General features: G+C 72.1%; 46 protein-coding genes (1 of these 46 cut by a window edge). 22 read left to right on the top strand and 24 right to left on the bottom strand.

What is annotated here, in order from left to right; translation table 11 throughout:
- Together WMF24_RS35225 and WMF24_RS35220 are read left to right on the top strand one after the other, a co-directional pair.
- On the top strand, positions 1 to 520 hold the 3' portion of the coding sequence (locus WMF24_RS35225; protein WP_437731830.1) for a sugar O-acetyltransferase. The gene continues 95 nt to the left of window position 1, outside the view; only the last 520 of its 615 coding nucleotides appear in the window; its start codon lies beyond the left edge, outside the window; the stop codon is at positions 518 to 520.
- A gap of 10 nt (positions 521 to 530) precedes the next feature.
- Complete coding sequence (locus tag WMF24_RS35220) at positions 531 to 1106, top strand: TetR/AcrR family transcriptional regulator (protein ID WP_437731829.1); 576 nt, start codon at positions 531 to 533, stop codon at positions 1104 to 1106.
- Positions 1107 to 1251: 145 nt separating this feature from the next.
- Here the strand turns inward: WMF24_RS35220 and WMF24_RS35215 are convergent, their stop codons facing one another.
- Entirely contained in the window at positions 1252 to 2499 is a 1248-nt protein-coding gene (locus WMF24_RS35215) for a hypothetical protein (protein ID WP_437731828.1), read from the bottom strand.
- 187 nt (positions 2500 to 2686) lie between these two features.
- Between WMF24_RS35215 and WMF24_RS35210 the strand changes: the two genes are divergently transcribed.
- Complete coding sequence (locus WMF24_RS35210; RefSeq protein ID WP_437731827.1) at positions 2687 to 3877, top strand: hypothetical protein; 1191 nt, start codon at positions 2687 to 2689, stop codon at positions 3875 to 3877.
- A 78-nt stretch (positions 3878 to 3955) separates the two neighbouring features.
- Positions 3956 to 4516, top strand: a complete 561-nt coding sequence (locus WMF24_RS35205) for a hypothetical protein (protein ID WP_437731826.1) — start codon at positions 3956 to 3958, stop codon at positions 4514 to 4516.
- A gap of 67 nt (positions 4517 to 4583) precedes the next feature.
- Here WMF24_RS35205 and WMF24_RS35200 read toward each other — a convergent pair whose 3' ends face one another.
- Positions 4584 to 5264: a hypothetical protein gene (locus tag WMF24_RS35200; protein WP_437731825.1), complete on the bottom strand. Its 681-nt coding sequence runs from the start codon at positions 5262 to 5264 to the stop codon at positions 4584 to 4586.
- Positions 5265 to 6050: 786 nt separating this feature from the next.
- Between WMF24_RS35200 and WMF24_RS35195 the strand changes: the two genes are divergently transcribed.
- Positions 6051 to 6740: a hypothetical protein gene (locus WMF24_RS35195; RefSeq protein ID WP_437731824.1), complete on the top strand. Its 690-nt coding sequence runs from the start codon at positions 6051 to 6053 to the stop codon at positions 6738 to 6740.
- A 305-nt stretch (positions 6741 to 7045) separates the two neighbouring features.
- Here WMF24_RS35195 and WMF24_RS35190 read toward each other — a convergent pair whose 3' ends face one another.
- From WMF24_RS35190 to WMF24_RS35145, 10 genes are all read right to left on the bottom strand, one after another.
- Entirely contained in the window at positions 7046 to 8359 is a 1314-nt protein-coding gene (locus WMF24_RS35190) for an inositol-3-phosphate synthase (protein WP_437731823.1), read from the bottom strand.
- Between the two features lie 61 nt (positions 8360 to 8420).
- Positions 8421 to 9428 (bottom strand): UDP-glucuronic acid decarboxylase family protein, encoded by a 1008-nt coding sequence (locus WMF24_RS35185; protein ID WP_437731822.1) that lies wholly within the window; start codon positions 9426 to 9428, stop codon positions 8421 to 8423.
- Between the two features lie 144 nt (positions 9429 to 9572).
- Positions 9573 to 10673 carry a CgeB family protein gene (locus tag WMF24_RS35180; protein ID WP_437731821.1) on the bottom strand — a complete coding sequence of 367 codons (1101 nt, stop codon included), beginning with the start codon at positions 10671 to 10673 and terminating at the stop codon, positions 9573 to 9575.
- Positions 10670 to 11797, bottom strand: a complete 1128-nt coding sequence (locus tag WMF24_RS35175) for a CgeB family protein (protein ID WP_437731820.1) — start codon at positions 11795 to 11797, stop codon at positions 10670 to 10672. The genes WMF24_RS35180 and WMF24_RS35175 overlap by 4 nt, the downstream gene beginning before the upstream one ends.
- Complete coding sequence (locus tag WMF24_RS35170; RefSeq protein ID WP_437731819.1) at positions 11794 to 12930, bottom strand: CgeB family protein; 1137 nt, start codon at positions 12928 to 12930, stop codon at positions 11794 to 11796. Before WMF24_RS35170 ends, WMF24_RS35175 begins: the two co-directional genes overlap by 4 nt.
- A gap of 3 nt (positions 12931 to 12933) precedes the next feature.
- Complete coding sequence (locus WMF24_RS35165) at positions 12934 to 14106, bottom strand: glycosyltransferase family 4 protein (protein WP_437731818.1); 1173 nt, start codon at positions 14104 to 14106, stop codon at positions 12934 to 12936.
- Positions 14099 to 15403: a TIGR04295 family B12-binding domain-containing radical SAM protein gene (locus WMF24_RS35160; protein ID WP_437731817.1), complete on the bottom strand. Its 1305-nt coding sequence runs from the start codon at positions 15401 to 15403 to the stop codon at positions 14099 to 14101. Before WMF24_RS35160 ends, WMF24_RS35165 begins: the two co-directional genes overlap by 8 nt.
- A complete protein-coding gene (locus WMF24_RS35155) occupies positions 15400 to 16530 on the bottom strand; it encodes an SDR family NAD(P)-dependent oxidoreductase (protein ID WP_437731816.1) in 1131 nt (376 codons plus the stop codon). The genes WMF24_RS35160 and WMF24_RS35155 overlap by 4 nt, the downstream gene beginning before the upstream one ends.
- Positions 16527 to 17645 (bottom strand): SDR family NAD(P)-dependent oxidoreductase, encoded by a 1119-nt coding sequence (locus tag WMF24_RS35150; protein ID WP_437731815.1) that lies wholly within the window; start codon positions 17643 to 17645, stop codon positions 16527 to 16529. The genes WMF24_RS35155 and WMF24_RS35150 overlap by 4 nt, the downstream gene beginning before the upstream one ends.
- Positions 17646 to 18082: 437 nt before the next feature.
- Positions 18083 to 18655, bottom strand: a complete 573-nt coding sequence (locus WMF24_RS35145; protein ID WP_437731814.1) for a DUF1003 domain-containing protein — start codon at positions 18653 to 18655, stop codon at positions 18083 to 18085.
- Positions 18656 to 18921: 266 nt separating this feature from the next.
- Here WMF24_RS35145 and WMF24_RS35140 point away from each other — a divergent pair, with 266 nt between their 5' ends.
- Positions 18922 to 19278 (top strand): antibiotic biosynthesis monooxygenase family protein, encoded by a 357-nt coding sequence (locus WMF24_RS35140; protein ID WP_437731813.1) that lies wholly within the window; start codon positions 18922 to 18924, stop codon positions 19276 to 19278.
- Between the two features lie 253 nt (positions 19279 to 19531).
- Here WMF24_RS35140 and WMF24_RS35135 read toward each other — a convergent pair whose 3' ends face one another.
- On the bottom strand, positions 19532 to 21136 hold the full coding sequence (locus WMF24_RS35135; RefSeq protein ID WP_437731812.1) for a hypothetical protein: 1605 nt from the start codon (positions 21134 to 21136) through the stop codon (positions 19532 to 19534).
- Between the two features lie 520 nt (positions 21137 to 21656).
- Here WMF24_RS35135 and pssA point away from each other — a divergent pair.
- The gene (gene pssA / locus WMF24_RS35130) at positions 21657 to 22475 is read left to right on the top strand and encodes a CDP-diacylglycerol--serine O-phosphatidyltransferase (protein WP_437731811.1); all 819 of its coding nucleotides are present in this window, start codon (positions 21657 to 21659) and stop codon (positions 22473 to 22475) included.
- Between the two features lie 421 nt (positions 22476 to 22896).
- A complete protein-coding gene (locus WMF24_RS35125; RefSeq protein ID WP_437731810.1) occupies positions 22897 to 23934 on the top strand; it encodes an IS630 family transposase in 1038 nt (345 codons plus the stop codon).
- On the opposite strand, the gene WMF24_RS35120 is transcribed toward WMF24_RS35125, so the two are convergent.
- Together WMF24_RS35120 and WMF24_RS35115 are read right to left on the bottom strand one after the other, a co-directional pair.
- Entirely contained in the window at positions 23931 to 25415 is a 1485-nt protein-coding gene (locus WMF24_RS35120) for a lamin tail domain-containing protein (protein ID WP_437731809.1), read from the bottom strand. The genes WMF24_RS35125 and WMF24_RS35120 overlap by 4 nt on opposite strands.
- A gap of 240 nt (positions 25416 to 25655) precedes the next feature.
- On the bottom strand, positions 25656 to 26975 hold the full coding sequence (locus tag WMF24_RS35115) for an STAS domain-containing protein (RefSeq protein ID WP_437731808.1): 1320 nt from the start codon (positions 26973 to 26975) through the stop codon (positions 25656 to 25658).
- 515 nt (positions 26976 to 27490) lie between these two features.
- Here WMF24_RS35115 and WMF24_RS35110 point away from each other — a divergent pair.
- A complete protein-coding gene (locus WMF24_RS35110; protein ID WP_437731807.1) occupies positions 27491 to 28300 on the top strand; it encodes a tetratricopeptide repeat protein in 810 nt (269 codons plus the stop codon).
- A gap of 142 nt (positions 28301 to 28442) precedes the next feature.
- On the opposite strand, the gene WMF24_RS35105 is transcribed toward WMF24_RS35110, so the two are convergent.
- Positions 28443 to 29702: a hypothetical protein gene (locus WMF24_RS35105; RefSeq protein WP_437731806.1), complete on the bottom strand. Its 1260-nt coding sequence runs from the start codon at positions 29700 to 29702 to the stop codon at positions 28443 to 28445.
- A gap of 401 nt (positions 29703 to 30103) precedes the next feature.
- On the opposite strand from WMF24_RS35105, the gene WMF24_RS35100 reads away from it, so the two are divergent.
- The 3 genes from WMF24_RS35100 (at position 30104) to WMF24_RS35090 (ending at position 35576) form a co-directional block, all read left to right on the top strand.
- Complete coding sequence (locus WMF24_RS35100) at positions 30104 to 30370, top strand: hypothetical protein (protein ID WP_437731805.1); 267 nt, start codon at positions 30104 to 30106, stop codon at positions 30368 to 30370.
- Positions 30371 to 31164: 794 nt separating this feature from the next.
- A complete protein-coding gene (locus tag WMF24_RS35095) occupies positions 31165 to 32586 on the top strand; it encodes a formylglycine-generating enzyme family protein (protein ID WP_437731804.1) in 1422 nt (473 codons plus the stop codon).
- Between the two features lie 20 nt (positions 32587 to 32606).
- A complete protein-coding gene (locus WMF24_RS35090) occupies positions 32607 to 35576 on the top strand; it encodes a glycosyltransferase (protein WP_437731803.1) in 2970 nt (989 codons plus the stop codon).
- 228 nt (positions 35577 to 35804) lie between these two features.
- On the opposite strand, the gene WMF24_RS35085 is transcribed toward WMF24_RS35090, so the two are convergent.
- From WMF24_RS35085 to WMF24_RS35065, 5 genes are all read right to left on the bottom strand, one after another.
- Positions 35805 to 36947 carry a formylglycine-generating enzyme family protein gene (locus tag WMF24_RS35085; RefSeq protein WP_437731802.1) on the bottom strand — a complete coding sequence of 381 codons (1143 nt, stop codon included), beginning with the start codon at positions 36945 to 36947 and terminating at the stop codon, positions 35805 to 35807.
- 283 nt (positions 36948 to 37230) lie between these two features.
- Entirely contained in the window at positions 37231 to 39780 is a 2550-nt protein-coding gene (locus WMF24_RS35080; protein WP_437731801.1) for a hypothetical protein, read from the bottom strand.
- Positions 39781 to 40298: 518 nt separating this feature from the next.
- On the bottom strand, positions 40299 to 41189 hold the full coding sequence (locus WMF24_RS35075; protein WP_437731800.1) for a Uma2 family endonuclease: 891 nt from the start codon (positions 41187 to 41189) through the stop codon (positions 40299 to 40301).
- Positions 41190 to 41344: 155 nt separating this feature from the next.
- Positions 41345 to 42154: a Uma2 family endonuclease gene (locus WMF24_RS35070; RefSeq protein WP_437731799.1), complete on the bottom strand. Its 810-nt coding sequence runs from the start codon at positions 42152 to 42154 to the stop codon at positions 41345 to 41347.
- A 245-nt stretch (positions 42155 to 42399) separates the two neighbouring features.
- On the bottom strand, positions 42400 to 43392 hold the full coding sequence (locus WMF24_RS35065; protein ID WP_437731798.1) for a phosphotransferase family protein: 993 nt from the start codon (positions 43390 to 43392) through the stop codon (positions 42400 to 42402).
- A gap of 158 nt (positions 43393 to 43550) precedes the next feature.
- Here WMF24_RS35065 and WMF24_RS35060 point away from each other — a divergent pair, with 158 nt between their 5' ends.
- From WMF24_RS35060 to WMF24_RS35040, 5 genes are all read left to right on the top strand, one after another.
- Positions 43551 to 43874, top strand: a complete 324-nt coding sequence (locus WMF24_RS35060; RefSeq protein ID WP_437731797.1) for a carboxymuconolactone decarboxylase family protein — start codon at positions 43551 to 43553, stop codon at positions 43872 to 43874.
- Positions 43875 to 43884: 10 nt separating this feature from the next.
- Positions 43885 to 44328: a hypothetical protein gene (locus WMF24_RS35055; RefSeq protein WP_437731796.1), complete on the top strand. Its 444-nt coding sequence runs from the start codon at positions 43885 to 43887 to the stop codon at positions 44326 to 44328.
- A gap of 2 nt (positions 44329 to 44330) precedes the next feature.
- Positions 44331 to 45338 carry an ABC transporter ATP-binding protein gene (locus tag WMF24_RS35050; RefSeq protein ID WP_437731795.1) on the top strand — a complete coding sequence of 336 codons (1008 nt, stop codon included), beginning with the start codon at positions 44331 to 44333 and terminating at the stop codon, positions 45336 to 45338.
- Positions 45335 to 46183, top strand: coding sequence for an ABC transporter permease (locus WMF24_RS35045; protein WP_437731794.1), 849 nt, complete (start codon positions 45335 to 45337; stop codon positions 46181 to 46183). Before WMF24_RS35050 ends, WMF24_RS35045 begins: the two co-directional genes overlap by 4 nt.
- Positions 46184 to 46327: 144 nt before the next feature.
- On the top strand, positions 46328 to 47134 hold the full coding sequence (locus tag WMF24_RS35040; protein ID WP_437731793.1) for an ABC transporter permease: 807 nt from the start codon (positions 46328 to 46330) through the stop codon (positions 47132 to 47134).
- A gap of 50 nt (positions 47135 to 47184) precedes the next feature.
- On the opposite strand, the gene WMF24_RS35035 is transcribed toward WMF24_RS35040, so the two are convergent.
- A complete protein-coding gene (locus WMF24_RS35035; RefSeq protein ID WP_437731792.1) occupies positions 47185 to 48702 on the bottom strand; it encodes a protein kinase domain-containing protein in 1518 nt (505 codons plus the stop codon).
- A gap of 564 nt (positions 48703 to 49266) precedes the next feature.
- Here WMF24_RS35035 and WMF24_RS35030 point away from each other — a divergent pair.
- The 3 genes from WMF24_RS35030 (at position 49267) to WMF24_RS35020 (ending at position 53337) form a co-directional block, all read left to right on the top strand.
- Positions 49267 to 50184 carry a hypothetical protein gene (locus tag WMF24_RS35030; RefSeq protein WP_437731791.1) on the top strand — a complete coding sequence of 306 codons (918 nt, stop codon included), beginning with the start codon at positions 49267 to 49269 and terminating at the stop codon, positions 50182 to 50184.
- 310 nt (positions 50185 to 50494) lie between these two features.
- Positions 50495 to 51430: a hypothetical protein gene (locus tag WMF24_RS35025; protein WP_437738889.1), complete on the top strand. Its 936-nt coding sequence runs from the start codon at positions 50495 to 50497 to the stop codon at positions 51428 to 51430.
- A gap of 314 nt (positions 51431 to 51744) precedes the next feature.
- A complete protein-coding gene (locus WMF24_RS35020; protein ID WP_437731790.1) occupies positions 51745 to 53337 on the top strand; it encodes a hypothetical protein in 1593 nt (530 codons plus the stop codon).
- Between the two features lie 42 nt (positions 53338 to 53379).
- On the opposite strand, the gene WMF24_RS35015 is transcribed toward WMF24_RS35020, so the two are convergent.
- Both WMF24_RS35015 and WMF24_RS35010 read right to left on the bottom strand, forming a co-directional pair.
- Positions 53380 to 53730, bottom strand: a complete 351-nt coding sequence (locus WMF24_RS35015; protein WP_437731789.1) for a 4Fe-4S binding protein — start codon at positions 53728 to 53730, stop codon at positions 53380 to 53382.
- A gap of 29 nt (positions 53731 to 53759) precedes the next feature.
- Entirely contained in the window at positions 53760 to 54350 is a 591-nt protein-coding gene (locus tag WMF24_RS35010) for a hypothetical protein (protein WP_437731788.1), read from the bottom strand.
- Between the two features lie 785 nt (positions 54351 to 55135).
- On the opposite strand from WMF24_RS35010, the gene WMF24_RS35005 reads away from it, so the two are divergent.
- Complete coding sequence (locus WMF24_RS35005; protein WP_437731787.1) at positions 55136 to 56752, top strand: MopE-related protein; 1617 nt, start codon at positions 55136 to 55138, stop codon at positions 56750 to 56752.
- Positions 56753 to 56837: 85 nt separating this feature from the next.
- Positions 56838 to 57608, top strand: a complete 771-nt coding sequence (locus WMF24_RS35000; RefSeq protein ID WP_437731786.1) for a hypothetical protein — start codon at positions 56838 to 56840, stop codon at positions 57606 to 57608.
- The last annotated feature ends 63 nt before the right edge of the window (positions 57609 to 57671 follow it).

Here is a 57671-nt window from a genome sequence, read left to right as displayed (position 1 = left end):
CGCTGCGCTCGACCTGATGGCGGCCTACAACGCGACCTCGGTACGGCAGCGACCGCTGCGCCGTCGCCTGCTGGAGCAGCTGCTCGGATCGATCGGCGAGGGGACGGAGATCCGCCCGCCGTTCTACGTGGATTACGGCTCGCAGATCACCATCGGGGCGCGCTGCTTCGCGAACTTCGGGCTTGTCGCGCTCGACGTCGCGCCGATCACCCTCGGCGACGACGTGCAGATCGGGCCGAACGTGCAGCTCCTCACGCCGACCCACCCGGTGGAGCCCGAGCCCCGGCGGCAGAAGTGGGAGGCCGCGAAGCCCATCAAGATCGGCAACAACGTGTGGCTCGGCGGCGGCGCCATCGTGCTGCCGGGCGTGACGATCGGGGACAACACCGTCGTGGGGGCCGGCTCGGTGGTCACGCGCGATCTGCCGGCCAACGTGGTCGCCGTGGGCAACCCGGCCCGCGTGATCCGGACGATCGGCGACGCCGGGGCCGCGCGGGCGCCGGGGAACGCGCGAGGGTGACGGAGACGCGATGAGCGCCAGGAGGGCGAAGGCCGCCGCGCCGGCGCGGCGGGCTCGCCGTCACGACCCGGGGCGCAGGGACCGGCTCGTCGAGACGGCGCTGGAGGTGATCGCCGAGCTGGGGGTGGCCGGCGCCTCGCACCGCTCCATCGCGCGGGCGGCCGACGTGCCGCTCGGCTCGACAACCTACCACTTCGCCTCCATCGACGAGCTCCTCGCCGCGGCGTTCACGAGGCATGCGGAGACCGTGGCCGCCCGCTTCGAGGAGCGGATGCGCGCCGCGTGCGATCGCGAGGCCGCTGTCGACTGTCTCGTCGAGCACCTCACCTCGGACCTGCTCGGCTCGTCGCGCGACCTCGTGCTCAGCGTCGAGCTCTACGTCGCCGCCGCCCGGAGGCCCGCGCTGCGGGCCGTCACGCAGGCGTGGATGCTGCGGAGCCGGCGGGCGCTGGAGCTCCACTTCGACCCGGTGTCAGCGCGGGAGCTCGACGCGCTGATCGAGGGCCTCGTGCTGCACAGCGCGCTCTCCACGGAGCCGATGAACGCCGAGCAGATCCGGCACGCCATTCGCCGCTTCACCCGCTGAGCTGTCTGGCCGTGCGTGGTCAGACGTCTGGCCGTGCGTGGTCAGACGTCTGGCCGTGCGTGGTCAGACGTCTGGCCGTGCTGCGCCGCCCAGCGATAGCGCGGCCTCCGCGCTGCACCGGCCTGTCGCCCTGCGCTCGAAACGCTCAGTCCTCGCCTGATTCATCGCAGCGCCCGACGCTGAACCAGCGCACGCCGAGCGCCCCAGACCGGTGCGCGACGCAGACCGCGCCGCCCACCTCCGCCGCTTCGTACAGAGCGCCGTCGACGGTGACCTCACCGCCTTGCTCCGGTCCCCAGGGCGCGAGCCGTAGATTGTATCTCGGGCCCTTGCCCGAGCTGAGGCGCTTGTCGAGCACCGCGACCCGAAACACCTCGGGCTCGCTGCGGTCGAGCAGCGCGTTGGCCATCTGGAGCGCACCCCAGGGGTGCGCGGCGAGGAACAGCAGGACGCCGAGCGGGGCATACCAGCGCCGGCGCAGCGCCGGCTCTCCGATCATGACGAGCACCGCGAGGGCGAGGGCGATGAGCGCGGTCCAGACGAGCGGCGGCTCCCAGTCGATCACGTCGAGATCCAAGTACGCGCGGACCGCAAGGATCATCCCGGGACCGAACAGCGGCACCAGGAGCGAGGGCCGGATCTCGTTCCGATCGTCCGAGATCGCGTACAGCCCGCGCCCCGCGAGCAGCAGCGCCACCATGGCGGGCGGAATCGCGGCGAGCGTCACGATCGCGGCCTCGTAGGGCCGGGGGTAGAGCCAGGCCCAGAACAAGGCCCCCGCGGTGACGACGGTGGCGGCGCGCGCGACCCGGCGCGCCCTCGCGAGCGCCCGGCGGCGCTCCTCCTCGGTCTGCCCGAGCTCCGGCCGCCGGAGCAGCTCGGCCTCGGCGCGCTCCCGGTCGAGCTCGTCGAGGTTGGGGATGGCCGCGAGCCAGTCGTCGAGGACAGCGTCGCGCTCGCAGCGGAGATCGGTCTTCACCGGCTTCCGCCCGGGCTCACGGAGCTCGAAGACGAACAGCTCGACTCCTTGCCTGGGGATGATCCGGAGCCCCAGGATCTCGTCCCGGCGCAGCCGGCGGCGGCCATACCCCACGTCGACGAGCTCTATCGCGTCCTCGAACAGGACGACGCGCTTGCCCCGGATCCAGGCGATGCAATAAGCGCCGCCGAGCGCGAAGCCGAGACCCACGAGCGCGAGGGTGACGCTCAGGACAGGGGCCGCCCGCTCCGGTCTCCAGAACAGCGCCACGCCGACGAGCCCGAGCCCCATCGCGACGAGCACCGCCCCGGTCACCTGGTTGAGGAGCCGTTGCCCGCGGCTCGGCCGATAGACGCGCGGCCAGACGCCGTCGCGCCGCCGCTCGGGGAGAGCCTCTGTTCGTCCGGCGCTCATTTCGCTGGCAGCGACGTTACCACGACGGCCGCGCCGATCGCCGGTCGCGCACATTCGCACCGCGGGCGCGCCCCGATGCCCCCACCGCGGACACGGGCGATGCTTCCCTGTAGACCGTTCCATCGACTCGTGCGTCCGTAAGGGCCGCGGCGGTTTCGCTCCGCCGCGTGAACGGTGAGAGACAGCGATGGCGAAGGCGGATCGAGACAGCGAGACGGGAGCGGCCGGGTGGCCTGGCGCCGGCGGGGGCGACCTCGACGCGCGACGGCGGCAGGACCCACGGCGTCCGGCACGGCGCTGGCGCCTGGCTTCAGGCGCGCTGGCGTGGGCGCTCGCGGCCGGTCCGCTCGGGGTGGGGGCGGCCGCCTGCGCGCGCGCCGCGCCGGACAGCTCAGGCGTCGCCGCTGCCGGGACCAGGGGGGACGCCAGCGCCGCGCCGGACGCCAGCGCCGCGCCGGGCGCCAGCGCCGCGCCGGGCGCCAGCGCCGCGCCGGACGCCAGCGCCGCGCCGGACGCGACGCCGCGGCCGGCTGCCGCGGCGGAGTGGCGGACAGAGAGCTCCCTCGGCGTGGAGATCGAAGTCCCTGACGATTGGGCCGTCAACGACCACGGCTGCAACATGAGCGCCAGGCCAACCGTCGTCCGGGCGCAAGGGCCGCAGCGACAATGCCTGACGCCGGAGCCGCCGACGAAGCAGGTCGCGATCATCGGCCGCGATGCGCCGGAGGACGTCGGCAAGGGACCGGAGTTCACGCGTCGCGACGTGTCGCTCGGCGGCGTGAGCGCCGAGCGCACCGAGGGGCGGGGGGCCGACGGCCGCCATCACGGCTGGCTCAGGATCCCGTCGCGCCGGCTCATGGTGTCGGTCCGGACCCATGACCCCGAGGTCGCACGCCGGATCCTCGACAGCGCGCGGCTGGTCAGCGTCGACCACAACGGGTGTCCCGCCACGCGCCCCCCGGAGAAGCGCCCAGCGGCGGCGCACCCGACCGCGCAGTCGGCCATGGCGCCGGGCAACCCGAGCTCGATCTCCATCTGCTATTACGGCGCAAGCGCCGACACGCTGCTGACCTCCGCGCGCCTGTCCGGGCGAGAGGCCGCCGCGCTGGCCGCCGCCTTGAACTCGGCGGCTCCCGGCCCGAACCCCGACGCCGATCCGAAGGAGTGCGCGCTCCCGCCAGCGCCGCCCCCGGCAGACGTGGTGTTGCTCGCAGAGGACGCCGCCGGCCGAGGCGCGATCCATGTCGCGTTCTCCGGCTGCACGGGGCGGGGCCTCGACAACGGCGCGCTGCGCGCGCGCGTCAACCTGGCGATCATCGAGCGCATCATGGTCCCGCTGGGCACGGGCTTCGCCTTCCACGGCGACCTGAACCGCTGAGCGGCTCACCACGCGGCGATCCACCCGTGTTCGCTCCTGGAGCCTCGTCCTGCTAGCTCTCTGGAGGAGGCTTCGGCGATGCGACACCCGTTCGAGCTCATTCCGGAAGGGCGACGTGCTCCGCTGCTATGGTCGCTGCTGGGCCTCGCCGTCCCGAGCGGCGCGGCGATCGCCGTCGCGGACGAGCGCTTGCGGACGGAGGCGGCTCCGTGGGGGATCGTCTCGTTCGAGCTGGCGGGGACCACGGCGCGTGCACGCCGCATCGTCGAGTCCTGGGATGATGCCGCGCGCCTCAATGCTGCCTTCAGCCTGGGAATCGACTACCTCTTCCTGGCGGTCTACGCCAGCGGCCTCGCGCTGGCCTGTGTGATGGCAGCAGACGCGCTGAGGAAGCGCGGCCTGCCCGGTGCGGCCCTGGGCGCGGCGCTCGGCTGGGGGCAGTGGCTGGCCGGCCTGCTGGATGCGACGGAGAACGCCGCCTTGTTCGGCATCCTGCGCGGCTGCGACGAAGCGCTCTGGCCTCCGCTCGCGCGCTGGTGCGCGCTGGCCAAGTTCTGCCTGGTGGGCGCCGGGATCACGGTCGGGCTCGTCGGTTATTGCGCGCACCGCTGGGGCAAGCCGCGTGACCGCCGTTCCTGAGGTGGAGTCGACCTGCGCGCGCGACGCGGGCGCTCGCCTGCGCGCGGTCGTCCACTGCGGTCGGGGATCACGCGCTCGATCGTCGGCCGTCGCCGAGGTAGAGCGGGTCGTCGTCGGGCCGAAGCTCGATCGGCCGCGGCGACGCGCGGTGGCCGTCCCGCTCGTCGTTCGCGTCGAGCCGGCTCGCGACGGCGGCGGTGCCCGCGACGAGCACGGGCTGCCCCACCTCGATGACCGTCTCCCGATAGCGAACCGTGCCGTGAAAGCCGGCGAAGAACGACGCGCGCTCGTGGCCGTAGCGCTCGCGAAAGGCGTCGACGTGGTCGGCGGCGTCCGGGGGCGGTTCGGCGTCCGCGAGGTCGAAGCGCACGTGGCCGCTCGGGCGGACGAGCGCCTGGCCCGTGCCGTCGTCGAGGGCGAAGTCGGGGGCCCACTCGGCGTCGTCGTCGACCACCCAAACGAAGCCCAGGTTGTTGCGGCCGAAGCCGCCCTTGCGCTCCTGCCGCCAGCGCACGACCCGGAAGGCGACGCACGGGCGCCCGCTGAAGGGTGAGACGAGCGGCTCGCCGACGGGCACCGCTCGGCCCCGCGCGGCGGTAAAGCGGGCTGGCCGCAGCTGCGCGATCGATTCGACGCACGCCCGGCGCAGGCGCTGTCGCTCGGCGCGCCGCAGCGCCCATCGAAGCCCGGCCCCGCCGAGGCCGAACGTCAGCGCGACACCCAACGCGGAGAGGAGCAGGGCTTCCACGAGGGCATGATCGCTCAGATGGCCTCGACCGGCCAGGGCGACGCCCGTGCGCGCGAGGCGGCCGACACCGCGCTCGGCAAGCCATAAGGATACAGCGGGACCCGAAGCATCGTCTTCTCCCTGGCGTTGCCGCCCTGGCCGCCGCGCCCGCCCTGGCCTCGACGAGCACCGGAGTGATGCGCACGTGACCCGACGCGCGCGCCCACGGCCGGCGGCGAGGTGCGCCGCGTCTGCCGCCGTGCCCATCACCGTGGTTGCCGCAACGTCGGCGACAGCACGGATGCCTCCCTTGAGACCTGGCAGATCGTCGGGTAAGGCGGCGCGGCGCTCGCCGAAAAGGTGCTGAAATCGGTCGCCGGACGGCCGTGGTGTTGTCCGATCGCAACAACCTCCCTGCCGCTGTGTGGTGAAAGATTCACGTCGGGAGCGCGCGCCGTAGGCGATGCGACAGCCGCGCCGAGGCGCGCTGCGCGGAGGGCCTGGTGTGAGTCGCGGCCGTGGAGCGGCCACGTCCTGCGCCTTCTGGCGGCTCACGATGAACGACGACGGCCAGCAGCAGGACGAGGCTCAACTGGCCCATGTCTTGCACTGAGCAGGAACAGCGAGAGACGCTCGCTTGACGACTACGTGTTGCTGCAGCAACGGCGCTCCTCGCTGGATCTGCGGTTCTCCCTGGAATTGCCAGGCGATCACCCGGTTGCTCGAAAGCTCGAGCAACGCACGGCGGTGAGTTCGCCGCCTGGCGCTGCGAGCGTCCTCTCTCTTGATAACGACGAAGGAGAGCTCATGAAACCGATCTCTTGGAAGCACCCGATCATGCTCCTGGTACCCCTGCTGACGCTCCTCGCGTGCGTGGAGGCCGGCCCCCCTGGCGACCCCGGAGCCGCTGCGTGCGGAGAGGTCCCGGCGTGTGGCGGTGATCCGACCGGATCGTGGACCATCGAGGGGCGCTGCACCGATGAACCTGCGTTCTCCGGGAACAGCTCGAGCTGCGATGGTGTGCTCTCGTTCGCCGACGTCGAGTACATCGGGCACGCCGAGTTCAACGCCGACTTTACCTATGTCATCACCTACACGCCGAGGGGGCCGGTGAGGATCGCGCGCCGGATGTCGTGCCTCGTCGACGACGGCGTCCAGAAGACATGCGCCGAGTTCGACGAGGACATGCAAGACCTCCCGCTCGCGGACGAATCGCCTTTCCAGTCGGGGAGCTGCGCGATGACAGGCGAGGACTGCGTGTGCGAGCTGTTCTTGCGCGAGGACCCCATCACCGAGACGGGCGTCTGGCAGGTCGTGGGCACGACCTTGGAGACCTACCAGGACGGCGAGGAGTGGGGGGTCGAAGACAGGCCATTCTGCGTGGACGGGTCCTCGTTCACGCTGGGTACGGAGGAGTTGACGGAGGAGACGGAGACGTGGACGGAGGAGAACGAGGGAGAGCCGATAAAGAGCTACATGCGGCTGACGAGGAGGTGACACGGCGCCTTCTGCGTAGCGCGCACCGAAGTGCTTGCGGATCGGCGCGTCCGTCCCGGCTCCTCCGCGTTCTCAGCCCACTCCGGCCTGGCGCTCGCGGTGACGACGCGCTCGCGCAGCGCGATCGCGCGCTGCGACCAGTGCGCCGGAGGTGGACGGGCTGCTGGCCGTGCGTGGTCAGACGTCTGGCCGTGCGTGGTCAGACGTCTGGCCGTGCGTGGTCAGACGTCTGGCCGTGCGTGGTCAGACGTCTGGCCGTGCGTGGTCAGACGTCTGGCCGTGCGTGGTCAGACGTGATGCGCTCCTCAATCGTAGTACTCGTTCCCGAGGTGCGTGATGAGCTCTTCCCCCATCATCCAGCGCAACGTGTTCTTCAACTTCATCGACTGGATGAACAGATCGTGCTCCGGGTAGAGCTCCGGCGCCGTCATCGGGCTCTTGAAGTAGAAGCTCAGCCACTCCTGCGTCCCGCTGAACCCCGCGCGCGCCGCCAGGTCGAGGAACAGCGCCAGATCGAGCACGATCGGCGCGGCGAGGATCGAGTCCCGGCAGAGGAAGTTCACCTTCATCTGCATCGGATAGCCGAGCCACCCGAACAGATCGATGTTGTCCCACCCCTCCTTCGCGTCACCCCGCGGCGGGTAATGCTCGATCCGGACCTTGTGGTAGAGCTTCGAGTACAGCTCCTTGTAGAGCCCCGGCTGCAGGATCTGCTCGAGCACGCTCAGCTTCGAGGCCTCCTTCGTCTTGAACGAGTCCGGATCGTCGAGCACCACGCCGTCGCGGTTGCCGAGGATGTTCGTCGAGAACCACCCCGAGATCCCGAGCATCCGCGCCTTGAGCGCCGGCGCGATCACCGTCTTCATCAACGTCTGCCCGGTCTTGAAATCCTTGCCCGCGATCGGCACCCCGTGGGTCCGCGCGAGCTCCCACGCCGCCGGGAAATCCACGGTCAGGTTCGGCGCGCCGTTCGCGAACGGGACCCCCTCCTTGATGCACGCCCAGGCGTAGATCTGAGAGTTCGAGATCCCCGGGTGGTTCGACAGGAGCCCCGCCTCGAACGCGGCCACCGACTGGTGCACCTCCGACGGCGCGATGAAGATCTCCGTCGATCCGCACCACACAGCCACCGCCCGGTCCGCCCCGCGCGACCGCACGAAGCCGCGGATGTCGTCCCGCACCTGCTCGACCATGTCGGCCTTGCTGCGGCCCGTCTTCACGTGCGGGCCGTGGAGCCGGCGCACGTAGTCCGGGTAAAACACCGCCCTCATCGGCGTGACGCCGGAGAGCTCCTCGCGGACCGTGTCGAGGTGCGCGGCCTCGAGCACCTTCGCCTCGACCGCCGCCTCGTGGGCGTTGTCCGGGAAGATGTCCCAGCCGCCGAACTCGAGATCATCGAGCGACGCCAGCGGGACGAAATCCTTGATCTGCGGCGAGCGGTTCTCGGTGCGCTTGCCCAGCCGGATCGTCCCGAGCTGGGATAGCGCCCCCACCGGCGGGGCCACGCCGCGCCGCGCGAGCATCACGCCAGCGATCGTCGTCGTCGACACGGCCCCGAGCCCCGGGAGGAGCACGGCGAGCTTCCCCTGCGGCTTCGTCACCTTCTGCGGCTGCTTCATCAGACCCTCTCCTCCGATCGATTCCGTTCAGCCGCTCCGAGGCTGCTCGTTGATTGTCTGCTCAACCGTTCGCGGCCTGCGGCAGCGGCGCGTCGCTCTCCGCCGAGAGCGCAGGCGCGTGACGGCCGAGGCCGAGCACGCTCCGGAATCCCTCGATCGTCCGGCGTAATCCCACCCGGAGCGGCACCTTCGGCTCGAACCCGAGCGCCCGCTTCGCGTGATCGATCACCGGCTGCCGCTGCCGCGGATCGTCCTGCGGCAGCGGGCGGAACGCGATCCGGCTCCGGCTGCCGGTCAGGCGGATCACCTCCTCGGCGAGCTCCAGCACCGTGAACTCCTCGGGGTTGCCCAGGTTCACCGGGCCCGTCTCGGTGGGGTGCTCCATCAGCCGGACGATCCCCTCGACGAGATCGTCCACGTAACAGAAGCTCCGCGTCTGCGAGCCGGCCCCGTACACCGTCAGATCCTCGCCCCGCAGCGCCTGCACGATGAAATTCGACACGACGCGCCCGTCGTCGAGCGCCATCCGCGGACCGTAGGTGTTGAAGATCCGCGCCATCCGGACCTCGACGCCGCGCCGACGGTGGAAGTCCATCACAAGCGACTCGGCGCAGCGCTTGCCCTCGTCGTAACACGAGCGGATCCCGATCGGGTTCACCGAGCCGCGGTAGCTCTCCGGCTGCGGGTGGACCTCGGGATCGCCGTACACCTCGCTCGTCGACGCCTGGAACACCCGCGCCCCGCAGCCCTCGGCGAGCTTCAGCGCGTTGTACACGCCCACCACGTTGACCATCGTGGTCCGGACCGGATCGCGCTGGTAATGGGGCGGGCTCGCGGGCGAGGCGAGGTTGTAGATGCGGTCGACCTTGACGTCGTACGGCTGGGTGACGTCGTGCTCCAGCAGCCGGAAGCGGCGGTGGTGGAGGAGGTGGACGACGTTGGCCTTGGAGCCGGTCGAGAAATCGTCGAGCGCGACGACCTCGTGGCCCTCGCGGATCAGCCGATCACAAAGGTGGGAGCCGACGAAGCCGGCGCCTCCGGTCACCAGGATGCGCAGCGGAGCGCTCATGTCTCTCTGACCTCCTCTCCACGAGTCGACGACCGGCCGAGAGCCCCCGGAGGGGCGAGCGCCATGGGCGCCCTCCTCGTCACGGCCGCTTCGTCATCCTTCATTTGCAGCACGCTGTTCCAAGCCCGACACCACACGTCGATGTCACTGCCCCCGGTCCCCTGGGAGCTCCTGCTCTTCGAGCAGCTCCCGGGCATATCTCTCCAGCGCCTCCGCGCGGTGCGCCGCGGTGTGCCGGGCGAGCACGCGCTCGCGCGCCCGCTGCCCGATCGCGATCCGCTCCCGCTCCGGGAACTCGCGCAAGAGGCGCAGCGCCTCGTCCGAGGAGCGGGCGACGAGGATCTCCTTGCCGGGCTCGAAGAAGTCGTCGAGCCCCGGCCACTCGTCGCTGATCACCGGCACGCCGCACGCCGCCGCCTCGAACAGGCGCACGCTCGGCGAGTACCCGGCCTCGATCATGTCCTGGCGCGTGACGTTGAGCGTGAAGCGCTGCGCGTTGTAGAACCCGCGGTGCTCGCCCGGCGGGACGTGATCCGTCCGGTCGACGTTGGCCGGCCAGGCGATGTCCGCCGGGTACTGCGGCCCGGCGACGGCGAAGCGGCCCTGCGTCCAGCGGCGCGCCGGCTCGACGAGGAGCCGGTCCAGCGTGGGCTGGCGATCGGCGCTGTACGTGCCGAGGTAGCCGAGATCCCACCGCGCCGCGGCGCGCTCCGGGAAGTACTCGTCCGGATCCACAGCGCAGTAGAGCGGGCGCGCCCGCCGGGCCCCGTAGCGGCGCTCGAGCAGGTCGAGCGTCGGGCCGCCGGTGAACGAGAGGTAGAGGTCGTACCGCGGGATCAGCCCCGGCGACAGGTACTCCGTGTCGCCGCGCTCGAGCTTCTTCAGCGTCACCGGCGTGTCGATGTCGTAAAACGCCGTCTTCCCGCGCGCCGTCTTCGTCACCCACGCGCCGACAGCGACCCCGTCGGGCACGTACGACCCGACGACCACCATGTCCGCGTCGCGCACCGCGTCGGTGAAGCGCGCGCGGAGGTCGTCGAGGCTCTTGTAGAGCTCGGTCCGGCCATAGGGCGGGTCCGGGAGATCGCGGTTCTCCGCGTAGAACCAGAGATCGCGCTCGAGGAACAGAACGCGGTGCCCGCGCTGGGCCAGCCGCTTCAAGAGCCCGCGGTACGTCGTCGCGTGGCCGTTGCCCCACGAGGAGGTGATCGAGAGGCCCAGGAAAACGAAGGTGTTTGTCTTCACGGCGCGGTCGCGGTGAGGGTTGCGTCGGCGGGGCGGGCGAGCAGCGCTTCGACCTGCTTCGCCCGCTCCGCGTAGGTGTGCTCGGCGAGCACGCGCTGCTTCGCCGCCTTGCCGATGGCGCGCGCCCGCTCGGGCGTGAGCGCCCGGAGGATCTCGGCCACCTCGTCGCCATTCCTCGCGACGAGCACCTCGCGCTCGGGCTCCAGGAAGAGCTCGATCCCCTCCCACGCGTCGGTGATCAGGCACGCGGCGGCGCCCGCGGCCTCGAAGACCCGGGTCGCCGGCGAGAAGCCGACCGACGCCATGCTGTCGCGCGCCACGTTCAGCACGGCGCGCGCGCTCGCGTTGAAGGCGTTGTGATCCGCGGTGTAGACGTGGCCGACGTACCGGACGTTCGGCGGCATCGCCTTGTCCTGCCAGCCGTTGCCGCCGAGCAGGAACCGGAGCTCGGGGAGCGCGGCCGCGGGCCGCAGGAAGAACTCCTCGACGCGCTTCTCCCGGTCCGGCAGGCGGTTCGCGAGCAGCGCGAAATCGCAGTCGAACCGCGCATCCGGCGCGACCTCGAGGTGCGTCTCGGGGTCGAGCGCGTTGTAGATCGGCACGCAGCGCCGCGCGCCGAGCGCCTCGTAGCCGCGCACGACCGGGTCGCCGCCGCCGTAGGTGAAGACGAAGCCGTAGCGCGGGATCTGGGCGCGGAACGGGTCGGCCGGGCTCGTCCGGACGCGCTCGAGCGTGGCCGGCGCGTCGACGTCCCAGAAGATCGTCGTGAGCCCCGGCCGATCGAGCGCGGCGACCTCGGCCTCGAGCAGCTCGTCGAAGACGCCGACGCCGCTCGCCTTGACGACGACGTCCGCGCTCCGGGCCTGCGCGACGAGCCGCCGGGGCTCCGCCGGGTCGGTGCCGGAGTAGACGACGACGCGGGCCCACGGCGGGTCGTCGATGTCGCGGTGCTTCTGCCGGTCGTACGCGTCCGGCTCGTAGAACGTGACCCGGTGGCCGCGCGCGGCGAGCGCGCGGATGATGCCGCGGTAGTAGGTGGCGGCTCCGTTCCAGTAGGCGGAGACGAGGCTCGATCCGAAAAAGGCGATGTCGAGCGATCGGGTCGAGGCAGGGCGTCGGTTCATGCGGTGGCTCGCTGGGTGGTGGCGGCGGGCGCCGGGCGATCGACCTCGATGCCGAGGTCGGCCGAGATGCTGAGCAGCTCGTTGACGCGGTGGGCGCACGTGTGGCGCGCGAGGACCGTCTTGCGCCCCCGCTCCGCCAGCTCGGCGGCCATCGCGGGCTCGGCGAGGAGGGCCCGCAGGTGTCGCTTCATCTCCTCGCCGTCCCGGGCGACCAGGTAGTCGAGCCCGGGCGAGAACAGCTCCTCCGCGTCGCTCCACGGCGAGCAGACGAGCGGGATCGCGCACGCCATGGCCTCGAACGGCCGGATGGTCGGGATGCCCGGGAGCGATTCGACGTAGGGCCTCCGCGGCACGTGGACGGTCACCCGCGCCCGCGCGAACGCGTCGGGCGCGCGGTGGTTCGGGAGCCAGCCGCGGTACTCGATGCCGGCCGCCTCGAGCGCGGCGCGGGCGTGCTCGGGGTAGCGCACCCCGTGCACGCGGGCGGACAGGCAGAGGTCGCGCGCCGGGCCGATGAGGAACTCGTCGAGCTCGCGCGTGCGCTCCTCGTCTCCCCAGTTGCCGACCCACACGAGGTCGCGCTCGAGCTGGACGTCGCGGCGCGGCCGGAACACCCGGGTGTCCGCGGCCTCGTGCCAGATGAAGGCGCGGCGGGCCCAGCGGCGCTCGAGGTAGATGTCGCGGATCACCCGGCCGAAGGCGAGCACGCCGTCGTAGTGGGTGAGGTCGTAGCGGGCCATGGCGCCGGGGTCGGTGACCGACCGGTGGTGCGTGTCGTGGAAGAGCAGCCGGTACGACGCGCCCGCCCTGTGCGCGCCGACGCGGGCGACGAGCTCGGGGTCGCTCCACTCGTGGACGATGACGAGCGACGCGCCCTCGAGCGCCTCGTCCAGGTCGAGCGAGGCGAGGTCGTAGCGGACCGGGGCGACGTGGGGATAGACGTGCCTCACCTCGAGCAGCGGGGCCTCGCCGTGATCGGCGACGAGGTTCTGGAGGCTCCAGGCGTCCCTCGGCTCGAAGACGCGGACCTCGTGCCCGCGCTCGGCGAGCTCGGTGACGACGCCGCGGAGGAAGTGCGCGTTGCCGTGGTTCCAGTCGGACAGCAGGGAGTGGCAGAAGAGGACGATGCGCATGGCTCACTCGCCTCCCACGGCGGCAGCGGCGGCGGCGCCCGCGGCCTCGCGCGCCGCGGAGCGCCGCGCGGCGAAGGCGCGCCGGCGGAGGTCGCCGTAAAGGTGCAGGTAGCTCCGGGCCATCCGGCGCGGCGAGAAGTCGAAGGCGCGGGCGCGGGCGCGCGACGCCATCTCCTGCCGGAGGCCGGGCGCGTCGATGAGCGTCTGGAGCGCGCGCCGGAGCGCCTCGGTGTGGCCGGGATCCACGTAGACGGCCGCGTCGCGCCAGACCTCGCGCAGGCTGGGGATGTCGCCAAGGACGAGCGCGCAGCCGGACAGGGCGGCCTCGAGGACCGACAGGCCGAACGGCTCGTACCGGGCCGGGTGCGCGTAGATCGACGCGCGGGCGAGCGCGTCGGCGACGCCGGACGGGGAGAGCACGCCGAGGTGCTCGAGCGACGGGATCGGCCGCGCGCCCCCGCCGGGGTGGACGTCGCTGCCGGCCACCCGGATCGGCCAGGGGAGGTGAGGGGCCACCTCGCCGAGCGAGGCGACGTTCTTTGCCTGATCCCAGAGCCGCCCGACGGCGAGGATGAACGCCTCCTTGGGCCGCGGGGCGAACCGATCGAGGTCGGCCGCGTTGGGGATCACCACCGCGCGGGTGCGCCGCGAGAGAGCGCCGTGGTGGCGCAGCAGGGCGTCGAGCATCGCCCGGGTCGGCGCCACGACCGCCGAGGCGGCGGCGAGCCCCCGGGCCACCTCGCGCCGGTAGCGATCGTACTGCGGCGGCGCGTCCCCGCCGAGGACGGCGGACCACCAGGAGAGGACGCAGGAGTGCGCAACGACGAGCTTCGGCGCGCGGAAGCCGAGGGCGGCGTGCGCGTAGCCGTTCAGGTGGACGACGTCCGGGCGGACGCGCTCCTCGAGCTCGAGGAGCCAGTCCCCGGCGCGCGCGACGTCGTCCCAGGGGTCGTCCATCCACTCGAGCCGGTAGGGGCTCTCGAAGAGGGCGAGCCCGGGCACGCTGGCCGTGGCCTCGCACTGGGCGGCCGAGAGAGGCCCGCCCATCGTGGCGAGCGACGTCCGCACCCCGTGCCCCGCGAGCGCGCGCGCGAGCTCGATCGCGTAGGAGAAGACGCCTCCCACCGTGTCGGCGGTCATCAGGACGGAGCCGAGCGCGTGCAAGGCGTCACCCATGGCCCGGCGCCGCGACCTCGAGCGCGGAGAGCGGCAGCGGGCGGCTCTCCTGGATGTCGCTGAAGTGATCGAACTGACCGAGGTAGTGCTCGACCGAGCGCTCCCACGCCTGATCGTCCGGGCGGCCCCAGCGCATCGTGTAGTCGGGCGAGCCCGGGTACGGGAACATCGGCACCGGCTCGTTCGCCCACACGCCGTGCTGCCGCAGCCGCTCCCGGAAGGCGGTGACGTCCGCCGGGTCGTCGGTCTGCGACTGGATCAGGTTCGCCTGGACGAAGGGGACGCTCTTCTTCGCGTGGATCAGGAGGTCGCTCAGCTGCTCGGTCGAGAGCTTGCAGTGCTTGGCCAGGAGGCTCCTGCCCTCCTTCGTGATGCTCTCCACCCCCGCCTCGATCGAGACGCACCCCGCCTTGCCGAGCAGGTCGAGCATCTCGCGGTTCCAGTTGTCGACGCGCATCTGGACGCCGAACGACACCGGGCGATCGACGAGCGCCTCGAGCAGCGGGCGGTCGGGGAGGAATATCTCGTCGATGAAATAGACGTAGCGGACGCCCTGCGCGATGAGCCCGTCGAGCTCGTCGAGGAGCACCGGGAGCGGGCGCTTGCGGTAGCGATCGCGGAAGTTGTCCTTCGCGCAGAAGGTGCAGTGGTAGGGGCACCCGCGGGACGCCTCGATCTCGGCGCCAGGGCCGACGGGCGTCGTGTCGAAGCGGTGGTGGTGGTGGGCGTGGCGCGCCACCGTGGCGTCGTCCCAGCGGAGGGCCGGGAGCCGGCCCATGTCGGACGCGTGCGGCCCGCCCTGCACGCGCGGCTCCCCGCCGTCGTCCACAACCGCGATGGAGTCGACTTCGCCCCAGCGCGAGCGCGGGAGATCGGCGAGCTTCACCAGCACCTCCTCGCACTCGCCCATCACGACAGCGTCGACGCCGAGCTTGCGCAGGGTGGCGCGCGGGGTGGTCGAGGCGTGCGGCCCCACCGCGAACCGGAGGCCCGGAAGGTCGCGGAGCGCGTGGAGCGTCTGCTGGGGGACCCGGAGCTCGGGCGGGGCGCAGCGCCAGAAGAGGTAGCTCGGCGCGGTGGTCACCACGACGGCGTCGGGGCGGAGCGCGGCCACCTCGTCGCGGACGGCTTGCTGGGAGAGGCCGCGGGCCTGGGCGTCGACGATCGCCGCCTCGTGCCCCGCGGCCTCGAGGAGCGCCCTTGCGTAGCCGTACTCGAGCGGCAGGTGGGGCTCGCGGCACCCGAAGTAGATGCTCCCCTCGAAGCTCCAGGGCGGGTTGACCAGCGCGAACCTCACCCGACGCCCTCCATGCGCAGCTCCTCGGTCGCCTGACCGGCGGCGGCCTTGCCGGCGCCGGTCATCTCCATCATCTCGCGCAGCCAGCCGTACAGCTTGCGGACGCCCTCGCGGACCCGGACGCGCGGCCACCACCCCGTCGCCGCGCAGAACCGGCGGCAATCCGAGACGTAGTAGCGCTGATCGCCGGGCCGCCACGCCTCGAAGCCGGTCGCCGGGCGCTTGCCGTCGAGCTCCTCGATGAGGTCGAGCAGCTCGAGCAGGCTCATCGTGTTCTCCGGGCCCCCGCCGATGTTGAACGCCGTCGCGGAGACCTGCCGGATGTGCTTGCGGGCGAGGAGGAAGGCGTCGACGAGGTCGTCGATGAACAGCACGTCCCGGACCTGCATCCCGTCGCCGTAGAGCGTGATCGGCTCCCGCCGGAGCGCCTGGAGGAGGAAGTGGGCCACCCAGCCCTGGTCCTCGGTCCCGAACTGGCGCGGGCCGTAGATACAGCTCATCCGGAACACGGCCGCCGGCAGCCCGAAGGTGCGGGCGTAATCGATGACGTACTGGTCCGCCGTGCCCTTGGAGCAGCCATAAGGGCTGTGGAAGTCGAGCGGGCGGGCCTCGGAGATGCCGGAGACGCGGAGCTCCGCGTCCTCGGGCTCGTAGTGCCGGCCCGTGCACTGGAGCGGCACGTCGGGGAGGCCGCCGTACACCTTGTTCGTGGACGTGAAGAGGAGCGGCGGCGGGGAGCTCTGGGCGCGGACGGCCTCGAGGACGTTGAGCGTCCCGCGGGCGTTGATCTCGAAGTCATCCACCGGCCGCACGAGGCTCGTCGTCACCGCGACCTGGGCGGCGAAATGGAAGACGCTCGAGGCGCGACGGACCGCTTCGGCCACCGCGCCGGCGTCCCGCACGTCGCCGGTGATCAGCGTGATGCGGTCGCCGTGGACGCGCTTCAGCCAGTCCACGTTGCGCGCCACCGAGGGCCGCGAGAGGTTGTCGAAGAGGATGACCGACTCACCCGCCTGGGCCAGGCGGTGGGCCACGTTGGACCCGACGAACCCGGCGCCGCCGGTGATCAGCGCCGGGCGCGCGGGCGCGCGGCCCGCGCTGATGCCATCGAGCTGCGCGGCGCTCATACCGTCAGCCCCCGGGACTCCAGCTCGGCGCGGGCCTGGGCGACAGAGTCCTTCGCCACCTGCCCCTCGAGCCAGCCGGCGAGATCGCGCAGCCCCTCCTCGAGCGTGACCTGGGGCTCATACCCGATCTTGCGCTGCGCCGCGCCGATGTCAGCGAAGCAATGACGGATGTCGCCGAGCCGCGATTTCCCGGTGATCTCGGGGTCGATGTTGTCCTTGCCCATCACCTTCCGGACGTGCTCGGCGACCTCGCGCACGGTGTACGACCGCCCGCTGCCGACGTTGAGCACCTGGCCCACGGCCGAGTCGGCCGTCATGACCCGGACGCAGGCGCGGGCGATGTCGGCGACGCTGACGAAATCGCGCCGCTGGAGCCCGTCCTCGAAGATGAGCGGCGGACGGTCGTTGAGGAGCCGCGAGGCGAAGATGGCGAGGACGCCCGTATAGGGGTTGGAGAGCGCCTGACGGCGGCCGTAGACGTTGAAGAAGCGGAGGGCGACGGTCGGGATGTTGTAGGCGCGCCCGATCGTCAGGCAGAGCCGCTCCTGGTCGTACTTGGAGAGCGCATAGACCGACTCGAGCGCCGGCGTCTTGGACTCGGGGGTCGGCACGGGCACGAGCACCTCGCCCGTCTCGCTCCGGACCTCCCAGTCGCCGCGCTTCAGCTGATCGAGCGGGCGGCTCGCCCCGGCGACCACCGTCCCGGAGGCGGTCCGGTACAGGCCCTCGCCGTACACGCTCATGCTGGAGGCGACGATCAGCCGCGACACGGGCTTCTCGACGAGCGCCTCGAGGAGCACGGCGGTGCCCAGATTGTTGACCGAGGTGTACTCCTCGATCTGGTACATGCTCTGTCCGACCCCGACCATGGCCGCGAAGTGGTACACGACGTCCACGCCGCGCAGCGCCGACCTCACCGCCTCCCTGTCGCGGACGTCGCCCACGATGAGCTCGACCTCCGGATCGAGGTACGCCGGGCGCCGGCGCTCGGCGCCGTGTACCTGGGGAATGAGGCTGTCGAGCGCCCGGACGCGATGTCCCTGGCGCAGGAGCTCGTCGGCGACGTGCGAGCCGATGAACCCCGCTCCACCGGTGATGAGGACGTGACTGGCCATATGCCTCTTGGTCGATGGTCAATGCGTGGCAAAACGCCACGACCCGGAGCAAACCAGGCTGAGCCTGGTCACGAAAACCATTGGCTCCAGGGCGCCCGTGTTGCCACCCTGCAGTCCGAACGGCCCACCGCACGGCGCGTCCGGGTCTGTTCATCACGGACATCGTACAATCGATGCCCCGGACGCCATCCGAGTAACATGTAATCCACGAGCCGGCAAGAGTGGCCCGTGAGAGTTTTGATACGCACCGTCCTGTGCGACCTCCCCAGTTCACATGGGGAGTACTCAGATACCGCCAAAGCTATCCGGGATTTGCCTGACAGACTTCGGGTCAGGTAGTACCGCTCGAAATCAAGCGCGCGGGAACGTCAGGCAACGAGTCGAGGGACGGAGCAGCGTCCGGGAATACCACTGCTCGTTCTAGGGAAAGCCCGTAGTCACTCCTTCACGGCGTCGTGCTGCACGCGCTCGATCTCCTCCAGCACCATCTCGGGATGCACATCCTTCTTGAGCTCCTCGAGGTGCGGGTCGGTCCGCCGGGGCACCTGGAGGTGACGGGAGATGCCGTCGACGAGCTCGACGAGCCGGGTGACCTCGTGCTCCGCCAGGAGATTCACATGGAGGTCGAGATCGGCGCGTTTGTCGGCGAGCGCCTGCATGCGGTTCTGGCTGATGAGCACGAAGGTGGAGAGGAAGATGGCCTCGACCGAGGCGATCATCGCCAGCATCACGAACGGAAATGGATCGAACGGCTTGATGAAGGGGACGACGCCCGTGTTCACGACGAGCCACCCCCCGAAGAAGGCGGCGTGGAGGAAGACGAACGTCATGCTCCCCGTGAAGCCGGTGATCTTGTCGGCCAGCGCTTCCTGGAAGCTCTTCGTTCGCTCCTGCTCCCGCCGGACCTCCAGGAGCGCCTGGATATTCCGGCGGACGACCCCCTCCACCTCCGAGCGATCGGGCCCTTCCTGTCCGGGCTCCACCGGCGCGGGTCTGTCACCAACCTTCATGGGGCCGTTCATGGAGGGACCTCCGGAGATAAAGGAGCCGAAAGGCGGGGCTGTCAATCCGATTCGGCCGGGCCGCCCATCGACCCTGGCCGGCCGAGCGTCCTGGAACGCATTGCGGTGAGCGGCAAGAATTTCCACAATTATTTGCCGCGGCTCCGGGAGGAGCGCGCGGCGTTGCCCCCGGAGGGTGGGGGTACTGCTAAGCTCGCCACCGCCCGCCAGCGCGGGTTACCGGCGCCCGCGAGGAGCCAGCAAGGAGAGGAGCCATGATCGTCGTCACCAACCGCATTCCTGTCGCCGAGGGCCACGAGGCCGAGTTCGAGGACCGCTTCAAGAACCGGGTTCATCTGGTCGACCGCGCGCCCGGCTTCATCCGGAACGAGGTGCACCGGCCGAAGCCGATGAAGCTGGACCACGCGACGGGCACGTGGAGCCCCGACCCGGACGCGCAGGGGTTCTACGAGGTGAAGACCTGGTGGCGGTCGATGGACGACTTCATCGCCTGGACCCAGAGCCCCGCGTTCGCCGAGGCGCACCGGAACCGCGCGCCGAAGGAGATGTTCGCCGGCCCGAGCAAGCTCGATATCCACGAGGTCTTCCTCAGCACCGATCTGCAGGAGTGAGCGGGGGGCGCGCCGCGCGGTCGCGAACGGGTCGGCGAGACCATGAGCGCGGCGGCTCGGCCGCGCCGCTGCCGAGGGCGGCGCCGCCTGCCCGGCCGTCGCCTGTGGGCGCCGCTCGCGCGCTGGGTGCGGGCCGCAGGAGCAGCAGATGTTCTGGCTGTGGACGCCGCCGAGGGGCAGCGGAGACCGCGCGGAGCCGCGCCTCGGCGCTCCGCGCGAACCTGCGGGGGGGATCAGGCCGAGGGGCGCGCCCTCAGTGGGTCGTCGAGCCGCCGAGCGTGCGGACCTGCTCCGCGCCGTCCAGGGGGGCCTCCGCGCTGGCCGCCGCGAAGCTGGCGCTTTCGGCCGTCGGGGTGCAGGCCGTCGTGCACGACTTCTCCTCGATGAACGACTTGAGGACCTGCGCGCGGTGGGGGAGGAACTTCCACTCGAGGGGCGCGGAGATCCGGCCCAGCTCGTCGACGTGGACGAACGCGTTGGGCTGGCGAGCCGGGTCATGCCCCAGCCACACGTGCAAGCCGCCGAGGCTGCCGCTGTCGCTCAGCTGGTGGCACCCGGCGCACGACTGGGTGCCGGCGCGATCGGCGGCGTCCTCCGCCGTGACCGCGTTGGGCCAGAGGCCGCGGCTCTGGAGGATCGGATCGAGCGCCGTCTCGATGCTGGTCATGAACGCGGGGTTTGTCTGCAGCTGGGCGCTGTATGCCTTGCTGGGGTCCACCGGGCTCTCGGCCGCGTTGTAGACGTCCGGGATGGGCAGCGTGCGGAGCGAGATGTCGTTCTCGTCGTCGTCGGACGGCACGAGCCCGTCGAGGGCGCCGAGGAAGCTGCTCTGGAACAGGACGCCGCGGCTGTCGTTCGGGTCGAAGGAGCTGCTGAACAGGCCCTCGAACGGGTTCTCCTTCACCGTGACCGGCTTGAAGAAGAGCCTGACCGAGTTGTCGGCGGAGTCGGTGCCCACGTCGAGCTTGAACTCGCGGAGGGTCCAGGGGAACTGCATGAACTGATTCGTGCGGATCTGGCCGGTCGAGTGCATGAAATTGGACGCCTGGAGGACCGGATCGAAGCCGTCCAGGCCGTCGTGATAGAACTCTCTGAGCTTCTCGGCGCGCTGCTCGTCGGTCATCGTCGAGAGGCTCGCCCAGAACTCGGCGACCGGGAGGCAGGCGGCGACGCCGCACTCCGGGTGCGGGTTCGGAAGCTGGCCCTCGAAGATGATGAGATTGCGGTCGAGGTTGTTGGTCTGGCCGGACTTCTTCGCGTAGATGATCCGGTACTCACCGCAGTGCGCGCCGCCCTCCGGCGCGTCGTCCTTCGGCGCGAGGTCGAACCGGTTCACGAGCGCGACCGGCTCCATGAAGTTCGGTCCGTCCACGAACGGGTCTGTCGTGGCGAGCGCGCCCTCGGCCCTGGGGCACGCAAACGGGAACCCGTTGATGAAGCCATTGCCATCGACAAGGCCGTTGTCGTTGCAGTGGATGGCGTCCGAGAAGGCGGCGCTGGTGCTGACGTTCTGCGTGTCCCACCAGCGCCTGTAGACATCCAGGGGCGTCTGGTCGGAGCCGACGCTTGTGATGAGCTTCCGGAGGACGGTTTCGAGCTTGAACGCGTCCTGCGCCAGGATGGCCGGGTCCATCTCCTTCGTGACGATGAAGGACTTCCGGAGGTCCATGTGCGGCACGTCCGCGGGGCACGTGAGCGCCTCCGCGCTCTCGGCCGTGAGCTCCTGGGCCTCGCCGGCGGCGGCAACGACGCCGTCGTCGACCGGATCCGAGCCGCTGCAGGCGCCCAGGGAGACCGACGCCGCGGCGCACATCACCGCTGCGATGGAGGGGAACTTGACGACATAACGAAGATGCATGATCGCTCCTGTGGAGGGGGCGGACCGGGATCGCTCCGGAGCGGCGCGCGCTCCGAGGCGGATCCACCTCGCGCCGTAGCCGCTCGTGCGCCTCGTCGGAGGGAGGTCCGGCCGTGGCAGCCCGCTTCGCCCGGCGCCATCGCAACCGGCATGCCGCGCCGCCGCGTGGGAGCCCTTCCGGCGGGATCGTGCGGCGCGACGCAGCGAGCGCGGCGCAGGAGCGCCTGCCGCCGATCGAGCGCGCGCGCGGGTCGAGCCTGCGCACGGCAAGCCTTGCCGTCCTGGCAAAGATTGCCATCCGTGAATGGCAGGGGCATGGCAAGGATTGCCGTCGCGCCACGCGCGCCGTGTGGCGCCGACGGCCCGCGGGATCGCCATCATGTCCGAACATCATCCAGCAGCGTGGGACACCGGCGTCGAGGCATGGTGCCCTGCGAGGTCGCGGCAGGGCCCGAGGTCACGTCCCGAGGGCCCGCGCGGCGAGGCGGCGCGGGAGCGGCCGGGGGCCGTGTCGAGGAGGATGCTGTCTCTCCTCCCGAGCCTGATCACGCTGTCCTCTGCTTTCTGTGGCTTCGACGCGGTACGGCGCTCGGCCTCGGCGCGGTCCGACGAGGACCTTCAGCGCGCGGCGCTCCTCGTCCTCGTCGCGATGGTCCTCGACACGCTCGACGGCCGCGTCGCGCGGATGACCCGGACGCAGAGCGCGTTCGGGCGGGAGCTCGACTCGCTGGCCGATCTCGTCTCGTTCGGCGTGGCCCCGGCCGTGCTCGTGTACCAGGGGTCGCTGCATCGCCTCGGCCTCGCCGGCGTGCTGGGCGCGTTCGTGTTCACCGCGTGCGGGGCGATCCGGCTCGCCCGCTTCAACGTCCTCGCGATGCGCGACGCGGGCCGCGCCGGGCCGCCCCCGAGGTTCATCGTGGGTCTCCCGGTCACCGGCGCGGCCGGGATCCTCGTCGCGATCGTGATGACCGGGGGCGCCGCGGGCGGGCCGCTCGGCGGCGCGGGCGCCGCGCCGGCGGTGCTCGCGGCGATGCTCGTCGCCTCGCTCCTCATGGTGTCGACCATCCGGTTCCGGTCGTTCAAGGACCTTCGCTTCGACACCCGCGCTGCGCTGTTGATCGCGTTCGCCCTGGGATCGAGCGCGCTCGTCTCGGCCCGATGGGCGCCGGGGTTCGTGGTCGCATGGCTGACCGGCGCCTATGTCCTGCTCGGCGTTGTCGAGTCGCTCTGGCGCCTTCCGAGGACGATGCCGCGCTTCAGAGCCCGTGATGAAGAAGAAATCGAACCACAGAGGCACAGAGGGCACCGAGGAAGAGAGAGCAGAGAAGAGAGGATGTAGGTGCTCTCTTTCTCCCTCTCTTTTCTCTCTCCTCTGTGCCCACTGTGCCTCTGTGGTTTCTTCTCTCTCTCCCCCCGCGGGCTCACCCCGCCAGCCAGAGCAACAAACGGGTTGAACCCGCCTGAAACGAGCAGGACTTCGAACCGCCAAGGACGCCAAGACATTGTCTTCTTCTTCTTCTTCTTCTTCTTGGCGTCCTTGGCGTCCTTGGCGCCTTGGCGGTTCATTTCTCGCTCGCTCAACGTGACCGTCGTTCTAAATTCCCGATCCTGATTCGGGAACGCCAGCAATTCCAAGCGCTTGAACGGAAAGCTTGCAGGTCGGCCTCTCCGTGCCCTCGTGGCCGCTGTGAACGAACCCACCACGAGGAGGAGAGGCCGATGGGGAGAATGTTCTTCGGCTTCGTTGCCGTCACAAGCGGGTGCTTCAGCAGCGCGCCCGAAAAGCGCGGGATGGGGCTTACCGAATCCGCTGCCTGGTTCTGCTGAGATTGGACGCCGGAGCGACGCCGGCACGCATCGCAGAGGAGCTCCAGGTCGCTCGCTCGACGATCAGTCGGATCCGCTCGCGCTTCCTCGCCGAAGGGCTTGCGGGCCTACGCGACCATCGCGCGCACAACGGTCAGCGCAAGGTTTCTGCAGCGCACCGGCGGCGGCTTGAGCAATTGCTCGACGCGAGCCCGCAGGACTTCGGCTGGGCACGGCCGACGTGGACGCGCGAGCTGCTGGCGCTCCAGCTCGAACGCGACACCGGGCTGCGCCTGAGCGTCGGCCACATCGGTCGGCTGCTGCGAGCGATGGGGGCGCGCCGCAAGCGCCCTCGTCCCATCGTCCGCTGCCCGTGGCCGAAGGCGCGCGAGCGCCGCAGGATCGGAGCCATCCGCAAGCTGATCTGCAGCCTGCCCCGCGACGAGATCGCGTTCTACGTCGACGAGATGGATGTCGATCTCAACCCGCGGCTCGGGCTCGACTGGATGCGGCGCGGTCGGCAGAAGCGTGTGCTCACGCCCGGCAACAACCAGAAGCGCTACGTCGCTGGCGCGCTGACGATCGGCTCGGGCAAGCTGACGTGGGCGTTCGGCGCTCGCAAGAGCAGCGACTTGTTCATCGCGGCGCTGGCCACGCTGCTGCGCCGCTACCGGCGCTACCGGCGGCTGCACGTCATCGTCGACAACTTCGGCATCCACACGAGCAAGAAGACCCGAGCATTCGTCGAGGCCGCGGGAGGCAAGCTCGTGCTGCACTTCCTGCCGCCGTATGCGCCCCAGTACAACCGCATCGAACGTGTCTGGAAGCAGGTCCACGACAACGTCACCCGCAACCATCGGTGCGCGAGCATCGACCAACTCGTCGAGGAGGTGGATGATTGCCTGGAGGCCCTCTCCCCGTACCCGGGGTCGTCCGCGAGCCTGCGGCCTGTGGTCAGCTCGCCCGTTGCCGATTCGGGATCGGCTATTTAGAACGAGAGACCGCTCGCGCGCTTGCCGGGCGACGAGCTCCCGCCGAGGATGTTGTGGAGCACGAACGTCGCGTCCGCCGAAGCATCCGGGCTGCGGTTCATCGACACGCCGTCTTGCCCGGCGAGCACGGAAGAGTACACAACGCTGCTCACCGTCGCCCCCGACGCGTTCCGCAGCGTGACTGTGTCACCCCCGTTGCCGAGGTGCAGTGTCCCCGTCGACGCGCCGACGGCCCCGCTGCCGATCGGCACCGCCGAGGCATTCCCGTACACCACGATGGCCGTGGATGGCGCGAGCGACGCTCCCGCGGGGAAGGTGTGCCGCGTCGCCGTCTTGTCGGCGAGCGTCCACCCCCCGAGCGAGGCCGTCTCCCCGCCGACATTGATGATCTCGACGAACTCGCCGCTCACGTCGCTGCCCGCCTCGTTCGCGAGGATCTCGTTGATGATCACGATGGCAGCGCCCGTGCCGCCGCTGCCGCCGCTGCCGCCGCTGCCGCCGCTGCCGCCGCTGCCGCCGCTGCCGCCGCTGCCGCCGCTGCCGCCGCTGCCGCCGGCACCCCCGCTGCCGCCGGCGCCTCCGCTGCCTCCGCTGTCGGGGATCAGGAAGTCGCGTACAATGCCCATGTGCTGCATGTACGGGGCGCCGCTGTCCGAAGAGCGCGCGGGGCTGATCTCCGTGAGTGGAGAATAGACGCGCGTGTCCACCACGAGCCCGTTCGCGAAGCTGCTGCCGCCCATCGCGACGGCGACCTCGTGCTGCTCCAGATCGCCGTCGACGAGCACCCAGTCGTACGGCTTGGTCCTGCCGGCGTTCGTGTTCGAGTTCCCGTTCGCGTCCGCGGGGTAGGGCGGCTGCGCGACGACGACATCCCTCAAGGTCCTGATGCACGCCTCGTCCCTGCCCCCCGTATTGAAGTCGCCGCCGATGACCAGGTAATCGCCGTCGGGGACGACCGACTCGATGTACGAGACGAGCTGCCCCGCCTCCGTGTCGCGCGCGCCCGAGCCAGAGGTCAGGAAATGGACGCTGACCGCCCAGAGGTCGACCGGACCGGGAATGTCGATCCGCGCCCACGCGAAGTCCCGGTTGCCCACCGAACCGTCGTCCCACTCGCCGGACTCGACGATCGGCCACCGGCTCACGATCCCGTTCGGGATCTGCGCCCCACCCTCGCGGTAATAGCTGAACCCCGCGCCGAACGTGGACTCCACGAAGTCGTCAATGTCAGCGCTCGAGTTGCTGTCGTAGTTGAACTCTTGCAGCAGCACGATATCGGGCTCGACCCCCTGCATGATGCGGCTGCCGTGGCCCAGATCGTAGCTCTGCTGCGTGCCGCTCGTGAGGTTCGCGGCCATCAGCCGGACGCGCGTCGAGAGCGCGTCGCTGCGCTCGCCGAGGAGGGCGGGCTCCGGGCCCACCCCCTCGACCTCCAGCGGCTCGGCAGCGCACGCGGCCAGGGCGAGCGCCGGTACGAGCAACGGAAGCCGAACCCATGAACATCGCTTCAGGATGAGCGTCGATCGCATATCGTTGCACCGGGCCTTTCTCGGGATCTCCTCATTACACCACGGAGCAGGGACACAGCGGGAGCATGATCACCCCTGTTCGATGCTGGGATGATGCGGTTCCGATGGCAAACGAGCGTCAACGAGCGTCAGCCGCCCCGGGCGCGCGCGCCGCTCGACGCGGTCGCGTCCCCCCTGGTCCGACTCGGGGGCTCAGCGGCTCCCCAGGGCGAACGCGATCCCGCTCTGCAGGGAGCTCTTCACCGCGAGCCGGCGGGTGTCCGCGCCGCTCGCGGCGAGGCGGCCGGCGACCTCGGGGCGGATCCCCGTCAGGACCACCCGCGCGCCGAGCAGGCCCGCGACCCGCACCAGATCGAGCAGCGCCTCCACCGCCTCCGGATCGAGGCCGTCCACGCCCGTCAGGTCGACGATGGCGGTCCGCGTGCGGCGCTCCGCGATGCCGCGCGACAGCACCTCGATCATGCGGCGCGCGCGCTGCGCCTCGAGCGGGCCGATGAGCGGCAGGACGACGACGTCGTCGCGGAGCGGGATGATCGGCATGGAGAGCCTCGCCAGCGCCGCGTCCTGGGCCTGGATCACCTCCTCCTGGAGCCGCGCGCGCTCCTCCTCGGCGCGCTTGCGGTCCGTCATGTCGATGCCGGTCATGATGAAGAACCGAGCCCCCTCGTCCTTGCCGCCCAGCACGGCGCCGGACCAGGCCGTCACCCGGCGGGCGCCGTCCCGCGCCGTCGACGGGACCTCCACCTGCCGGATCGGCCCGCCCGCGCCGAGCGCCTCGAAGAGGAGCCTGAGCTGCGCCGACGCCGCCGGATCGGGCGTGAGGTCCCAGAGGAACCGCGGCTCCAGGAGCCCGCGCCCGCCGCCCAGCGCCCGCTCCGCGGCGCGGTTCGTCCGGACGATGCGCCCGCGCGCGTCGAGCACCACGATGAGGCCGTCCACGAGATCCATGACGCCGGTGATGAAGTCCCGCTCCCGGCCCAGCATCTCCTGCGCGTGCTTGCGCTCGAACAGCCGCCCGAGCTGCCGCGCGATGCGGCCGATCGTCGCGGTGAACGTCCCGTCGTCCCCGTGCTCGGCGTCCGAGAAGAACTCGAGCACCGCCACCACGTCGGAGCCCACCATCACCGGGAACGCGAACCCCGCCTTCACCCCGAGGTTCCTCGCGAGCCTGGCGCGCGGGAAATTGGCGTCCTCCGTCACGTTCCGTACCCACGCCGGCTGCTTGCTGGCGAGCACCCTCCCGGGCAGCCCGACCCCGGAGGTGAACTGCGTCGCCTCCGTGACCGCCTTGAAGGTCGCGAACTTCACCTCGTCGCTGATGTACCAGAGCGCCGTGGGCAGGAGCAGAGACGGGTCGTCCGCGGCCGGCACGTACGCGTGTCCGACGGGCCAGCTCAGGTGGTCGCAGATGTGTGCGATGGTGCGATGCAGCGCCTCATCGATGCTGGCCGCCTCGTGGACGTCGACGGTGACGACCCCGAGCAGCTCCACGAGCGACCGCTCATCCGTCAAACCGCTGTCGAGCCTCCATCGAGCTCTCGTCGCTACTTCCTCCGAGCGTTTGAGGAGACAGGTCATGATGGAGCGCGTAGCACGAGCAATGTATCCAATCGGTTTCCGTGCGGCGATCATCGCGGCGGTCCGCGCGCGGCGAGTCATTGCGCGCGGCGAGCGACGCGCGCGGCGGGCGAGCCGAGCGCGCGCCGTCGCTGTCACGCGGCCGTCGCGCCGCTGTCGCGCAGGGGACCTCGCCGGCGGAGCGCTCCCCGCTCGCCGGGGAGCCGGCACGGCCGGGGCCGCGCGCGCCCGTGTCGCCGCTGGACGGTGGCGCGCGGTTCGCCTTAGTGTACCTGCCTCCGCGCGTCGGCCGCCGCCGCGGCGAGCCCGCGTTTGCGGGCCCGCCAGGCCGCGCAGCGGGCAGCAAGGACAGCGCGATCGTGCGGCGCTTGACGAATCTCCGGCCTCCGATGAAAGGTCCGATGAAACGTGCGATGAAACGTGCGATGAACCGTGCGATGAACCGTGCGATGAGAAGCGTGGTGATGCTCTCGACCTGTCTTCGCCGGTGCGCGCTCGCGGTGACGTTGCTGGCCGCGGCGCCGGCGCTCGCGGCGGAGCCGCCGGAGAGCGCCCCGGCCGACGCGCAGCAGCTCGCCAGGACCAAGGCGCACGAGGGGCTCAAGCTCTACGGCGCGGACCGCTGGCAGGAGGCGTTCGAGGCCTTCCAGGAGGCGGACCGGCTCTACCACGCGCCGACGCTCGTGCTCTACATGGCGCGGTGCCAGCGCAAGCTCGGGAACCTGGAGGCCGCGCGCGCCCTGTACGAGCAGGTGCTCGACGAGGCCCTCCCGGAGGACCCGCCGCCGGCGTTCCTCGAGGCGCGGAAGGACGCCGAGATCGAGCTCGCCGGCGTGCGTGACGCGCTGAAGCCGCCCGCGCCTCCGGCGGCGCCCGCGCCGCGCCGCGAGGGCGGCGGCGGCTCGCTGCTGCCCGCGGGCATCGCGTTCGGGCTCGGGGCGGTGGGGCTCGGCGTCGGCGCCGCGACGGGCATCGCGTCGCTCTCCCGGGTGTCGGACATCAAGGCGCGCTGCGAAGGCCAGCGCTGCCCGGCCGATCTGAAGGGCGACGCCGACACGGCGACGACGCTGGGCCACGTGTCCACCGTGGGCTTCGTCGTGGGCGCCGCCTCGGCCGCGGCGGGCGTCGTGCTGCTCGTGGTGCGGCCTGGCGGCGACGCCGCGCCCGACGCCGCGGCGGCGGCGCCGCAGCCGCGGCGCGGCGCGGTCTGGAGCGCCGGGGTGGGCCTCGGGCGGATCGAGCTCAGGGGAGAGTTCTGAAGCGGCCCCCGGCGGCCCGCTGACGCGGCCCGGGCGGGGCGGCGGAGCGCAGCGGTGCAGCGGCGCTCAGGAGCGCCGCGGGGCGCAGGAGCGCCGCGGGGCGGCGGAGAGCCGCCCCGCGGCGGCGCTCATCGGGAGGAGGTCAGTCGCACGTCGCGACCTCGCAGGCCTCGATCTCCGCGGCGCACTCCCTGAGGATGCAGTCGTTGCACGCCTCGGCGTCCGGGCCGCAGGCCTCGTCGCACGCGCCGTAGGCGCCGCTGATCTGGCAGGTGATCACCTCCGAGAGCTGCGGCCCGACGCTCTCGCAGCTGTTCACGATGCAGCCGTAGAACGCGGCGTCCCCGGCGTCGGCAGGCGTTTCGTTCATGCACGAGAGCGCCTCGGCGCACGTGGACTTCCCCGAGCCGAACCACGTCCCGGCGAGGTCGTCCTGCTCGTTCGCGCAGTTCTCGTAGGCCTCGGACCGCGGGAAGTACGGCCCGATCAGCATGCACATCTCGTCCCGGGTGGTCAGGCCCTGGGCGACGTCGCGCGCCTCGGCGTTCTTGAAATCACAGCGGTAGTCCAGGGCCTCGCCCGCCTTGAGCTCGAGGTGCGGCGCGAACTCCTGCGACGGGACATCCTCCCACCGGTCGTGGGCATAGAGCTCCGTCATCTTGCCGTCGGCGCCGACCTTGTGGGCGACGTAGCCGACGCCGCGGCGGTGCATGTGCGACTGGATCCGCACGATCGAGATGTCGTTCTCGGTGGTGCAACGCATCCGCGCCGACGACTCCCCGTGCGCGGGCACGCTGATGAACGGGTTGTAGTGGAAGAGCATGCCCGCCTCGGTCTCCACCTCGTCGTCCGCGATCGTGTAGAGGTTGATCCGGGCGTCTGTCTCGAGCGGCTCGGCCGACGAGTTCAGGTAGTGGGTGTTCATCAGGAGCACCGTGCCCGGCGGGACCTTGAGCGCCACCCCGTCCGGCAGCGCGCCGAGGAACGACGCGCCGTCGGCGGACTGGGAGCCGGCGACCACGCCGGTGACATCCCAGTCGGCCTGGGGACCGTCGTTGCAGTCGTGGACCTGCGTCGGGTCGAGCTTCTGGCCGCGTCGCGTCTCGGTCGGCATCTCGGTGTACGGCGTCGCGTACAGGAGGACATGGTGGCTCCCGCCCGAGAACCGCACCTCTTCCTTGTTGACGTTGAGCCCCTCCGGCGGCGCCACGAAGAGCTGGCAGCGCTCGATCTCCTGCGCCGGCGCGATCGTCGAGGTCATCCGGTACTGGACGCCGGTGCCCTGGGCCGGGGGCTCCAGCACCACGCCCCCCGGCTCCCCAGGGCCGGCCTCCGAGGACGAACAGCCGAAGAGCGCGACGGCGCCGAGGAGGGCGATGAGTGAAGAGGTGGTTGTGCGCATGAATGGATCCTGCTGTGTGTTGGTCTCGCATGGTGCGCGTGCGCCCGTGATCGAGCGCGCGCGCGGCTCCCGGGGCGTTGCGGCTGTGTCGCACCCGCCCAGGAAAATCGGTGGATGCCGGCTCGCCCGCGCCGGTATGCCCGCGGCCGCCTCCTCCCGAGAGGGGACGCAGGCGGACGGGGAGTGACGTCATCTTCCGGATCGAGGGGTGCGAAATGAAGACCGCAGGTCCCGCGAGCTCCATCTCCGGAAAGCGGCGGAGGCGTGTCTCGATGGCGATCCTCGCCTCCAGACGAGCCAGCGCCACCCCGATGCAATAGTGGGCGCCGCCGCCGAAGGCAATGCCCGCATCGGCACCCCGCCGCAGATCGAACGCCGTTGTTCATCGCAAGGCAGATGAGGTGGACCGTGGTCTCCGTGCCTCCCACCAGCACCGCGGCGACAAGCGCGACCGGGGCGTCCTTGCTCAACCGGTCGCCCTGCTCCTCGGCCTGGATCAGCCGCGTCAGCACGTCGCCGTCGAGCGGCCTTCTGCGGCGCTCCTCGATGGTGTCGCTCACGACGTCGATCCCTACGCTCAGCGCTGCATCGAGCTTCCTCATGTCTTCGGGCGAGAGCTGACCGGTCATCGAAAGCGGGTGGACCGCGTCCGTGAAACGCCTGGATGACGCGTCGTGTTGTCGCGGGATCTCGAACATCGATGCGATCCCGCGGATCGGGATGGTCGCGCGCCACAGCACGTCGAGCGCCTCGTCGGACAATGCGTAGGTCCGTTCGCTGTAGGTGTCGCCAGGAACCGCTCGACTGCGGCCCCGCCGGGCGTCGCGCTCCTCATCGCGAGCAGCTTCACGGCCGCCGGGAGCACCGCCGAGCGTCGTCATCGCTTCGCGCAGCGCTCGGCGAGCGATCGAGTTGATGCCACGAGGAGCCGCGGCTGTCGAGCCCCAGCGCTGTCCTGAACATCCCTCTGAGTGGACACTCCGGGGCTGTCTTGCAAGACGGATCTGGACGAATCGTGTGCTGGGTTAAGAACTGCAAAGATGATTGCAGTAACGTAACTTCGCTCTGCGCGGAGCAAGCATGTAGTCGGTGAGGACGGAACGCCTCGGCGAGGCGTCCTCGCCATCGAGCGGCGAGCGGCCCTGAGCCGGCGAGTTCGTTTCGGAGGTGGCTGGCGGCGGTGGCCAGCGCCGACGCAGGCCCGGCGCGCGCGTCTGCGAGGTGGCGAGGGCGCGGGGGCGCCGGCGACCTGCGCGGGGTCCGCGCCGGCGGCGCGGCGCGCGCGGGCGACCTGCGCGGGGCGTGCATCGGCGGCGGCGCGGAGCACGCTCGCGGCAGCCCGCCACGAGCGCTTCCGACGCGCGCCGAACGCGCGCTCTGGTAGCCTGGGCCGGTGCAGCCACGCGCCCACGCCCATCGCCGCGCGCCCACCCTCCTTCTTGCGCCGGCCGCTGTCCTTCTGGTGCCCGCCGCTGCGGCGGCTGCCGACCCGCCGCCCGCCATCTCGGTCGACCTCGGCGGCGCACAGCTCGAGCTCGTGCTGGTGAAGGCGGGGCGCTTCCGCCAGGGCTCGCCGCCCCAGGAGGCTGGCCGCGGCGACGACGAGGCGCTCCGCGACGTGACGCTGAGCCGCGATGTCTACCTGGGGAAGTATCCGGTGACGGTCGGGCAGTTCGCGCGCTTCGCCCAGGAGACCGGCTACCGCACCGAGGCCGAGGTGGGCGCCTCCGGCGGGTTCGGCTTCGACGGCAAGGGCCTGTCGCAGCGCAAGGAGTTCACGTGGAGGACTCCGGGCTTCCCGCAGACCGATCAGCACCCGGTGACGCTCGTGACCTTCAAGGATGCGGGCGAGTTCACCCGCTGGCTGACGAAGAGGACCGGCCGCGCCTTCGACCTGCCGACCGAGGCGCAGTGGGAGCACGCCTACCGCGCGGGGACGCAGACGCCGTTCTACGCGGGGGCCGGCGACAGCGCGGCTGGCCTCCTCGGGTGGTTCAAGGGCAACGCGGGGGACGGCACGAAGCCTGTCGGGCAGAAGCAGCCGAACGCCTTCGGCTTGCACGACATGGGCGGCAACGTCTACGAGTGGTGTCGCGACCTGTACGGGCCCTATGCGCCCGGCCCGGCGGTCGACCCCGAGCAGACGACGGCTCCGGCCGGCGACAAGCCGCGGCGCGTGCTGCGCGGCGGGTCGTGGCTCAAGGACGCGAAGCACCTGCGCGCCGCGGCGCGGTACCGCAACGACCCCGGCAGCCGCAACGCGGACAACGGCTTCCGCGTCGTCGCCGCGGTGGAGGCGAGCGCGCCCGCCGCGGCGACGCCGGCGCCGGCTGCGCCGCTGCAGACGGGGGCGACGCGCGCGCCGCGGTCGAGCTCCTGGTCGGCCGGGACGATCGCGGCGCTGGTCGGCGGGGGGCTCTTCCTTGTCAGCGTCGTCGTCGGCCTGGTCGGCGCGCTCGTCTCCCGCGGGTCCCGGCGCAGGCTCGTCGGCGGGGCGCCGCCGGGCGTGACGTTCCGGCCGCAGGGCGACGGCTTCTGGCTGAACGCCCCGTCGTACCTGTACGGGTCGACGCTTCACTACCGCTGCTTCGTGAACGGCGCGATGCGGCGCGGGTCGGTGCCGATCGAGCGGAGCCAGCGCGGGCAGTTCGTCTACACGGGCGGCGCGCCCTCGTCCGTGGAGATGGAGCAGCTCGGCGCGGCCGCGTGGTCCGCCGCGCCCGGCGCGGGCGGCGCGGCGGCCGCGGCGCCCTGGGGCGCAGCGCCGGCGCCGCACAGGCACGGCGCTGGCCGGGGCGGCGGCCACCGCGGGCGGGATCGCATCTCGAGCGCGCCGGACGTGGCCGTCGTCACGCCGTTCCGCGGCTATCCCTCGGCCTACTGAGCCGCGCCGGTCGGTCCCGCATGCGCCGTCCGATCTGCGCTGTCTTCGCGGAGACGCCCGCGCACCGCGCGCGCGCCGGCCGCACGCTGCGCGCGATCCGGCTCGCCGGGCTCGCGCCGGCCGACCTCACGGCGGCGCCGCTCGCGGCCGCGGCGGAGGCGCTCGCGGCAGGGCCGGTGTGGCTCGTGCGCGCGGGCGCGTGGCCGGCCCTGGCGGCGCTCGAGGCGGACCCGTTCCCGCCGCCGAGCGACACCGGGCTGCCGCTCTGCGCGTTCGGCGCGGTGCTCACGCCGGCCGAGGCCGGCGGGGTGGCCGCGCCCTCCGCCGCGGACGCCGACGCCGCGGCGTGGGCCGAGCTGCTGCGGGCGACCGGCGGCGAGCTGAGCCGCGCCGCGCGCCGCGCTCCGGGGTTGCCCCGGGCGGCGAGCGTGTACCTCGACGCGCCGCTCGCCGCGGGCGTCGCGGCGCGTCTCCGCGCGGGCGAGGCGCTCGACGCGGCCCTCCAGGGCGAGCTCGGGGGGCGGCGCGCGCGCGTCGTGCGGCACGCGCCGCTCGACGTGTGCGACGACGCGGCGCTGCGGGTCGCGCAGGTCGTGACGAGCCTGCAGCAGGGCGGCGCCGAGCGGATCGCCATCGACCTCGCGACCGCGCTGCCGCGCCGCGGCGTGCGCTCGCGCGTGTGCGCGGTGTACCGGCCGACGCGCCCGACGTTCGCCGCGCCGCCGGGGACGCTCGACCTGTCGGAGGTGCCGGGCGATCGCGAGGCGCGCTTCGACGCGCTCGCGCGCGGGCTCGCGGCGTGGGGCGCGGATCTCGCGCACGCGCACCTGCTCGACGCCGACGATCTCGCGCGCCTCTCCGCGCGCGGGTTCCGGCCGCTCGTGACGGTGCACAACGTGGCCGCGGGCTGGCCGGCGGGGCTCGACCGCCTGCGCGCGGACGACGCGGCGCTGCTCGTGGCGTGCGCGCGCGCGGTCGAGGCGGAGCTCGCCGCGTGCGCGCTGCCGGTTCCGGCGCGCACGGTCTGGAACGGGATCGACGTTGCGGCCGTGAAGGCGCCGGCGGGCCGGTCCGAGGCGGCGGAGGCGCGCGGGGCGGAGGCGCGCGGGGCGGCGCCGGCGGAGGCGCGCCGGGCAGGCGCGGGGGCGGGTCTCCGTGCCGGGTCGGCGGAGGCCGCGGCGTGGCGGCGGCGCCTCGAGATCGCGCCGGACGACCTCGTCCTGCTCGCCGTGGCGAACCCGCGGCCGCAGAAGCGGCTGCTCCTCTTGCCCGCGATCCTCGCGGCCACGCGGGCGGCGCTCGCGGCGGCGGGCGATCCGCGGGCGGCGCGGCTCGTGATCGCCGGGAGCGCCTCGCCGCGCAGCGCGCCGGCGCTCGCCGCGGAGGCGGAGATCCGGCGCGAGGTCGACCGGCTCGGCCTGCGCGCCGAGGTGCGCTTCGCGGGCGCGGTCGCCGACGTGGCGGGCCTGCTCGCGGCGGCCGACGTGCTCGTGTCGCCGAGCGCCCACGAGGGGCTGAGCCTCGCGCACCTGGAGGCGCTCGCGGCCGGCCTCCCGGTCGTCGCGACCGGCGCCGGCGGCACGGCGGAGATCGCGGCCGAGACCCCGGCGCTCGTCCACCTGCCGCTCGACGCCGCGCCGGAGCGGTTCGCCGAGGCGATCGCGGCGGCCGCGCGCGATCGCCCGGCGCCGGCGGTCGGCCGGGAGGCGGTGGTGCGGCACTTCAGCGTGGCGCGGATGGCGGAGGGGTACGCGCGGCTCTACCCGCGGGCGATGGCGCGCAACCGAGGCCTGCGCCGGGGCGACGGGCTGCTGCTCGTGACGAACAACTTCTCGACCGGCGGTGCCCAGTCGAGCGCGCGCCGGCTGCTCGTGGGCCTCGGGGCGGCGGGCGTGCGCGGCCGGGCGGCCGTGATCGAGGAGCAGCCGGAGTACCCGACGCCGGGGCGGCGGGCGCTCGTGGCCGCGGGCATCCCGGTGCTGGCGGTGCCGCCGCCGGCCGACATCGAGCCGGCCGAGGCGGTGGAGCGCCTGCTGCGCGCGATCGAGGAGGACCCGCCCGAGGCGGTGCTGCTGTGGAACGTGATCGCCGAGCACAAGGTGCTCCTGGCCGACGGGCTGCTCGACGTGCCGCTGTTCGACATCAGCCCTGGCGAGATGTACTTCGCCTCGTTGCGCCGGTATTTCGCGTCGCCGCGCCGCGCGTTGCCCTGCCGGACGCCGCGCGACTACGGCGCGCGCCTGGCCGGGGTGATCGTGAAGTACGAGGCCGAGGCGGCGCTCGCCGCGGAGGTGCTCGGGGCGCCGGCGCACGTGGTGCCGAACGGCGTGGCGCTGGGTCCGCGGCCGTCGTGGCCGTTGCGCTCGTCGCGCTCGCTTGCGGCGCCGGGCCCGCTTGCGGCGTCGCGCGCGCGCGCGTCCGGCGGCGACGGCGCGCGGCTCGTGATCGGGACGGCGGCGCGGATCCACCCGCACAAGAAGCTCGGCGATCTCCTCGCGGCGCTGCGCCTGGCGTCGCCGCGGCTGCCGCCGCACGTGCTGCGCATCGCGGGCGGCGTCGAGCGCGGCGCGGAGGCGCACGCCGAGGAGCTGCGGCGGATGGCGGCGGGGCTGTCGGTCGAGTGGGTCGGCGAGCTCGCCGACGCGCGCGGCTTCCTGCGCGAGCTCGACGTGTTCGCGCTGATCGCCGAGCCCGCGGGGTGCCCGAACGCGTCGCTGGAGGCGATGGCCGAGGGCCTGCCGGTGGTGGCCACGGCCGTCGGCGGCATGTCGGAGCAGGTCGTCGACGGCGTGACGGGCCGGCTGCTGCCGCCGGGCGATGCGGAGGCGTTCGCGGCGGCGCTCGTGGAGCTGGCGGGAGATCCGGAGAGGCGGGCGCGCATGGGGGCGGCGGGGTGGGAGCGAGCGAGGGAGCGGTTCTCGCTGGAGAGGATGGTGGGCGACTACGTGAGCGTGTGCCTTGGCGGGCGGGAGGGGCGGGGAGCGCGGTGAGAGATGGCGTGGTCAGACGTCTGGCTGTGCGTGGTCAGACGTCTGGCGACGTCCGGAACCACATCGGAATCACCCGCATTTCGGACACTCACGCGGCGCATTTCGGGCACCTGAATCTATCGAATATGCCCAGCCACGATCGGCCGGCGGCAACTCTCACGATGGCTCGGCATCCTTTGCTTCTCATCCAAAAGACAGATCCGCATGTCGGTGGTTGACGTCGGCGACCTATTCCCTCGCGCATCGGATCCCGAAGTCGTGCCAGGGGTCTGACGGATTGTAAGATTCTCGGTGGGAAACTGCCAGTTTATGATAATTGTCTTTCCAGGCCCCGCCCCGGAGCACGCGCTCCGAGGAGCCGGTCAAGCTGCCACAGTCGTTGCATTCCTCAGGATATTCGGCGTCCGAATCCAGGACCCATTCCCACATGCTACCGGCCAGGTCCGCCTGGCCCCACACCCCATCCCCCTTTGGTGACCTCGACCCAGCGGGCAGTATGTCGCTGAACGCGCACTCGTTGGCGTTGGACCCGTCCCCAGTGCACAGGTACAACGCGAGGCTGTCGTCAATGGCCTCTGAGTCTGCCGGCTCCGACCACGGATACCTCCGCTGCTCGCGTCCGCCAGCCGCCGCATAGTTCAACTCCAGCTCGGTCGGCAGTCGGCCCCCATCCCATGCGCAGAACGCGAACGCCTCGTACCACGTGACGCAGTTTATCGGCAAATTCTCATCGCTTCTGACGTCGTCAGTCCATGTGCGGTATTCTCGGCCGCAGCTCACCGCGGCGAGGTCCGCTGCATTCGCCTTCAGGGCGCTATCGAAACCAGGATCCCAGCCGCTCCCCGCGATACGCGGATGCGCCCCCGCTCCCGCCGTGGGCCTGCTCGCTGGATACGCCTCCACAAACCTGCGGAACCGACCCACTGTTACCTCGAATCGATCCAGCTGGAAGTCGCTCACGGTGGCCGGAAAGTTCGTGTCGTTTATTCGGTCGAACGTTCCGCCGAGTACCAATGCGCTTGCGCAGCAACTCTCCTTGCCGGTGGGCCCGCACGTAGCAGGTAAGTCGCGGCAGCTCAATCCCGTGCATGTTCCGCCATTGCAGATAGGCCGGTGCTCCGGGCATTTGTCCTTGTTCTCCCATTGCCCGCGCTCATTGCATCGCTGTGGGCGGTCGTTCAAGCAGCGAATCTCCTCCGGGCAGCATTCGCCGCCACTGACACCCGTGGCTGCTACACCGCCAGTGTCCTCGCACCGCTCATACTCACCCCAATCCGCTCCGACGATTTCCGCGCAGCCACCCGATACGCAAGCCGTAAGCCCGATCAGCGCTGTCGCCACTGACACCTTCACCGCCTCGGATCCAGCCATCGCGGTGCAGCGTCGCTCTCCTGCGTCCCGTAGTCAAATTCGCGCGCCCGCGGTATTCGCCGCCGAGAAAGAGCCGCAAAACAAGTCGTGACGGCGCGCGGCGGCGATGACACCGCCTGTCCGATCGTGATCGCAACGAAAGGCCGTCTGCATCTGCCGCGGCTGACCGTCTCCGCTGCCGACAAGCGGCGTGCAGTCGCGCTCGGGCTCGGACCCTCACCGCTGATTGAACAACCAGCGCGCGTGGGGGGGCTCCGCCGCCCGCGCCGTCCATCGTCGTGCTTCACCGCATCTCCCTCACCCGGTGACGCGACCGCGACCGCGCGACGGCCGCCGCCAGGCAGAGCGCGAGCCCTGCGATCGCGCCCGCCGACCCGCCGCCCGCCGCCGCGCCGGCCACCCGGCACCCGCACCCCTCGTTCTCATCAGCAGCGTCCCCGCCGGTACCTTCGCCTCCCTGTCCGCCCGGCCCAGCGCCTCCCGGTCCGCCCGCGCCGCCGTCGGGCCCCGCCACCACCTCGCTGAGGACGCGCGCCGACACGCGACGGCCTGCCACGTCTCCCTCGGATATCTCGTAGACCTCATGGGCAACGAGCGTTCGCCCGGCCCCGTTCGACGCGATCTGCAGCCGCTCTTCCCCCACCGAGGGCGTATCCGTCACCGCGAACGGCGCCGCGACCTCGCCTGTCGTCGAGAGCCGCGCGGCGACGACATCGGACGCTTCCAGGTACGCCTCCTCCCTGGTCCGTTGCTCCACCCAGGCCACGACGAACCGCTCCCCGTCGAACGCGACCGACGGCTCGCGCACCACCGCCTCGCCGTCGTTCGTCAGTATCTCGATCTGCGCCACGAGCTCCCCATTCCGCGCGAAGAGCGCGGCCTCGACCCACGACCTCGTGCGCGGCCCGCCCCACACGACCGCGAACCGGCCGCCGCCGTACGCCACGCGCGGCCTCGTGTACGGCCCTGCGTTGAAGGATGAAAGCGAAGGGAGCCGGGTGACCGTGTGTCCAGCCACGAGGCGCGCCTCGAGCCCCCCGCTGTTGTACGAAGTCCAGACGACAAGACAGATCCCGCTGTCGCAGGCGATGTCCGGAGACGATGGCTCGTGCTCTGCGTCGAGATCGAGCGGCCCGGTCACCCTGCCATCGGCGCGTATCCGACCGAACTGCACGCCGCCGGCGTCCGAGGGCCAGCGGAAGCGACTCGCCACGACGAACTCGTTGCCATCGACGGCGAGGCGCGGATCCTCCGGCGGCGTCTCGCCCCATGCGGAGAAGTCGAGCGAGCGGGCCTCGCCCGTGCGCTCGAGGAGCTTCCCCTCGATGGGCGGCGACACGTCGCGGTCGTGGGCGAAGTAGACGACGGCGTGCCGCGCGCCGCTGAACGCCACCTCGGGCGCGTGCGCGTCGGTCGCGAGCACCGCGGGCGCGCCGAGGACGACGCCGTCGGGGTCGGTCCAGGCGGCGCGGATCTCCATGCCCCGCTCGCCGTCGGTGCGCTCTTCGGTCCAGGTCGCGAGGAAGCCGTCGCTGGAAGGGGCCGCCGCGGCGCTGCGCTGCTCGTTCGGCGCCGTCGAGAGCAGGATGTCGCCTTCGACGAGCGCGCCGCCGGTCGACAGGCGCGCGGCGTAGATGTCCGGGCTCTTGCGCAGCGAGGCGTTCCGCGCGTCGACCCACGCGACGAGGTAGTCCGCGCCGTCGAACACCGCCGCGACCCCGGCGCCGGGCTCCAGGGTCGTCGACAGGAGCGTCGGCGTGGCGTCGGGCAGCCCGGTGTCGCCGTCCACGTGCAGCGCCACCGCCTGGTGCTCCTCCGCGGGGCTGTCGATGGACTGCCCCGCGACGACGAGGTAGCCGGAGCCGCTCGCCGCGATCGCGAGCGGCCCACGCCAGGCGTCGCCCTGCAGGAGGAGATTCCCCGCGGCGCCGGGCGCCGTACCCGCCGGCGTCACGCGCGCCGCGGCCACGCCCGGGGCCCCTGCGCTCGAATCGGCCCACGCGACGAGGCACTCGCCGGGGCGGCACGCGACCGTCGGGCGGTCGAGGGACGAGGGCGAGATCGCGATGGTCGTGGGGTCGAGGGCCACGCCAGCCGGCGTCACGCGCGCGCCGTGGACGTGGGCGCCTTCCTCTGTGAGGGGTCCGCTCCAGACGACGAGGTAGCTGGTCCCGTCGTACGCGGCGGCCGGTCGGCCCTCGCGCGACGTGGACTTCGCGACGTCGATCGGGGCCCCGTCGAGGAGCGCGCCGTCGCCGCCGACGCGCCGGGCCAACAGGTGGTTCGCCGTGTTCCACACGACGAGGAACGTGGCGCCGTCGGAGGCCACGGTGGCGCTGGCGAGCCGTTCTTCCTCGGCGATGAGGATGGGCTCTGCGTCGAGCGCGGCGCCGTCGCGGTCGATCCGCGAGGCCATCACGCGCGGCCTGACGAAGGTCGTGTCGTCGATCCAGACGGCGAGGTACCCAGGGCCGCCGGCCGCGAGGGAAGGTGTTGTCTGGGGCCCGGACCGCGGCGTCACCTCGATCGGCCACGGATCGACCAGCTCACCGCGGACCACGCGGCGCCCGAGCACGTTGCCGGGAAAGCCGCCCTCCTCTTCCCAGAGCGCGAGGCACCCTCCTGTGCCGCACGCCGCCGCCGGCGCGGTCTGGACGTCGGACGCCGCGATGGGCACCGGCCGGGCGAGCTCGATCGCGTCGGAGACCTCGGTCGCTGCGGCCGAGCCCGGGGCCAGGAGCAGACCGAGGAGGAGGAGCGCGCGCGCCGCGCAGCGCCTCGCGGCGTCCTGCGCTCCGCCGCGAGGCGCTGTGCCGCGCGCGCGTCCGGTCATGCCAGCCCGCGTGCGCCGTGGCGCCGCGAGCGCCGGCGACGACAGCGCGCGTCGAACAACGAGGGGATTCCGCATGGGTCTCCGTGCACGGGGCGCGCGGAATGCTCCGCTGCGCCGGGCGCGGCGCCCATCGTCTCACCGGGTGGCCGCCGGGCGCCGCAGCGGAGCACGATTTCCCGGCCGCCCGGGGCCGGGGCGACGACAGGAGACGCTGGTGGCCCTGAATCGCCGCTTCTCCGAGGCTGCGCGGCATCGATGCTGCGCAGCCCGAGCGGGTCGTCACCGCTGGTGTGACGATCCGTGCGAGCGGGCCCAGTGCGGAGCCGCGTCTCGGTGGCTCCGCGCGGGGATGGCGGCGGATCTGTTCCGGGCGGGGCCCGGCGTCCATCAGGCCGTGTGCGCGCCGGCGTGGTCAGACGTCTGGCCGTGCGTGGTCAGACGTCTGGCCGTGCGTGGTCAGACGTCTGGCTGCCCGCTTTCGTGGACGGGCACCGCACAGCGGCCGAGCTCTTACAGGGTCATGGCCAGCGTCGTTCGCGCTTGAGTTGCTCGCGCAGGGCGGAGAGCTCCGGTCCGGTCATGGCGTCGAGGGCCGCCTCGCGGTCCGGTGACAGGACGATGCCGAGCACCTCGCAGAGGTCCCTCACCGCGATTCGCAATCCCTGGGTGTGCCCCTCGTTCCTGCCTTCTTTTCTGCCCTCGTTCCTGCCTTCTTTTCTGCCCTCGTTCCTGCCCTCTTTTCTGCCCTCTTCCCGGACGGCCTCGATGTCCTCATAGCCTCTGCGCTGGAGCAGGTTGCGCAGGGTCGCCTCGTGCGCGGCCTCGCGGTCGTAGAGGGCCTCGACCAGCACCGGGTTCTTCAGCACCCCCGGGGCGACCAGCGCCTCGCCCGGATAGGCCACGCGCGCCGGAAGACGCCGGGTCTTCTGCGCGCCGGCGCTCGCCTGTGCCCTGCGGCCCGGCGTCTTCTGCCTGTTCTGCCTGGCCGAGGTCGACGCCTCGTAGACCTCGACGCGGCGCGCGCCCTGCAGGCGCACCACCCAGATCCAGCGCGTGCCGGCCGCGAGCAGCTCGTCGATCTTGCTGTACAGCTCCGCCTCGTCCTGGCCGGTGTCGGCGTACTCGACGGCGAGCGGCGGCGCCTCGGTGGCCCAGCCGGGCTCGTCCGGGATGGGGCCGACGGCGATGTCGGGCGCGCGGAGCATCTCCGGCCGCGGCGAGACGCCGAGATCGACCGCGGCGGCCTCGGCGAGGGGATCGCTGTCGAGCACGCCGAAGCCGGTGCCGTTGCGCCGGCCGCCGCGGCGACCGCTGGGCAGGCACTCGACCAGGCGGCCCTCGGACAGCTCGTACGGATCTCCCGGGCGAAGCTGGTCGGCGGTCACGGGGTCTCGGGGAGGAGCGGTCATCGAGTATCTCATGTGGATCTATTCCGGGCAGGGCCCGGCGTCCATCAGGAGACGTGTGAGCGCTGGCGTGGCCAGACGTCTGGCTGTGCGTGGCCAGACGTCTGGCTGTCCGCTCTCACGGACAGACATCACACCGCGGCGACGCGCTTACGTGGTCAAGGCCAGCGTCGTTCGCGCTTGAGCTGCTCGCGCAGGGCGGAGAGCTCCGGTCCAGCCATGGCCTCGAGGGCCGCATTGCGCTCCGGTGACAGGGCGATGCCGAGCACCTCGCACAGGTCCCGTACCGCGGTGCGCAGTCCTCGCGTGTGCCCCTCCTCCCGGACCGCCTCGATGTCCTCATAGCCCCTGCGCTGGAGCAGGTTGCGCAGGGTCGCCTCGTGGGCAGCCTCTCGGTCATAGAGGGCCTCGACCAGCACCGGGTTCTTGAGCACCCCCGGGGCGACCAGCGCCTCGCCCGGATAGGCCACATGCGCCGGCTGGCGCCGGGTCTTCTGCGCGCCGGCGCTCGCCTGTGCCCTGCGGCCCGGCGCCTTCTGCCTGGCCGCGCCCGAGGCCTCGTAGACCTCGACGCGCCGCGCGCCCTGGAGGCGGACCACCCAGATCCAGCGCGTGCCGGCCGCCAGCAGCTCGTCGATCTTGCTCTGCAGCTCCGCCTCGTCCTGACCGGTGTCGGCGTACTCGACGGCGAGCGGCGGCGCCTCGGTGGCCCAGCCGGGCTCGTCCGGGATGGGGCCGACGGCGATGTCGGGCGCGCGGAGCATCTCCGGCCGCGGCGAGACGCCGAGATCGACCGCCGCGGCCTCGGCGAGCGGATCGGTGTCGAGCACGCCGAAGCCGGTGCCGTTGCGCCGGCCGCCGCGGCGACCGCTGGGCAAGCACTCGACCAGACGGCCCTCGGAAAGCTCGTACGGATCTCCCGGGCGAAGCTTGTCGGCGGTGACCGGATGGCGAGGCGGTGCAGTCATGGAGTGTCTCATGTGGATCTATTCCGGGCAGGGCCCGGCGTCCATCAGGCCGCGTGCGCGCCGGCGTGGTCAGACGTCTGGCTGTGCGTGGTCAGACGTCTGGCTGTGCGTGGTCAGACGTCTGACCGTCCGCTTCGATCGACGGATCGCCCAGCGGCCGAGCGCTTACTGGCTCAAGCCCAGCGTCGTTCGCGGCGCACGCTGTCCGAGATCGGACGCCGGCCGGCCCTAGGGAGGCACGGAGATCAGCGGCTCGACAGCGGCCAGATCGTCTGTTCCAGCTCGGCGAGCGACGAGACCTGCGACTCCCAGCCATCCACCCTGAGCTGGAACCGGAGGTTGCTGTACCGGTGCAGGAGCGCGAGCGCCGTCAGCATGCGGCGCAGCGCCGGGGTCAGATCGGTGATCCGGTATCCGTAGGAGCACAGGAAGGCCCGCTGGAGGTCCGCGCTTCCCGCGGCGAGGAACAGCCACGGGCCCAGCAGGTCCATCTCGCGCGGGCCGAGGCACGCGTCCGCGAAGTCGATCATGCCGGTGACGCTCCACCGCTCCCCCGTCCGGGTCACGAGGAGGTTCTCCGGCGTGTACTCCCCGGTCAGGAGCACCGGGACCACCGACCGCGGCAGCAACGGGCGCGCAGACTCCAGGTACGACGGGATCTCCGAGACGAGGTGCTCGGGCAAGCCCAGCCGCCGGTGCCGGGCCTCGCACCCGGCGATCTGGCGCTCCACGAACGTCTCCCAGCCGAGATCGATGGGCCCGAGCCCCTCGGTGGGCAGCGCGTGGGCTGCCCTCATGATCTCGCCGATGCGCGCGAGCGCCTCGATCCGCTCCGGGCCGCTCAGCGTCGGCCAGGCCTCTTCCAGGGTGCGCCCCGGGAGGCGCGGCATCACGAGATAAGGCCACCCGTCGAGCTCCGCCTCGTGGAGGACCTCCGGCGTGGCCACGGGGACCTTGCCGTGGAACCGCGCGAGCGAGAGGCGCTCGGCCTCGAACTGGTGCCGAAGGAAGGGCGGAAACAGCTTGATGATCTGGCCCGCGTCGTTCGAGACAACCACGTTCGTCCCGTGCGCGAACGCGGCGAGCCCGCCCGTCGACAGGCCGTGGCGCTGGCACACGGCGAGGATCGCCGGGCGAAACGCCGGGAGGTCGGCGCGGATCCGGTCGAACTCGCCGGGGCCGTCGAACGCTGGGAACAGGGACCGGGCGGCGGGGGGCGCGCTGGGATCGGAGGGCATGGGACGGCGAACACGGTAACGCGCGCGCGCAGGCGCCGCCATCGCGGCGTCGGGGAGGGGAGGGGAGATCTGGTGGCCGGGCGCGAGACAGCGGATAATCCCGTGCGGGACACGTCGTCTCTCCACACCACCCTGTTCGCCGAGAGGAGCGTTGCACCATGCAGATGCCGGACCCCCCGGAAACCCACAAGGAGTTCATCCGCCGCTTCCCGAAGCTCGGCGAGGCCTGGGCGCTGCTCGGCGAGGCCGGCGCGGACGGACCGCTCCCCGAGAAGACGGTGCGCCTCTTGAAGCTCGCCCTCGCGTGCGGCGCGATGCGCGAGGGCGCTGTGCACTCGAGCGTGCGCAAGGCCCTCGCCATGGGGATCTCGGCCGAGGAGATCGAGCAGGTCGTCGCGATCTCCGCGGCGACGCTCGGCCTGCCCGGCACGGTCGCCGTCTACTCCTGGGTGCGCGACGTGCTCGAAGAGTCCGGCGAGTGAGGCGCGGCCCGTGAGGACCACAGCGAACCGCGGCCGCACGCGCGCCGTCGTGGCGGCGCTCGGGGTGGGCGTGCTCCTGAGCTGCCTCGGCCCGACCGCGGGCCAGGTCGATCTGCCGGGGCTCGATGTCCCCGTCGAGAAGGCGATCGCCTTCCCGGCGGGGAAGAAGCTGGAGTTCCCCGTGCACGCCGACCGCTACGAGCACAGCGGCGGGAACCACGTGCGGATCGAGGTGACCCTGCTCCGCGGCGGCGCGCCGATCGGCGTGATGGCGTGCCACGGGTTCGAGCTGGAAGGCGGCGCCGGGTGCGGAACGAGCGCGACCCACCTGAGCAGCGGCTGCGCGATGACGGTCCCCGCCGGCGGGAGCGACGCGATCCGCGTCGTGGCGAGGCTCGCAAACAGGAACAACGCGGCGAGCTTCGAGGGGCTCAGCGTCTATATCCGGGACTGAGCGTGCCGCTGATCATCGTCGAGGACCTCCGCAAGGCGTACCGGGTGGCCGAGCGCCGGCCGGGCGCGTGGGGCGCCGTCGCGGGGCTACTGCGCCCGCGCTACCGCGCCGTCGACGCGCTCGCGGGCGTCTCGTTCTCCCTCGAGCGGGGCGAACTCGTCGGGTACATCGGCCCGAACGGCGCCGGCAAGTCGACGACGGTGAAGATCCTCGCGGGCATCCTCGTGCCGGACTCGGGGCGCTGCGAGGTGGACGGCCGCGTGCCGTGGCGCGAGCGCGTCGCGCACGTGCGGCGGCTCGGGGTCGTGTTCGGCCAGCGCACCCAGCTCCTGTGGGACCTGCCGGTGATCGACTCGTTCGAGCTGCTCCGCGACATCTACCGCGTCGGCGCGGCCGACTACGCCCGCGCGCGCGACGAGCTCGTCGCGATGCTCGACCTCGCGCCGCTGCTCGACACGCCCGTGAGGCAGCTCAGCCTCGGCCAGCGGATGCGCTGCGATCTCGCGGCCGCGCTGCTCCACGCGCCCGACCTGCTCTTCCTCGACGAGCCCACGATCGGCCTCGACGCCGTCTCGAAGCTCGCGGTGCGGCGCTTCATCCAGCGGCTCAACCGAGAGCGCGGGGTCACGGTGATCCTGACGACGCACGACATGGACGACATCGAGGCGCTGTGCTCGCGCGTCCTCCTCATCGCCGGCGGCCGGGTGCTCTCGGACGGCTCGCTCGAGGCGCTCCGCGCCCAGGTCACCGCAGAGCGCTGGCTCATCGTGGACCTGACCGACCCCGCGGCGTCGATCGACGAGCCGCACGCCGAGGTGATCCGCCGCGAGGGCGACCGCGTGACGCTGCGCTTCGATCCCGCGGCGATCTCGACGGCGGAGCTCGTCGGGCGCGTCACGGCCCGCTACCCGGTGCGCGACCTGCTCGTGCAGAACCCGCCGATCGACGAGATCGTGGCGCGGCTCTACGGCGAGGGCGTCCACGGGGGCGAGGGGAGCGCGCGGCCGTGAGCGCGCTCCGCGCGTACCTCGCCCTGTTCCGCGCGCGGTTCCGCGCGCTTCTCCAGTACCGCGCGGCGGCCGTCGCAGGGTTCGGCACGCAGCTCTTCTGGGGGCTCATCAAGGTGATGGTGCTCGAGGCGTTCTACGCGAGCTACGCGAGCTACGCGAGCGCCGCGGACGCCGCGCGCCACACGCCCGCCGCGGCGCCGCCGATGGCCCTCGCGCAGGCGATCACGTACACGTGGCTCGGGCAGGCGTTCTTCCAGCTCATGCCGTTCTCGACGAACCCCGACCCCGAGGTGCGCGAGCAGATCCGCACCGGCGCGGTGGGGTACGAGCTCGCGCGCCCGCTCGATCTGCACGCGATGTGGCTCGCCCGCGCGCTCGCCTCACGCCTCGCGCCGACGGTGCTGCGCGCGGCGCCGATGTTCGCGGTGGCCGTGCCGCTGCTCGGCATGTCGCTGCCGCCGTCGCTCGCCGCCGCCGGCGCGTGGGCGGCGGCGATGGTCGGCGCGGCGGCGCTCGTGGGCGCGTTCGCGACGGCGGTGACGTCGACGATGCTGTGGACCACGTCGGGCGAAGGCATCGCGCGGATCGTGCCGTCGGTCGTCCTCGTCGCCTCCGGCATGGTGGTGCCGCTGCCGCTGTTCCCGTCGTGGATGCAGCCCGCGCTCGACGCGCTGCCGTTCCGCGGCATGATGGACGCGCCGTTCCGGCTCTACCTCGGGCACCTCCCCGCGGGGGCGCTCCCGGGCGTGCTGCTGCACCAGGCGCTGTGGACAGCGGCGTTCGTTGCGATCGGCCGCGCGATGGTGGCGCGCGGCCTGCGGCGGCTCGTGGTGCAGGGCGGGTGAGGGCGGGAGCCGACGGGGAAGGGGAGCAAGAGGCCAGGAACCGACGGGGAAGAGGCGAGGACGAGGCGAGGAACAGACGAGGAACAGACGAGGAACAGACGAGGAACCGAAGAGGAACCGAAGAGGAAGAGAGGAAGAGGCGAGATGTCGCGCGACGGGACAAAGCTTTATCTCCGGCTCGCCGCCGCGTCGCTGCGGTCGCAGATGCAGTACCGCGCGTCGTTCGCGATGTGGTCCGTCGGCCAGTTCATCACCGTCGGGATCGAGCTGCTCGGCGTGTGGGCGCTGTTCGATCGGTTCGGCGCGGTCCGGGGGTGGCGCTTCGCCGAGGTCGCGCTCCTGTTCGGCCTCGTCAACGTCTCGTTCGCGCTCGCCGAGTCGTTCGGCCGCGGATTCGACACCTTCTCCACGACGGTGAAGTCCGGCGATTTCGACAGGATCCTCCTGCGCCCGCGCTCCACGGCGTTCCAGGTGGCGACCCGCGAGTTCCAGTTCCTTCGCGCCGGGCGGCTCGCCGTCGGCCTCGTGATGCTCGCGTGGGCCGGCGGCGCGCTGGAGGTGGGGTGGACGGCCGCGAAGGCGGCGCTGCTCGCCGGCGCGATCGCGGGCGGCGCGTGCGTGTTTTACGGGCTCCTCGTGCTCCAGGCGACGCTGTGCTTCTGGACGGTCGAGTCGCTCGAGATCATGAATACCGTGACCTACGGCGGCACGGAGGCGGCGCAGTACCCGCTCACGCTGTACCGCGACTGGTTCCGGCGGTTCTTCACGTTCGTCGTGCCGCTGGCGTTCGTCAGCTACATCCCCGCGGGCGCGCTGCTCGAGCGGCCCACCGTGCCGGCCCTGCCGGAGGCCGCGCGCTGGGCGTCGCCGCTCGTGGGGGTGGCGTTCCTGCTCGTGTCGCTGCGCGTCTGGCGCTTCGGGGAGCGGCGGTATCAGTCCACGGGGTCGTAGCCGGGAGGGAGCTCCGAGACGCACGGCCCGCGAGGAGGGAGCTCGTCGGCTCAGAAGGGGACTTCCGGGATCGGGACGCGGTCGGGCTCGGGCGCTGTCGTGTGCTGGACCGGCGAAACCGGCGTCTTCCTGGCGCTGTCGGAGACGCTCGTGTGCGGCGTCCTGGGCCTGGCCGCCGGCGACGGCCGCGACGCCGTCGCCGACGGCGATGGCCGCACCCGCGCATCTCTGGGGGCGGCCGTCGCCGCGCTGGAAGCGGCTGCAACCGGCCCGCCGGACGTCGCGCTCGGCGGATGCTCGGGCGGAGACGCATCGCCGGGCGTCACGATCGGCCGAGGCTCCGGCGGCGCCTCGGGCTCTGCCGGCGGTCGGGCCGCGCTCTGCTCCGGGGCGGACGCCGCCGCAGGGGTGACCCCCTCGCCTGTCTCGCGCCGGCCGCTCGCGCTGCCCCGGCTCACGGCGGCTGTGACGCCGGCGACGAGGAGCACCGTCGCCGCGACGCCGACCACCAGCCTCGCGCGCGACGGCTTCTGGAGCCCGGCCTCCTGCGCCGTCGAGCCGGCGCCGGTCAACGTGTCTGGCCTCATCGAGCGCTGCGAGACCGCGGGCGCGTCGAGCTCCAGATCGTGAATCGGTATCGCCACACCCGCGCTCGGCTGAGAGGAAGTCGGCGCGCCCGAGCCGGATTGGTGCAGGTCCGGGATCGACGGGGACGCCATGCCCGCGAGCCGGCGGAGATCGCCGATCATCTCCCCGATCGACTGGAACCGCTGCGCCCGGTCGCGCGCCAGCGCCCGCGCGAAGAACGCGTCGATGGTCGGCGGCAGATCGGGCGCGCGCCGGGACGCGCTCGGCAAGGGCGCGACAAGGATGTTGGCGATCACCGCGCCGAGCTGGTCGCCCTGGAAGGGGAGCTCGCCGGTGACGGCGTAAAACAGGATGACCCCGAGCGACCAGAGATCGCTGCGCGGGTCCACGTCCTTTTCACCCCGGACCTGCTCGGGGCTCATGTAGTGGGGTGAGCCGAGCAGCTCGCCGGTGCGCGTCACCTCGTCCGTGAGGCGAGCGCCGGTCTCCTTGACGATGCCGAAGTCGAGGACCTTGACGAGCTCCTCCTGCTCCTCCTCCGCGCGCACGAGGAACAGGTTGGCCGGCTTGAGGTCGCGGTGGACGAGGCCGGCGTCGTGCGCGCGACGGATCGCCTTGCCCGCCTGCACGAGGATCCGCGCGGCGTCCGCGAGCGAGAGCCGGCCGACGCGCTCGAGCCGCGTGCCGAGATCCTCGCCCTGGAGCAGCTCCATCACGAGATAGGGGGTGTCGTCGTCAATGCCATAGTCCTGGACGTAGACGACGTGTGGACTCTGGAGGTTCGCGGCGATCCTGGCCTCGCGCTCGAAGCGGGCCAGGAACGTGGATGACGCAGCATACGTCGGCGCCATGAATTTGACCGCGACGGGAGAGCCGAGGTTGATGTGCCGCGCCAGCCACACGGAGCCCATTCCGCCGCTCGAGAGCGGACGCTCGAGACGGTACTTCCCACCTACGACAGAGTCCGGGGCGTAATGCATGGCGATGGCTTCCTCACGAATGCCAAGGGAGATGGGATGAGCGTACAGGATAGGAAAGGCTCCGGCCATGACCCGTCGCCTGCGCTGGACTGCCATCGTCCACGCCGTCCCAGGCGGGCGGCCGCCGGCGTGGCGCGCTCGAGGGCGGCGGATTCGTCCCTCGCATCCCACCGCCTGAGCGTTCGACGTCGTGGTCCAGGCGCTGCCGGGGTTCGGGTACGGTGGACGGAGATGCCGCGCGGCGGGCACTTCGCGGCGCTCGAGGCGCCCGATCTTCTCCTCGAGGACGTGCGCGCCTTCTTCCGTTCCCTGCGCGCGCGGCCGGCCTGCTGAGACCGCCGACCCGCCCCCCCACCACGAAGGGCAGGCGCGCGGGGCGCTTGCGCAATGCAGCACGGCCGCTGGGGCGCTCCTCGAGCGTGGCTACGACAGCCCGCGGCCAGGGGATCCGGCGCGCCAGCACCACGCCGCGGCAAGGCCCCGCACGCCAGCAAGAGAACGCCAAGGAGACCTGTTGCGCTCGCCGCGCCGCCGTCTAGAATCCACAATGCCATGATAAAATTATTGCACCATTCAAGCGCGATCGTCCTTGGACTCGCCCTCGCCCTCGGCGGTGCGGCGGCTTGCGGGGGCGATGATCCCGCGGAGAGCAACCGCGCGGACGGCGATCCGGGCGGCGCGGGCGCCGGAACGACGACGGGCGGCGACCCCGATCCCGATCCGGGGAACGCACGGACCTTCGATCACCGGCACACGGCGCTCGACGTCATCCCGGCGAGCTGCCTCGACGCGCTCCGTTCGGGCAATTTCATATTCCATTATGCCCACCGCTCGCACGGCTCGCAGATCATCGTCGGCGCCGAGAGCATCGAGGCCGGTAACCCTGCGTACGGCTTCAAGGCAGAGTACTGCGACGTCCCCTCCGAGACCGACGTCTTCCCGATGTGGGACGGGATGACGGACGGTAACCTCGTCCACGGCGAGCAGTACTGGGCGAGCCAGGACGGGATCGACGATCTGCGCGCCATCCTGCGCGCCCACCCGGAGATCCGGTACTCGATGTGGTCGTGGTCGTCGGAGATCTCCGAGCAGACCGAGGAGGACGTGCAGCGCTACCTCGACACGCTCGACGCGCTCGGGCAGGAGTTCCCCGAGGTCACGTTCATCTACATGACGGGCCCCGGGGACGAGGAGTATGCCGGCGTGAACCGCGCGAAGCGCAACCAGCAGATCCGCGATTTCTGCCGCGACCACGGGAAGATCCTTTACGACTTCGAGGACCTCGACGTTCACTGGAACGGCGAGCGGCACACCGCTGTCGTGGACGGGGAGGAGATCCCGATGCAACACCCGCATTTCGACGTCGATACGTCGGGCAACGCCGAGTACGAGCACACCCACACGACGCAGGACAGCTGCGTGGTCAAGGCGAGCGCCTTCTGGCGGATGATGGCCGAGCTCGAGGGGTGCAGCGGGCAGTGACCCCGCGTCGAACGCGCGCTCGATGCGCGATGCTCGCGGAGCGGCCGCGCGGCGCCGGCGCGGCCGCGGCGCGCGATGAGGGCCGGCGCACGGCCGCGGCGATGACCTCGCGCACTGCACTCTTTCCTGTCGGTTAAGTCCCGGTTTCGCGCGATCGACACCGCCGATCGCGGCGCCCGCGCCTTGCAGGTCGCCTCGGGACCATGCTACGCGCATGTCCTTGAGGCGCGCATCCCGCGGTGTCCACCGCGCCGGACGACGCCTGGCAGCCGATCGGAGGCCGGCCATGGACAGCGTGATGGACAGCGTGATGGACAGCGCGATACCGCTCGGGAAGAAGCAGATCATCGACGGCCAGCTACGCGTCTATTACTACGGATACTGGATCAAGGCGTACGAGGCTCCGGCCGACACGCTGCTCGCGAAGAAGCGCCTCATCGAGGCGCTGACGCGGCGCCTGTTCAACCATGTCGAGCACGGCATCAACGTGCCCGGCAAGCGGCTCGACGAGGCGCGGCGCGCCTTCGAGTCGGAGACCGACCCGCAGCGCAAGCGCGTCAAGGGCGCCATGCTCGCCGGCGCGATCTTCAACCGCGCGGCGGACATCTTCACGAAGCTCGTCGAGATCCAGGAGCTCGGCGTCGCCATCGAGCCCGACAACGCCCTCATGCGCGAGTGCGGCGAGCACCTCCTCGAGGCGCTGACGCTCGGGAAGATGGTGCTCCACCGCAGCGGAGAGGAGGGGCTCGACGAGCTCTGGGGGGAGCCGTTCAAGGCGTTCTCCTTCCCGGTCGAGGCGTTTTACAACAGCCGGTATGTCAAGATCGCGCAGAGCATGCGGGCGATTGACGGCATCCGCGACGAGATGATCGCCACCTTCGCGGGACTGCCGATGTTCGCCGGGGTGGACCGCCTGGCCCACGAGCTCGCGCACGCGGCGAAGGTGAAGTGCGAGACGCTGCGGACCGACGCGGAGATCTTCGAGGTCTGGACGTCCTTCGTCGTCGCGGCGGAGAAGCTCGCCGCCTTCCAGCCGCTGCTCGGCCCGGACGCCTCGCCCGCCGAGCGGGAGCAGGCGGCCCGGGGCGCCGAGCTGATCGTTCGCGGCAAGAACGTGATCTCGTACATCACCCGCGCGCGTGTGCCGATGCCCAAGACCACGAGCGAGCTCATCGAGCGCTACGCGCGGTACCGCGCCAGCTACGGGGCCGCGCCAGCGTCCGGCACAGCGCGCAGCGTCGCCTGAGGGAGCGCGGCTTGCCGCGCGGGGGGCTGCGGCGCCGCGGGGCGCGCCTGCCGGCTCGGAGCGCCGCGCGGCTCCTGCGCGGGGAAGCCGCGCGGCTCCTGCGCGGAGCGCCGCGCGGCTCCTGCGCGGGGGGAGAGGGCGGCGCCTTCGTGTCGCTTGCGTGCGCGTCCGTTGCGGGGCGGCGTGAGGCCTTGATACGGTCGCCGAGATCGACCTCAGGCTGGCGCTGGCGCTGGAAGGTGCGTCGTCATCATGACGCTGGAAAGTGCGTCCTTGCCGGGCCGCCGCGCCGGGGTCGTCGCGTGGGAGGTCCGATGTTGCGGTTTCGTGAACGGTCGTATCTTCTCTGGCGTGCTGCCGCCCTGGCGGGCGGCATCGTCGCGGGTGGCTGCAGCTCCACGGTGGAGACCGGCGGTGACGGCGGTGCGGCGTCGGCGAGCACGTCGGGCGCTGGCGGCGGCGCCACGTCGGCGAGCATGTCGAGCGCCGGCGGCGGTGAGGGCGGCGCGGGCGGCAGCGGCGGCGCGGGCGGGACGGGCGGCGCTGGCGGGACGGGCGGCGCGGGCGGCGCGGGCGGCGCTGGCGGGACGGGCGGCGCTGGCGGCGCGGGCGGCGAAGGGGCCGGTGTGCCGATGAACCCGTGCGGGAGCGCGTGCGGCGCCGACGAGCTGTGCGACGAGAGCCACCTCGGGCTCGACGACGACTGCGACGGCGAGGTCGACGAGACGTGCGCGTGCACCGCGGGCCAGGCGCACGCCTGCTTTCGCGGGGACCCGTCGTACCGGGGCTACGCGGGCTGCCATCCGGGTACGCAGATCTGCGAGGACGCGGGCACGTGGGGCCCGTGCGTCGGCGGCCTGCACGCGGCCGATAGTTGCTTCCTGGACGACGAAGGCGGCTGCCGCCCGATGCACGCGGCGCCGTTCGCCCACGTCGACCTCAAGGAGGGCACGGGCACGTTCAGCGAGGATGCGGGCGTCGAGTCGTGGACGGTGGAATGCCCCGAGGGCGTGGACCCTTGCCCCGAGGTCGGCGGGACGGCGCCGGCGGACGACTTCAGGCCGCTGCAATCCGGCGAATACACCGTCACGTACACGAAGCGCGGGCTCATGGACGGCGGCACGAGGAGCTGCACGTACCCGCTCTTCGTCGGCGCGCGCGGCCTCCGCGTCGAGCTCGAGTGGGAGCATGAGCCTTTCAGCGTCGATCTCGACCTGCACCTCCACAGGCCGAACAGCACGTTGCCCTGGGCGTCCCGCGGCTCGTCGGAGGTCTGCAACTACACCAACTGCACACTCGAGGAGTTCGCGTCCTACTCGGATATCGACTGGTTCAGCGACTCGGCGACGCCGCCCGATCCGGTGAACTGGTACCTCGACCCGGAGGACAGCAACAACACCTGCTATTTCGTCCCGCGGGGCATGGGCGAGCGGTGGCGGGATTTCGGCCGCGGTTGCCGCAGCCCGCGGCTCGATATCGACAACATCAGCTGCGACCCCCTCGTCACCGACCCCGATGACGCCGCTTTCTGCGCGCCGGAGAACATCAACATCGATTTTCCGCCGAAGGGCCAGTGGACGCGGATCGGCGTGCATTACTTCGGCGCGGGCGGCGCGACCTTCGACGTCCATCCGCGGATCAAGGTCTTCTGCGACGGCGCGCTCGGGGCGGAGCTCGGGCCCACGGGGTTTCATCTCCCCGAGCAGCCCGTCACCTTCGCTCCCGCCGACGCCGAGCAGCGGTTCTGGCTCGTCGCCGACGTGATCTTCCCGGAGGCCGACGAGTGCGGCGAGCGTACCTGCGTCGTCCAGCCGATCTACGCCGATGAGGTCGCGCGGGCGCCGTTCTTCACCACCCAACGCGAGGCCGATCTCAGCTTCGGCCCGGCGTACCCGCCGGCGCCCTGAGCCAGGAAGGGGCGCGCCTGCGCCCCGCGGGGAGGCCGCGCTTCACCCCGCCTGCGGCGCCGCCACGAGGTGGATCGCCTCCTCGGGGCAGGCGACGACGCAGAGGCCGCACGCCTGGCAGCGGGCAGCGTTCGGCGTCATCGCCGTCTTCCGGCCGTGGACGAGCGACTTGAGCTTGCCGCGCAGCGAGAGGGCGTCGAAGTCGGCGGGCGCGATGCGGGCGACCTCGAAGACCTGATAAGGACAGACCTCCACGCAATCGCCCTTCGCCTCGCACCGGTTCCGGTCCACCACGGGCCGGAGGGCGCCGGGCTCGGCCCGGCACTGCTCTCCGGGCCTGTCGCGGCGCGCAGCGGCGCGCCGCGCCTTCTCCTTGTTCAACGATTCTCCCATCGCGTGTCTCCCGTCGCCGCGCGGAGCGCTCAGTAGCAGCTCGCGCGGGCCTCGAACCGCGCCGCGTAGTTCGCGCCGAGGTTGCTGTCCCACGCGCCGTGGGACTCGGCGGCGACCTCGATGTCCCAGGCGTTCAGGCGGCCATACTGATCGTAGGCCCAGAGGAACAGGGCCTCCTCGGTCGAGGTCGGCTCGTTGCAGACCCAGGTGCCGCTCGAGGCGGGCGGCAGCGGCGCGCCGCCGCAGACGCGCTGGCCCGAGGCGTCGGGCGGCGGCGAGCACCACGCGCAGTCGCGCGGCGCGTTGCTCACGAGGACGTAGGCGTCGCCGTGCGCGCCCGCGCTCGCGGGGAGGAACGCGTCGCTGCCGTTCAGCCGGACATAGAGGTTGATCTCGTGATCCGGATAGAGGGCGCGCAGGTAACCGCGGTAGGCGATGGTCAGCTTTGCGGCGTCGGTCCGGACCGGATCCTGGATGATCTCGAACGGTCCTGTGTGCACCGTGGTGGTGGGCCCGCAGTAATCATAGCTCGGCGGGTAGTTCGACGCGGCGGCATCGCGGGCCAGGGCAAAGAGCGCGAGCGAGAGCGGGAGGGCAGCGGCGAGCGTCTTGCGGAACATGCGTGGACCTCCAGGGGCGTGTCGGCCCCGGGGCCGCGCGCGGTGCGGGCGCGCGGCGGCCCTGACGAGGGGGCTACCAGCTCGACCCCCGCAGGTCAACGCGGCGCGGGCAGCCGACCGCCGTCGCCACCGAGCTCGTCGGCGGCGGGGGGCCCCGTACCCTGAGGACGAATTTTCGGAGGTCATCCGCGCGGACGCGCGCTGGCTGAGGAGCCTGGGTCGGGGGGCCCAACCTGGGTCGGGGGGCCCAACCTGGGTCGGGGGGCCCAACCTGGGTCGGGGGGCCCAACCTGGGTCGGGGGGCCCAACCTGGGTCGGGGGGCCCAACCTGGGTCGGGTCGCAACCCGGGTCGGGTCGCAACCTGGGTCGGGGGCCAACCTGGGTCGGGGGCCCAACCTGGGTCGGGGGGCCCAACCTGGGTCGGATCGCAACCTGGGTCGGATCGCAACCTGGGTCGGGTCGCAACCTGGGTCGGGTCGCAACCCGGGTCGGGTCGCAACCCGGGTCGGGTCGCAACCTGGGTCGGGGGCCCAACCTGGGTCGGGTCGCCGCAACCTGGGTCGGATCGCAGCCTGGGTCGGGTCGCCGCAACCTGGGTCGGGTCGCAACCCGGGTCGGAGCGCAACCTGGGTCGGGTCGCCGCAACCTGGCTCGGGTCGGAACCCGGGTCGGGTCGCCGCAACCTGGGTCAGGCCCCGGTGGGGGGGCGCCCGACATCTCGCTCGTATGCTGTCGCGGCATGTTTGCGTTGACGCTGGCGCGCGCGCCTCTGTATCACCGCACCATGAAGCCTGCTTCGATTCTCCTGGCGGCGCTCGCCATCGGCCTGTCACCGCGCTCCGCGAGCGCGCTGATCACCCAGCCGAACGGCACCGTCATGCCGCAGGACTCGATGAACGGCGAGACCCAGCTCTACACGCTGTTCACCAGCCGCGGAGAGGCGATCGACTACCAGGCTGATGGGAACACCGAGCCGTCGACCTTCTCGCCGCTCTGCGGCTTCACGGCGGAGCTCGTGCTCAGCCAGACCGGGGCTCGCCTCGGGGTCGGCTGGTACAACGTCGATCCCGGGGCCACGGCGCCGCCGGCGCTCGACGACATCCACGAGATCGTCCCCGCCGGCTCCCCCGTCGGCACCGTCATCACCGCGGCGGACATCCGGAGCGATCCCGCCTATGCGGGCGGGCAGATCGGCTTCGCGCTGATCGGCCAGCAGACGCACTACTCCGAGCAGCGCTGGAATCAGGTGTGCACGGGCTGCACCCCGCCCGGCCCGTGGGTCACCGCCGTCATCTACGCCTCGGTGGCCACGCCGAACGCGTTCTACGTCGCCTTCGAGGACGGCAGCGTCGGCCCGGACCCCGGCGACTTCAACAACGACGGCGACTACAACGACTACGTCTACTTCTTCAGCGGCCTCACCTGTACCGGCGGCGGCGAGCCGTGCGACACCGGGCTGCCCGGCGTGTGCGCGCCAGGGATGACCCAGTGCGCGGCGGATGGGCTCACGTGCCAGGGGCTCGTGCCCTCCTCGCAGGAGACCTGCGATGGGCTCGACAACGACTGCAACGGCGCCACCGACGAAGGCGAGCTCTGCCCGGCGGATCACGTCTGCGATCGTGGCGTGTGCGTGCAGGCGTGCGGCAGGGGCGAGTTCGTGTGCCCGGCCGACAAGAGCTGCAACGCCGCGGGGTTCTGCGTCGATCCGGCCTGCGCCGAGGTCGAATGCGACGAAGGCCAGGTGTGCATCGGCGGGCAGTGCCGCGCGGCTTGCGACGGAGTGCAGTGCCCTTTCCCGACCGTGTGCCGGGTCGGCGCCTGCGTCGACCCGTGCAGCAACGTGACCTGCGAGAGCGGCACGGTCTGCGACGGCGGCGTGTGCAAGCCGAGCTGTCCCTGCACGCCGTGCCCGAGCGGACGCGCGTGCGAGGAGTCGAGCGGGCTTTGTCGAGAGTCGGCGTGCGTCGGCGTCGCGTGTCCGCCCGGCCAGCGCTGCGACGCCGGGGCGTGCGTGGACGCGTGCGCTGGAGCGGTGTGCCCGAGCGGGCAGATCTGCGCCGGCGGCGCCTGCGTGGACGACGCGAGCACGACGGCGGCCGGCGGGGAGAGCGGCTCCACGGGCGCGGGCCTGGACCCCGGCGCGGGCGGCGGCGCCGCGGGGCCGGCCGGCAGCGGCGGCGCGGGCGGCAGCGACGCCGTCTCCGGTGGCGCCGGCGGAGACGGCGCCGGCGCGGGGGGAGCCGGCGCGGGCGGCGGCTGCGGCTGCGTCGTGGCCGGCGCGCAGGGCTCGCGCGGGGCGCCGCTCGCGGCGATCGCGCTGGCGCTGGCCGGCGCGGTCCGGAGGCGGCGGCGCGGCGACGCCCCTGCGAAGGGCCGCCGCTGCGCGCGGCAGCGCGGCTGAGCCGCCCGGGACCGGCCCCGCCCTCGCCGAGCGGCGCCGGCGGGCCCGTTCCTTCCCGGCGACCGCTCATGGCATAGTCCTGCCCATGAACGGTGTGCTCCCCGGCTCTGCGCTCCTCGGGCTCCTCCTGGCGTCCTGTAGCGCCCCCCTCCCCGTGGAGCCCGGGAGCGCCGGGGCCGGCGGCGAGGACGGCGCCGTCTGGACCGGCGGCGGTGGAGACGGGGGCGGAGCGCCGGTCCCCTGCGGCGGGAGCGAGGGCGACACCTGCAGCGAGACGGAGTACTGCGACGCCGGCGAGGCGGCCGCCGAGGCGTGCAACGACGACGCGGCCGGCGTGTGCGCCGCGCGGCCGAGGCCCCAGGACTGCCCCGAGGACTGCCCCGGCGTCTGCGGGTGCGATCAGCGCGTGTATTGCAACGAGTGCCTGGCGCGCGCGGCCGGGGTGAAGGCGTCGAAGGACACGGCGTGCTCGAGCGGGGATTACGTGATCGGCGCCCAGGACCGCGTCTACGTGCACAGCGCCGATCTGGAGACCAACCGGTGTCTGACGCTCTCCCTCGCCTGGCCGGGCGAGAGCGACCCGCGCTTCACCGGCGTCGAGCTCCCGCTGTACTGGGCCCTGCTGGACGTGGCGCTCACCGGCGACATGCGCGCTTGCACCGTGCCGCGCACGCCCGGCGGCGATGGGCTCCACGTCGTGACCGGCGCCTCCGGCGCCATGTCGTGGGAGTCCGAGCCGAACACCGGCATCCCGTGCGTCGTCGACATGGACGTCACCGTCGAGCTCGAGGGGGAGCCCGGCACGTATCGTGTCGAGGAGACCGGCGTGGTCGTCGACAACACGTGCCTCTGGTAGACGCCAGGGCGCGGAGAGCGCCAGGGAGCATCGACGCCTCCTTGCTGCCTGTCGCGTGCCGGG

This window comes from Sorangium sp. So ce1335 (assembly GCF_051521615.1).
GTDB lineage: Bacteria > Myxococcota_A > Polyangia > Polyangiales > Polyangiaceae > Sorangium.
This window is presented reverse-complemented; position numbering and strand designations above follow the sequence as displayed.

What these genes read in the sequence shown, in the direction of transcription:
- WMF24_RS35010 (WP_437731788.1), bottom strand. Translation starts at nt 54,350, where the DNA reads ATGTTCCGCAAGACGCTCGCCGCTGCCCTCCCGCTCTCGCTCGCGCTC.
- WMF24_RS35060 (WP_437731797.1), top strand. Translation starts at nt 43,551, where the DNA reads ATGCAGATGCCGGACCCCCCGGAAACCCACAAGGAGTTCATCCGCCGC.
- WMF24_RS35110 (WP_437731807.1), top strand. Translation starts at nt 27,491, where the DNA reads ATGAGAAGCGTGGTGATGCTCTCGACCTGTCTTCGCCGGTGCGCGCTC.
- WMF24_RS35155 (WP_437731816.1), bottom strand. Translation starts at nt 16,530, where the DNA reads ATGAGCGCCGCGCAGCTCGATGGCATCAGCGCGGGCCGCGCGCCCGCG.
- WMF24_RS35210 (WP_437731827.1), top strand. Translation starts at nt 2,687, where the DNA reads ATGGCGAAGGCGGATCGAGACAGCGAGACGGGAGCGGCCGGGTGGCCT.
- WMF24_RS35025 (WP_437738889.1), top strand. Translation starts at nt 50,495, where the DNA reads ATGGACAGCGCGATACCGCTCGGGAAGAAGCAGATCATCGACGGCCAG.
- WMF24_RS35185 (WP_437731822.1), bottom strand. Translation starts at nt 9,428, where the DNA reads ATGAGCGCTCCGCTGCGCATCCTGGTGACCGGAGGCGCCGGCTTCGTC.
- WMF24_RS35170 (WP_437731819.1), bottom strand. Translation starts at nt 12,930, where the DNA reads ATGCGCATCGTCCTCTTCTGCCACTCCCTGCTGTCCGACTGGAACCAC.
- WMF24_RS35105 (WP_437731806.1), bottom strand. Translation starts at nt 29,702, where the DNA reads ATGCGCACAACCACCTCTTCACTCATCGCCCTCCTCGGCGCCGTCGCG.
- WMF24_RS35000 (WP_437731786.1), top strand. Translation starts at nt 56,838, where the DNA reads ATGAACGGTGTGCTCCCCGGCTCTGCGCTCCTCGGGCTCCTCCTGGCG.
- WMF24_RS35090 (WP_437731803.1), top strand. Translation starts at nt 32,607, where the DNA reads ATGCGCCGTCCGATCTGCGCTGTCTTCGCGGAGACGCCCGCGCACCGC.
- WMF24_RS35020 (WP_437731790.1), top strand. Translation starts at nt 51,745, where the DNA reads ATGTTGCGGTTTCGTGAACGGTCGTATCTTCTCTGGCGTGCTGCCGCC.
- WMF24_RS35035 (WP_437731792.1), bottom strand. Translation starts at nt 48,702, where the DNA reads ATGCATTACGCCCCGGACTCTGTCGTAGGTGGGAAGTACCGTCTCGAG.
- WMF24_RS35165 (WP_437731818.1), bottom strand. Translation starts at nt 14,106, where the DNA reads ATGGGTGACGCCTTGCACGCGCTCGGCTCCGTCCTGATGACCGCCGAC.
- WMF24_RS35140 (WP_437731813.1), top strand. Translation starts at nt 18,922, where the DNA reads ATGATCGTCGTCACCAACCGCATTCCTGTCGCCGAGGGCCACGAGGCC.
- WMF24_RS35150 (WP_437731815.1), bottom strand. Translation starts at nt 17,645, where the DNA reads ATGGCCAGTCACGTCCTCATCACCGGTGGAGCGGGGTTCATCGGCTCG.
- WMF24_RS35190 (WP_437731823.1), bottom strand. Translation starts at nt 8,359, where the DNA reads ATGAAGCAGCCGCAGAAGGTGACGAAGCCGCAGGGGAAGCTCGCCGTG.
- WMF24_RS35145 (WP_437731814.1), bottom strand. Translation starts at nt 18,655, where the DNA reads ATGAAGGTTGGTGACAGACCCGCGCCGGTGGAGCCCGGACAGGAAGGG.
- WMF24_RS35015 (WP_437731789.1), bottom strand. Translation starts at nt 53,730, where the DNA reads ATGGGAGAATCGTTGAACAAGGAGAAGGCGCGGCGCGCCGCTGCGCGC.
- WMF24_RS35070 (WP_437731799.1), bottom strand. Translation starts at nt 42,154, where the DNA reads ATGACTGCACCGCCTCGCCATCCGGTCACCGCCGACAAGCTTCGCCCG.
- WMF24_RS35135 (WP_437731812.1), bottom strand. Translation starts at nt 21,136, where the DNA reads ATGCATCTTCGTTATGTCGTCAAGTTCCCCTCCATCGCAGCGGTGATG.
- WMF24_RS35085 (WP_437731802.1), bottom strand. Translation starts at nt 36,947, where the DNA reads ATGGCTGGATCCGAGGCGGTGAAGGTGTCAGTGGCGACAGCGCTGATC.
- pssA (WP_437731811.1), top strand. Translation starts at nt 21,657, where the DNA reads ATGCTGTCTCTCCTCCCGAGCCTGATCACGCTGTCCTCTGCTTTCTGT.
- WMF24_RS35080 (WP_437731801.1), bottom strand. Translation starts at nt 39,780, where the DNA reads ATGACCGGACGCGCGCGCGGCACAGCGCCTCGCGGCGGAGCGCAGGAC.
- WMF24_RS35205 (WP_437731826.1), top strand. Translation starts at nt 3,956, where the DNA reads ATGCGACACCCGTTCGAGCTCATTCCGGAAGGGCGACGTGCTCCGCTG.
- WMF24_RS35215 (WP_437731828.1), bottom strand. Translation starts at nt 2,499, where the DNA reads ATGAGCGCCGGACGAACAGAGGCTCTCCCCGAGCGGCGGCGCGACGGC.
- WMF24_RS35065 (WP_437731798.1), bottom strand. Translation starts at nt 43,392, where the DNA reads ATGCCCTCCGATCCCAGCGCGCCCCCCGCCGCCCGGTCCCTGTTCCCA.
- WMF24_RS35040 (WP_437731793.1), top strand. Translation starts at nt 46,328, where the DNA reads ATGTCGCGCGACGGGACAAAGCTTTATCTCCGGCTCGCCGCCGCGTCG.
- WMF24_RS35005 (WP_437731787.1), top strand. Translation starts at nt 55,136, where the DNA reads ATGAAGCCTGCTTCGATTCTCCTGGCGGCGCTCGCCATCGGCCTGTCA.
- WMF24_RS35220 (WP_437731829.1), top strand. Translation starts at nt 531, where the DNA reads ATGAGCGCCAGGAGGGCGAAGGCCGCCGCGCCGGCGCGGCGGGCTCGC.
- WMF24_RS35195 (WP_437731824.1), top strand. Translation starts at nt 6,051, where the DNA reads ATGAAACCGATCTCTTGGAAGCACCCGATCATGCTCCTGGTACCCCTG.
- WMF24_RS35075 (WP_437731800.1), bottom strand. Translation starts at nt 41,189, where the DNA reads ATGACCGCTCCTCCCCGAGACCCCGTGACCGCCGACCAGCTTCGCCCG.
- WMF24_RS35175 (WP_437731820.1), bottom strand. Translation starts at nt 11,797, where the DNA reads ATGAACCGACGCCCTGCCTCGACCCGATCGCTCGACATCGCCTTTTTC.